This window comes from Lysobacter sp. ESA13C (genome assembly GCF_019970005.1).
GTDB lineage: Bacteria > Pseudomonadota > Gammaproteobacteria > Xanthomonadales > Xanthomonadaceae > Lysobacter > Lysobacter antibioticus_B.
In genome coordinates, this window is record NZ_JAHXYK010000001.1 from 514,222 (window position 1) to 571,892 (window position 57,671).

Annotated in this window: 45 protein-coding genes (1 of these 45 running past the window's edge); 22 read left to right on the forward strand and 23 right to left on the reverse strand. The window is 68.1% G+C overall.

Going from position 1 to position 57,671, the window contains the following annotated elements:
* Window positions 1-240: 240 nt before the first annotated feature.
* The 3 genes from LC490_RS02375 (at window position 241) to LC490_RS02385 (ending at window position 2,883) form a co-directional block, all read left to right on the forward strand.
* Window positions 241-840 carry a hypothetical protein gene (locus LC490_RS02375; RefSeq protein ID WP_223619166.1) on the forward strand — a complete coding sequence of 200 codons (600 nt, stop codon included), beginning with the start codon at window positions 241-243 and terminating at the stop codon, window positions 838-840.
* A 23-nt stretch (window positions 841-863) separates the two neighbouring features.
* The gene (locus LC490_RS02380; RefSeq protein ID WP_223619167.1) at window positions 864-2,108 is read left to right on the forward strand and encodes an NIPSNAP family protein; all 1,245 of its coding nucleotides are present in this window, start codon (window positions 864-866) and stop codon (window positions 2,106-2,108) included.
* Between the two features lie 76 nt (window positions 2,109-2,184).
* A complete protein-coding gene (locus LC490_RS02385; RefSeq protein WP_031374278.1) occupies window positions 2,185-2,883 on the forward strand; it encodes a YafY family protein in 699 nt (232 codons plus the stop codon).
* 259 nt (window positions 2,884-3,142) lie between these two features.
* Here LC490_RS02385 and sigJ read toward each other — a convergent pair whose 3' ends face one another.
* From sigJ to LC490_RS02405, 4 genes are all read right to left on the reverse strand, one after another.
* The gene (sigJ, locus tag LC490_RS02390; RefSeq protein WP_223619168.1) at window positions 3,143-4,030 is read right to left on the reverse strand and encodes an RNA polymerase sigma factor SigJ; all 888 of its coding nucleotides are present in this window, start codon (window positions 4,028-4,030) and stop codon (window positions 3,143-3,145) included.
* Between the two features lie 79 nt (window positions 4,031-4,109).
* Window positions 4,110-4,541, reverse strand: a complete 432-nt coding sequence (locus LC490_RS02395) for a carboxymuconolactone decarboxylase family protein (RefSeq protein ID WP_031374276.1) — start codon at window positions 4,539-4,541, stop codon at window positions 4,110-4,112.
* Between the two features lie 987 nt (window positions 4,542-5,528).
* Entirely contained in the window at window positions 5,529-6,164 is a 636-nt protein-coding gene (locus LC490_RS02400) for a response regulator transcription factor (RefSeq protein ID WP_031374168.1), read from the reverse strand.
* Window positions 6,161-7,267 carry a histidine kinase gene (locus LC490_RS02405; protein ID WP_223619169.1) on the reverse strand — a complete coding sequence of 369 codons (1,107 nt, stop codon included), beginning with the start codon at window positions 7,265-7,267 and terminating at the stop codon, window positions 6,161-6,163. The genes LC490_RS02400 and LC490_RS02405 overlap by 4 nt, the downstream gene beginning before the upstream one ends.
* A gap of 160 nt (window positions 7,268-7,427) precedes the next feature.
* On the opposite strand from LC490_RS02405, the gene LC490_RS02410 reads away from it, so the two are divergent.
* From LC490_RS02410 to LC490_RS02420, 3 genes are all read left to right on the forward strand, one after another.
* Complete coding sequence (locus tag LC490_RS02410; protein ID WP_223619170.1) at window positions 7,428-8,141, forward strand: hypothetical protein; 714 nt, start codon at window positions 7,428-7,430, stop codon at window positions 8,139-8,141.
* Between the two features lie 163 nt (window positions 8,142-8,304).
* Complete coding sequence (locus tag LC490_RS02415; protein ID WP_223619171.1) at window positions 8,305-9,672, forward strand: alpha/beta hydrolase; 1,368 nt, start codon at window positions 8,305-8,307, stop codon at window positions 9,670-9,672.
* 537 nt (window positions 9,673-10,209) lie between these two features.
* Window positions 10,210-11,601, forward strand: coding sequence for an FAD/NAD(P)-binding protein (locus LC490_RS02420; protein ID WP_223619172.1), 1,392 nt, complete (start codon window positions 10,210-10,212; stop codon window positions 11,599-11,601).
* Window positions 11,602-12,788: 1,187 nt separating this feature from the next.
* Here LC490_RS02420 and phhA read toward each other — a convergent pair.
* A complete protein-coding gene (gene phhA / locus LC490_RS02425) occupies window positions 12,789-13,682 on the reverse strand; it encodes a phenylalanine 4-monooxygenase (RefSeq protein WP_223619173.1) in 894 nt (297 codons plus the stop codon).
* Between the two features lie 142 nt (window positions 13,683-13,824).
* On the opposite strand from phhA, the gene LC490_RS02430 reads away from it, so the two are divergent.
* Window positions 13,825-14,301, forward strand: a complete 477-nt coding sequence (locus LC490_RS02430; RefSeq protein ID WP_031373986.1) for an Lrp/AsnC family transcriptional regulator — start codon at window positions 13,825-13,827, stop codon at window positions 14,299-14,301.
* On the opposite strand, the gene LC490_RS02435 is transcribed toward LC490_RS02430, so the two are convergent.
* The 4 genes from LC490_RS02435 to LC490_RS02450 form a co-directional block, all read right to left on the reverse strand.
* Complete coding sequence (locus tag LC490_RS02435) at window positions 14,264-14,836, reverse strand: cytochrome c oxidase assembly factor Coa1 family protein (RefSeq protein WP_223619174.1); 573 nt, start codon at window positions 14,834-14,836, stop codon at window positions 14,264-14,266. The two genes, LC490_RS02430 and LC490_RS02435, sit on opposite strands and share 38 nt — an antisense overlap.
* A gap of 91 nt (window positions 14,837-14,927) precedes the next feature.
* Window positions 14,928-15,626 carry an aspartate/glutamate racemase family protein gene (locus LC490_RS02440; RefSeq protein WP_223619295.1) on the reverse strand — a complete coding sequence of 233 codons (699 nt, stop codon included), beginning with the start codon at window positions 15,624-15,626 and terminating at the stop codon, window positions 14,928-14,930.
* A 65-nt stretch (window positions 15,627-15,691) separates the two neighbouring features.
* On the reverse strand, window positions 15,692-17,395 hold the full coding sequence (locus tag LC490_RS02445; RefSeq protein ID WP_223619175.1) for a M20/M25/M40 family metallo-hydrolase: 1,704 nt from the start codon (window positions 17,393-17,395) through the stop codon (window positions 15,692-15,694).
* Between the two features lie 538 nt (window positions 17,396-17,933).
* On the reverse strand, window positions 17,934-19,646 hold the full coding sequence (locus LC490_RS02450) for a hypothetical protein (protein WP_223619176.1): 1,713 nt from the start codon (window positions 19,644-19,646) through the stop codon (window positions 17,934-17,936).
* Between the two features lie 285 nt (window positions 19,647-19,931).
* On the opposite strand from LC490_RS02450, the gene LC490_RS02455 reads away from it, so the two are divergent.
* Window positions 19,932-20,846 (forward strand): hypothetical protein, encoded by a 915-nt coding sequence (locus tag LC490_RS02455; RefSeq protein ID WP_152566403.1) that lies wholly within the window; start codon window positions 19,932-19,934, stop codon window positions 20,844-20,846.
* On the opposite strand, the gene LC490_RS02460 is transcribed toward LC490_RS02455, so the two are convergent.
* The 4 genes from LC490_RS02460 to LC490_RS02475 all read right to left on the reverse strand — a co-directional run bounded on the left by LC490_RS02460 (window position 20,808) and on the right by LC490_RS02475 (window position 23,424).
* Window positions 20,808-21,620, reverse strand: coding sequence for a transporter (locus LC490_RS02460; RefSeq protein ID WP_223619177.1), 813 nt, complete (start codon window positions 21,618-21,620; stop codon window positions 20,808-20,810). The genes LC490_RS02455 and LC490_RS02460 overlap by 39 nt on opposite strands.
* The gene (locus LC490_RS02465; RefSeq protein WP_031373979.1) at window positions 21,617-21,985 is read right to left on the reverse strand and encodes a hypothetical protein; all 369 of its coding nucleotides are present in this window, start codon (window positions 21,983-21,985) and stop codon (window positions 21,617-21,619) included. Before LC490_RS02465 ends, LC490_RS02460 begins: the two co-directional genes overlap by 4 nt.
* A 137-nt stretch (window positions 21,986-22,122) precedes the next feature.
* On the reverse strand, window positions 22,123-22,569 hold the full coding sequence (locus LC490_RS02470) for a hypothetical protein (RefSeq protein ID WP_152566402.1): 447 nt from the start codon (window positions 22,567-22,569) through the stop codon (window positions 22,123-22,125).
* Between the two features lie 81 nt (window positions 22,570-22,650).
* Window positions 22,651-23,424, reverse strand: a complete 774-nt coding sequence (locus LC490_RS02475; protein WP_223619178.1) for a rhomboid family intramembrane serine protease — start codon at window positions 23,422-23,424, stop codon at window positions 22,651-22,653.
* A gap of 136 nt (window positions 23,425-23,560) precedes the next feature.
* Here LC490_RS02475 and LC490_RS02480 point away from each other — a divergent pair, with 136 nt between their 5' ends.
* Both LC490_RS02480 and LC490_RS02485 read left to right on the forward strand, forming a co-directional pair.
* Complete coding sequence (locus LC490_RS02480; RefSeq protein ID WP_031373977.1) at window positions 23,561-24,730, forward strand: class I SAM-dependent rRNA methyltransferase; 1,170 nt, start codon at window positions 23,561-23,563, stop codon at window positions 24,728-24,730.
* A 417-nt stretch (window positions 24,731-25,147) separates the two neighbouring features.
* On the forward strand, window positions 25,148-25,471 hold the full coding sequence (locus tag LC490_RS02485) for a hypothetical protein (RefSeq protein WP_223619179.1): 324 nt from the start codon (window positions 25,148-25,150) through the stop codon (window positions 25,469-25,471).
* Window positions 25,472-25,843: 372 nt separating this feature from the next.
* Here the strand turns inward: LC490_RS02485 and LC490_RS02490 are convergent, their stop codons facing one another.
* A complete protein-coding gene (locus LC490_RS02490; protein ID WP_031373848.1) occupies window positions 25,844-26,167 on the reverse strand; it encodes a hypothetical protein in 324 nt (107 codons plus the stop codon).
* 401 nt (window positions 26,168-26,568) lie between these two features.
* Between LC490_RS02490 and rmuC the strand changes: the two genes are divergently transcribed.
* The gene (gene rmuC, locus LC490_RS02495) at window positions 26,569-28,143 is read left to right on the forward strand and encodes a DNA recombination protein RmuC (protein ID WP_223619180.1); all 1,575 of its coding nucleotides are present in this window, start codon (window positions 26,569-26,571) and stop codon (window positions 28,141-28,143) included.
* Between the two features lie 85 nt (window positions 28,144-28,228).
* Here the strand turns inward: rmuC and LC490_RS02500 are convergent, their stop codons facing one another.
* The 6 genes from LC490_RS02500 to LC490_RS02525 form a co-directional block, all read right to left on the reverse strand.
* Window positions 28,229-29,401, reverse strand: a complete 1,173-nt coding sequence (locus LC490_RS02500; RefSeq protein WP_223619181.1) for a VacJ family lipoprotein — start codon at window positions 29,399-29,401, stop codon at window positions 28,229-28,231.
* Between the two features lie 129 nt (window positions 29,402-29,530).
* Complete coding sequence (locus LC490_RS02505) at window positions 29,531-29,830, reverse strand: STAS domain-containing protein (protein ID WP_031373845.1); 300 nt, start codon at window positions 29,828-29,830, stop codon at window positions 29,531-29,533.
* 2 nt (window positions 29,831-29,832) lie between these two features.
* On the reverse strand, window positions 29,833-30,492 hold the full coding sequence (locus LC490_RS02510; RefSeq protein ID WP_031373844.1) for an ABC transporter substrate-binding protein: 660 nt from the start codon (window positions 30,490-30,492) through the stop codon (window positions 29,833-29,835).
* A complete protein-coding gene (gene mlaD / locus LC490_RS02515) occupies window positions 30,489-31,058 on the reverse strand; it encodes an outer membrane lipid asymmetry maintenance protein MlaD (RefSeq protein ID WP_036149641.1) in 570 nt (189 codons plus the stop codon). Before mlaD ends, LC490_RS02510 begins: the two co-directional genes overlap by 4 nt.
* Window positions 31,059-31,264: 206 nt before the next feature.
* Entirely contained in the window at window positions 31,265-32,014 is a 750-nt protein-coding gene (locus LC490_RS02520) for an MlaE family lipid ABC transporter permease subunit (protein WP_031373842.1), read from the reverse strand.
* On the reverse strand, window positions 32,014-32,805 hold the full coding sequence (locus tag LC490_RS02525) for an ATP-binding cassette domain-containing protein (protein WP_223619182.1): 792 nt from the start codon (window positions 32,803-32,805) through the stop codon (window positions 32,014-32,016). Before LC490_RS02525 ends, LC490_RS02520 begins: the two co-directional genes overlap by 1 nt.
* Window positions 32,806-33,398: 593 nt before the next feature.
* Between LC490_RS02525 and recC the strand changes: the two genes are divergently transcribed.
* The 3 genes from recC to recD are packed head-to-tail and all read left to right on the forward strand — an operon-like array spanning window position 33,399 to window position 42,204.
* Window positions 33,399-36,779 (forward strand): exodeoxyribonuclease V subunit gamma, encoded by a 3,381-nt coding sequence (gene recC, locus LC490_RS02530; RefSeq protein WP_223619183.1) that lies wholly within the window; start codon window positions 33,399-33,401, stop codon window positions 36,777-36,779.
* Window positions 36,776-40,345: an exodeoxyribonuclease V subunit beta gene (gene recB, locus LC490_RS02535; RefSeq protein WP_223619184.1), complete on the forward strand. Its 3,570-nt coding sequence runs from the start codon at window positions 36,776-36,778 to the stop codon at window positions 40,343-40,345. Before recC ends, recB begins: the two co-directional genes overlap by 4 nt.
* Entirely contained in the window at window positions 40,342-42,204 is a 1,863-nt protein-coding gene (recD, locus tag LC490_RS02540) for an exodeoxyribonuclease V subunit alpha (protein ID WP_223619185.1), read from the forward strand. Before recB ends, recD begins: the two co-directional genes overlap by 4 nt.
* A gap of 832 nt (window positions 42,205-43,036) precedes the next feature.
* On the opposite strand, the gene LC490_RS02545 is transcribed toward recD, so the two are convergent.
* The gene (locus LC490_RS02545) at window positions 43,037-44,188 is read right to left on the reverse strand and encodes a LysR family transcriptional regulator (RefSeq protein ID WP_081930812.1); all 1,152 of its coding nucleotides are present in this window, start codon (window positions 44,186-44,188) and stop codon (window positions 43,037-43,039) included.
* 435 nt (window positions 44,189-44,623) lie between these two features.
* Here LC490_RS02545 and LC490_RS02550 point away from each other — a divergent pair, with 435 nt between their 5' ends.
* The 8 genes from LC490_RS02550 (at window position 44,624) to folE (ending at window position 55,321) form a co-directional block, all read left to right on the forward strand.
* Window positions 44,624-44,875 (forward strand): DUF2798 domain-containing protein, encoded by a 252-nt coding sequence (locus LC490_RS02550; protein ID WP_031371811.1) that lies wholly within the window; start codon window positions 44,624-44,626, stop codon window positions 44,873-44,875.
* Window positions 44,872-45,813 carry an SDR family oxidoreductase gene (locus LC490_RS02555; RefSeq protein WP_051884856.1) on the forward strand — a complete coding sequence of 314 codons (942 nt, stop codon included), beginning with the start codon at window positions 44,872-44,874 and terminating at the stop codon, window positions 45,811-45,813. Before LC490_RS02550 ends, LC490_RS02555 begins: the two co-directional genes overlap by 4 nt.
* A complete protein-coding gene (locus LC490_RS02560) occupies window positions 45,810-47,024 on the forward strand; it encodes an efflux RND transporter periplasmic adaptor subunit (protein ID WP_051884854.1) in 1,215 nt (404 codons plus the stop codon). The genes LC490_RS02555 and LC490_RS02560 overlap by 4 nt, the downstream gene beginning before the upstream one ends.
* Window positions 47,025-47,255: 231 nt before the next feature.
* Window positions 47,256-50,423: a multidrug efflux RND transporter permease subunit gene (locus LC490_RS02565; protein WP_223619186.1), complete on the forward strand. Its 3,168-nt coding sequence runs from the start codon at window positions 47,256-47,258 to the stop codon at window positions 50,421-50,423.
* Entirely contained in the window at window positions 50,416-51,867 is a 1,452-nt protein-coding gene (locus LC490_RS02570) for an efflux transporter outer membrane subunit (RefSeq protein ID WP_223619187.1), read from the forward strand. Before LC490_RS02565 ends, LC490_RS02570 begins: the two co-directional genes overlap by 8 nt.
* Window positions 51,868-52,346: 479 nt before the next feature.
* Entirely contained in the window at window positions 52,347-54,029 is a 1,683-nt protein-coding gene (locus LC490_RS02575) for a diguanylate cyclase (RefSeq protein WP_031371807.1), read from the forward strand.
* Window positions 54,030-54,184: 155 nt separating this feature from the next.
* Window positions 54,185-54,526 carry a hypothetical protein gene (locus LC490_RS02580; RefSeq protein ID WP_223619188.1) on the forward strand — a complete coding sequence of 114 codons (342 nt, stop codon included), beginning with the start codon at window positions 54,185-54,187 and terminating at the stop codon, window positions 54,524-54,526.
* A gap of 201 nt (window positions 54,527-54,727) precedes the next feature.
* Entirely contained in the window at window positions 54,728-55,321 is a 594-nt protein-coding gene (gene folE, locus LC490_RS02585; protein ID WP_031371805.1) for a GTP cyclohydrolase I FolE, read from the forward strand.
* 237 nt (window positions 55,322-55,558) lie between these two features.
* On the opposite strand, the gene LC490_RS02590 is transcribed toward folE, so the two are convergent.
* Together LC490_RS02590 and gltB are read right to left on the reverse strand one after the other, a co-directional pair.
* Window positions 55,559-57,088 carry an FAD-dependent oxidoreductase gene (locus tag LC490_RS02590; RefSeq protein ID WP_031371804.1) on the reverse strand — a complete coding sequence of 510 codons (1,530 nt, stop codon included), beginning with the start codon at window positions 57,086-57,088 and terminating at the stop codon, window positions 55,559-55,561.
* 253 nt (window positions 57,089-57,341) lie between these two features.
* A protein-coding gene (gene gltB / locus LC490_RS02595) for a glutamate synthase large subunit (protein WP_223619189.1) crosses the window boundary here: on the reverse strand, window positions 57,342-57,671 show its final stretch. The gene runs 4,140 nt beyond the window's last position; only the last 330 of its 4,470 coding nucleotides appear in the window; the start codon falls outside the window, past its right edge; it ends in the stop codon at window positions 57,342-57,344.

Consider the following 57,671-nt stretch of genomic DNA (forward strand, 5'->3'; position numbering starts at 1 on the left):
GATTCGCAAGCGCGGTCGATTCAAGGCGTGCTGATCGGCTCGTGTGATCCGCCCGATCCGATCGAAACACTCCCGAAGGATTCCCCCCTTTGAAAAAGGCGGGCAGGGGGGATTTGCCCTTGCTTGCGCTTTCGCCCTTCCCCCCGCCCTGCTGACAGCAGGCTGGCAGCAGCCCCCGCGCACAGTGACGGCGTGCGATCGGCACGGCCTGGCCCGACGCGGCCACGGGGGAAGCGCGAGATGGACCGGCAACGACGATTGATCCTGCAGTTGGGGGCGAGCGCGCAGCTCGCGGCGATGAGTTCGGTGCTGCAGGCGACGCCGTTCGCCGAGGCCGCGACGGCGCCCGCCGGCGGCGGCCCGACCGCGCCCGACCACGATGGCCGCCACGATTTCGACTTCTATCACGGCCGTTGGCAGGTCAAGAACCGACGTCTGGCCAAGCGCCTGGTCGGCAGCGACGACTGGATCGAGTTCGACGCCACCGACGAATGCCGGCCCATCCTGGGCGGGCTAGGCAGCGTCGACCGCTACCTCACCGCCTGGGGCGGCGGCATCGAAGGCTTCGCCCTGCGCCTGTACCAGCCGGCGACCAAGCTATGGCAGGTGTACTGGGCCAGCGACCGCGACGGTGTGCTGGAAGCGCCGCTGAGCGGCGGCTTCCGCGACGGCATCGGCGTGTTCCATGGACTGGAGGCACACGAAGGCCGGATGCTGCCCTCGCGCGCGACCTGGTCGGAGATCACCGCCGACAGCGTGCGCTGGGAGCAGGCCTTGTCGGCCGACGAGGGCCGCACCTGGGAAACCAACTGGGTCATGTGGATGACGCGGCAGGCTTGAGTTTTCTTTCGAGGGTTCGAGCGATGAACGATACGAGCACGGCCGGCGACGGCCGCCACGACTTCGATTTCCTGCACGGCCGTTGGCAGGTCCACAACGAACGCCTGCGCGAGCGTCTGGCCGGCTCCGACGATTGGCAGATCTTTCTGGCCACCCAGACCTGCGCGCCGGTGCTCGGCGGGCTCGGCAATGTCGACGCCTTCGTCTCCGACTGGGGCCGTCCCGGCGCCGAGGACGGCTTCCAGGGCATGACCCTGCGCCTGTTCAACCTGGAACGCCGGCAATGGAGCATCTATTGGGCCGGCAGCCACGACGGCGTGCTCGAACCGCCGGTGGTCGGCGGCTACGAGAACGGGGTCGGCGTGTTCTATGGCGAACTCGAACACGAAGGCCGGCCGGTGTTGGCCAAGTTCGTGTGGAGCGACATCAGCGCCAACACCGCGCATTGGCACCAGGAATTCTCGGTCGACGGCGGCGCCAGCTGGGAAACCAACTGGCATATGTGGATGCACCGCAGCGACGAGCACGGCCGCCTGCTGCACGAGGACGCGGTGATCGAGCTGCGCCAATACCGGATGCAGCCGGGCCGTCGCGACGATCTGATTGAGCTGTTCGAGCGCGAGTTCGTCGAATCGCAGGAGGCGGTGGGCATGCACGTCATCGCGCAGTTCCGCGACCTCGACCAGACCGACCGCTACACCTGGGTGCGCGGCTTTCCCAATCACGCCTTGCGGGCCGCTTCGCTCGACGCTTTCTACGGCGGGCCGATCTGGAAGCGCCATCGCGAGGCGGCCAACGCGACCCTGCTCGACAACGACGACGTGCTGATGATGCGGCCGTTGCGGCCGGGCTCGGGGTTCGCGGTTGCGCCGAGTGCCCGCGCGCCGGCAGGCAGCACCGCGCGCGGCGAGGGCGTGGTCGTAATCGGCATCTGCGAACTGGGCGCGCCGGCCGAGGACGGCTTCGGCGAGCTGTTCGAGCAGCGCTTCGTGCCCTTGCTCGGCGCCGGCGGCGCCGAATTGCTCGCGACCTATGTCAGCGACCCGTCGCCGAACGGTTACCCACGCCTGCCGGTGCGCGAGGGCGAGCGAGTGCTGGTCTGGTTCGCCGGTTATGCCGACGAAGCCGCGCAGCGCGCTCACTTCGCCGCCCTGGACGGCGACCCGCGTTGGCGCGCGCTGCTGGCCGACGCGATGCTCGGCGACCTCAGGCGGGCGCCGCAGCTGCTGCGGCTGGCGCCTACCGCGCGTTCGGAGCTGCGGGCATGAACGCCGGCAGCGACGGACGAACCGCGAACCCCGCGCCGCCGCTTGAGCCCGGCGCGGCGGCGCGGGATCATGCCGGATGCGCCGCGCCGACCGCCTGTTCCTGCTGATCCATGCCCTGCGCGGACGCCGCCATGCGATCACCGCCCAGCAACTGGCGCAGACCTTGGAAGTGTCGCTGCGCACGGTCTACCGCGACGTCGCCGACCTGCAGCGCTCCGGCGTGCCGATCGAGGGCGAGGCCGGGGTCGGCTATCTGCTGCGCAAGGGCGCGGACATCCCGCCGCTGATGTTCAATCCCGACGAGCTCGAAGCCCTGGTGGTCGGCACGCGTTTCGTGCGCGCCTTCGGCGGCGAGCGCCTCGGCCGCGGCGCGACCGCCGCCTTGCTCAAGATCGAAGCGGTGCTGCCGCCGGAACTGCGCGCCCGCAGCGCCCGCACCCGCATCTTCGCCCCGCAGCTGGATAACCGCATCGAGGCCAGCGGCCTGATCGACGCCCTGCACGGCGCGGTGCTCGAACAACGTGTGCTGCGCGTGGTCTACCGCGACGGCGAGGCGCGTGCCAGCGCGCGCGAGATCGAACCGCTGTGTCTGTCGTTCTGGGGCGGCAGTTGGACCTTGGGCGCCTGGTGCCGCTTGCGCACCGATTTCCGCAGCTTCCGCCCGGACCGCATCGTCGAATACGCAGCCACCGGCGAGAGTTTCGTCGACACCCGCGAACGCGGCCTGGACGCCTATCTACGCTCGGTCGGCGTCGCGGCGACGGATTCGGGGTGATGGGATCGCCGTGCGGAGCTAGAGCAAATCCCCCTGCCCCCTTTTTCAAAGGGGGGAACAGCACGCGGCTTTGTTGAGGGAGCAACCCGTGGCTTCAGCCGGACAAGCTGGCTAGGTCATCGAGGGTATAGCGATTCGTCGAGGCCGACGGGCATCCCCCCTTTGAAAAAGGGGGGCAGGGGGGATTTGCTGTTCCCGATTCCCGATTCCCGATTCCCGATTCCCGATTCCCGATTCCCGATTCCCGATTCCCGAACCCTCAACGAATCTTCACCGCCTCCAACCGCGCCAGCTTGTCGGGGTTGCGCATGATGAAGATGTCGCGCAGGCGGTCGTCTTCGTCGTAGCCGAAGCTCACCGCCGCTTCGATGCGGCCCTCGCGTTCGAGGATCACGCCACGCGAGCCGTTGAGGTCGACGAAGGTCCAGCGGTCGTTGCGGCAGGCCGGGTGCAGGATGCGTTCGATGAAACCCAGCACCGCGTCGTGGCCATGCAAGGCTTCGGCCGCAGCGGTGACCTTGCCGCCGCCGTCGGCGCGCAAGGTGATCTGTTCGGACAGCAAGGCTGCCAGGGGCGCGGTGCGACCCTCGGTCAATGCGGTCTCGAACGCGGCCAGCAACTGGTCCTGCTGCTCGGCCGGGGTGACGTGGCGGACTTTCTCCTGTTCGACGTTGGCGCGCGCGCGCTGCACCAGCTTGCGGCAGGCGGCCTCCTCGATCTCGAGGGTGCGGGCGACGTCGGCGTAGGACTGCTCGAAGATCTCGTACAGCAGATAGGCCGCACGCTCCTTCGGGGTCAACCGTTCGAGCAACAGCAGGAACGCGGTCGACAGCGACGAGGCCAGCGACAGCTGTTCGTCGGGACGCTCGGCCGCGGCGGTCTGGATCGGCTCGGGCAGCCAGGAGCCGATGTAGTCGACGCGGGTGCGGTGGGCCGAACGCAGCAGGTCGATGCAGCGACGGGTGCAGGCGGTGGTCAGCCAGGCGCCGGGGTTGTCGATGCCGCTGCGGTCGGCGTCCTGCCATTTCAGGAAGGTGTCCTGGACCGCGTCTTCGGCGTCGGCGCGCGAGCCGAGGATGCGATAGGCCAGACCGATCAGCATCGGCGCCGATTGCGCGAACAGTTGGGAGTCGTCGGAAGCGTTCATGAGTCGGTTCGTGGGGCGGGCGCTGCCCGCCCGCGTCTTGCGGCGATGGGGGTGGCGAGTATGCGCGGGATCGCGGCCTTCAGTGCTTGGACACCTGCAACCGGTTCCACAGATTGATCATCGCCACCGCCGCGGAAATCGCGCCGATCAGCTGCTCGCTGTAATGCTCGCGCAGGGCTTCGCGCAACGCGCCGTAGTCGGTGCGCTCGTCGAGCGTGGTCAGGGCTTCGGTCCAGGCCAGGGCGGCGCGCTCGGCGGCGCTGAAGTCGGCGACGTGGCGCCAGACCACCAGGCGGTCGAGGCGATCGTTGCTTTCGCCGTCGGCGCGGGCCTCGCGCAGATGCATCTTGACGCAGAAGGCGCAGCCGTTGATCTGCGAGGCGCGCAGCTTGATCAGGTGATAGATCGGCTTGGCCAGGCCCAGGCCGGCGACGGCGGCCTCGACTTGGCCGAGCTGGGCCAGGATCTCGGGAATCTCGCGTTCGTACTTGATCGGGGCGGTGGTGCTCATGGGGCGTTCTCCGGTGGGGATTGAGTGGCTTATACCGGTTCGACGATCCAGGGTGTCACCGTGTGACATCCCAGCTGAAAAGTTTCGCGGGGCCTGTGGGACCAGTGTCTTGTCCGGTTTCCTGCGGTCATTAGGCGGCGACTGCGGGGCTCCCGGTGTCGTATGTATCGAGCAAGCGGGAGACCTTGCTTGCTCTTGGCTTGAGGAGCTCGGCGGCGTATCGATCTCGCGAGAGCGCTTGGAGACCCGGAGGGCGGCGCGCAGGGATGCGCGCCGTTTTTCATCGGGACAGGGATGTCCCGTATGAAAAAGCCCCGCGTATGCACCGAACGTGCGGGCCTGTGATTCAAAAGAAAGCATTTTTCTTTGGTTACCTTTCTTTTGTTGCTTTAGACAAAAGAAAGTAACCCGCCGCTTTAGTGGCGGAAGCTTTTGGCGTTTGATCTAGATATTGATCTTGCTTGAGCGAGGCGCCGCAAGATCGCCACAGCGTGGTCGCGGCTTGCGCCGCTCCTACAGGGAAGGATTCGCTGTGCTTCGTTCTTCAAGCAAGTGCAGAGCTTCCGTCCGCTGACGCGGCCGGGTTACTTTCTTTTGTTGGCCCAAAAGAAAGCTAACCAAAGAAAAGGGCTTTCCTTGACGAAGCTCCCCTGCGAGCACGCAGCTCGCGCCGGGATTTTCCGATAAGACGTCCCTGTCTTATCGGAAAACGCCGCACGTCCTGTGCGGCGCCCTCCGGGTCTCCAGGTGTTCTCGCAAGCTCGGTACTGCGCCAAGCTCATCACGGCAACGGCAACGGCAACGGCAACGGCAACGGCAACGGCAACGGCAACGGCAACGGCAACGGCAATCGTCGCTGAAACTCAGGTGCCCATCGCCACTGACCATAGCAATCGAACGCAGGCGGTCGCGGCTCGCACCGCCCTCTTCAAGGCAACGCCGCAATCCGCTTTACGAATCCCGACTCCCCAATCCCTAATCCCGGCCCTAAATCACCCGCAGCGTGATCGCCTTCAGCACGGCGCGGGTGCGGTCGCGGGTGTCGAGTTTGTCCAGGATCACCGAGACGTAGTTCTTCACCGTGCCCTCGGCCAGGAACATGGCGCGGGCGATTTCCTTGTTGGAGTAGCCGCCGGCCATCAGTCGCAATACCGACACCTCGCGCTCGGTGAATAAGGCGCGCGGGGCATCGTCGGCGTGGTAGCGGTAGCGCGCGCGGACCGGTTCGGTGCTGACCGGTTGCAGCAGCACTTCGCCGGCGGCGACCCGCACGATCGCATCGCGCAGGTCTTCCGGGGCCGCGTCCTTGAGCAGGAAGCCCTGCGCGCCGGCCTCGGTGGCGCGCAGCAGCAGCTCGCTGTCGTCGAAGGTGGTCAGCAACAGGACCGGGGTGCGGTCGCCGCGTGCGCGCAGGCGCAGCAGGGCGTCGATGCCGTCGAGGCCGGGCATGCGGATGTCGCTGAGGATCACGTCGACCGGGGTCTCGGCAAGGCGGTCGAGCAGGGCCTGGCCGTCGTCGGCCTCGAAGGCGATGCTCAGGCCCAGGCGTTCGAGCAGGGCACGCAAGCCGGCGCGCACCAGCATCTGGTCGTCGGCAAGGGCGATGCGCAGGGGTTCGCTCATCCCGGCAGCCTCGCGTCGATGCGCATCGCGCCGCGCTCGTTGCGGGCGAAGCTCAGGCTGCCGCCGGCGGCGACGATGCGCTCGCGCATGCCGGCCAGGCCGTTGCCTTCGCGCAGCGTGCCGCGCACTCGGCCGTCGTCTTCCACGCGCACCTGCAAGTGCTCGCTGTCGCGCTGGATCGAGACCCACACGCGTTCGGCATCGGCGTGGCGCGCGCTGTTGGTCAGCGCTTCCTGGACCAGCCGCAGCAAGGTCTCGGCAAGCGCGGGGTCGGTCAGGTGGATACGCTCGTCGATGTCCAACTCCAATGCCGGCCTCGGCATCGGTGCGGCGAGGGCGCGCAGGGCGGTGGCGAGGTCGAGGCCGCGCGAGTCGCGCAGCGCCTGGACTACGTTGCGGATGTCGCCGAGCAATTCGCCGGCCAGTTGCTGCGCCAGCTGCACTTCATAGCGTTGGCCGAGGTCGGGCTCGGCGGCGAGCGCGCGCAGGTTCAACATCATCGCGGTGAGCTTGTGGCCGGCGACGTCGTGCAGTTCGCGCGCCACCCGCAGGCGTTCGGCGTCGCGCGCGCTGTCGGCCAGCAAGGCCCGCGTGGCGAGCAGGTCGGCATTGACCAGGGCGAGCTGGTCGCGGGTGTGTTCGGCGCTGCGTGCGTAGTGGGCGACCATCGCCGCGAAGCCCTGGAAGCCGGCGAAGATCAGAGTCACCACCAGCGGCGCGCTGTGCCCGGCATTGCGCATGATCAGGTACAGCGCCAGGTTCAACAGCAGCGCCACGATCAACACCGGCCGCGGCGGATAGACCAGGGCGAGGTGGGCGATCAGCACCACCAGCAAGGCCGGCGAGGTGCCGCCCTTGGGCGCGAGCCAGCACACTGCCAGCGCGCACAGCGTCTCGACCGCGAACAGCGCCAGCTTCCGGCGCGGGCGCGAGGACGGGATCAGGTCGCTGGCGAGAAAGCTCAGCAGGAAGCCGACCATTGCCGCCCACTGTGCGACTTGGTCGCGGGTGCCGTCGTGGCGCAGCGACAGGGCCACCGCCAGCCAGGTCAGCACGGCGGGCAGGTTGATGGCTTGGAAGATCACGCGCAGGGCGGCAGGCATGCCGGGATGCTGCGCGTGGGCGTGTGCGGTGGCAATGGCCGCGGCGCAGAAAGTGACTTCCGGCAGGGTGAAGTCCTGACTCCTGGGCCCTGCTGTCGCGGCCGCCCGCGACCACCATGGCCTCACCCGGTAACCGCGCCGGACGCGAGGAGACAGCGCCATGGCATCGGCCTACGAATGGATCAAATACCTGCACATCGCGATCGGCTGCCTGGCGCTGATCGGCTTCTGGACCGCGGGCCTGGCCCGCAAAGGCAGCCCGTTGCATCGGCGCGCCGGCCAGGTCTTCCTGATCGCGATGACCGGCATTCTCGTCACCGGCGTGCCGATGGCGTGGCACAAGTGGCAGGGCGGCCAGCCGATCACCGCGGCTTTCCTGGGCTATCTGCTGGTGATCACCGCCACCGGCGTGTGGACCAGTTGGCGGGCGATCCGCGACAAGCGCGACGTCGTGCGCTACACCGGCCCGGTCTATGTCGCCCTGGCCGCGCTGTCGCTGCTGTCGGGTGCGGCGATCCTGGCGCTCGGCCTCAAGGTCGGCGCGCCGCTGTTGAGCGGCTTCTCCAGCATCGGCTTGTTCATCGGCGCCGACCTGCTGCACAAACGCTGGCGTCGCGACCGTCTGGCGCAACGTCCGCGCTGGTGGCTGATCGAGCACTACACCGCGATGCTCGGCAACGGCATCGCCACCCACGTCGCCTTTCTCGGCATCGGCCTGCCGCGCCTGCTGCCGGCGATCGACGGCGTCGCCCTGCACTACGCGGCCTGGTTCGGCCCCTTGGTGGTCGCAGTCGGCGCCAAGGTCTGGTTCGACCGGCGCTGGAAGCCGGCCGCGGCGGCGGTCGCGACGAACGCGACGCGCGGCATCGCATGAGGTTTTGCCATCGCCGTGGCCCGGATCGCAGTGCGGGCGAGGCGATCACAGCACGCGGCAAAAAGAAAGTGTCGACGGTTGAGCCGAATGCCGCCGAGGGACCTGCAACCGAAAGAGCGAACGGCGCATCTCACCATCACTCTTCACCGAAACGGCAACGCTCATGAACCGATCCGTCCTGTACCGCCACGTCCTGCCGATCGCGCTGTTGGCGAGTGGTAGCGCCCTCGCCGCCGAACCCGCGGCCAAAGCGCCCGACCCGGCCGCGGCGCAGGCGCAATGCCACACCGGCGCCTATCGGCTCGACGACGATCGCGTGGTCGATGTCGCCCGCACCAGCGCCGCCGGCGTGTTGCGCTGGCGCCTGCTCGACGGCAGCACCGGCAAGCTGGTGTACAAGGACGGCGCCTGGACCAGCACGCGCGGCTGGACCGATCAGGCCGACGGTGTGGCGGTGTCGTTCGGCGATTGCGCCGACGGCCGCATCCGTTACGCCGGCCATGACGGACGCAAGCTGAAATTCGACGTCACCGAAACCCGCTTCAAGGGCAACGGCGTCGACCTGCGCGGCCGCCTGGTGTTGCCGCCCGGCGAAGGCCCGGTGCCGCTGGTGGTGCTGGTGCACGGCTCGGAGAACTACTCCGGCGTCGACATGTATCACCTGCAGAACCTGTTCCCGGCCAACGGCGTCGGCGTGTTCGTCTACGACAAGCGCGGCACCGGCGGTTCCACCGGCAAGTACAACCAGAACTTCTACCAACTCTCCGACGACGCCGCCGCGGCGTTGCGCGAAGCCAAGCGTCTGGCCGGGCCGCGCGCCGGCCGCACCGGCTTCCAGGGCGGCAGCCAGGGCGGTTGGGTCGCGCCGCTGGCGGCGAGCAAGGAACCGCAGGCCGAGTTCGTCGTGGTCGGCTTCGGCCTCGCCGACGGCGTGCTGGCCGAAGACCGCGACCAAGTCGCGATGGACCTGCGCGCCGCCGGCTTCGGCGATGCCCAGACCCTGGCCAAGGCGCGCGAAGTGTCGGATGCGACCGGCCTGATCGCCTCCAGCGACGGCCAGCGAGGCTGGAAGGAACTCGATGCGGTGCGCGCCAAGTACGCCGCGCAGCCGTGGTGGAAGGCGCTCAAGGGCGAGTACACCGGGCTGGTGATCAACCACACCCGCGCCGAAGTGTTGGCCGAGTTGGCCAAGCAAGACGTCGACGTGAGCTGGGACTACGACCCGATGCCGGTGCTGCGCAGCCTGCCCGTGCCGGAGCTGTGGATCCTGGGCGGTTCCGACGTCGAAGCGCCGTCCGACGAAACCCAGAAACGCCTGATCGGATTGGCCGGCGAAGGCCGTCCGATCACCAGCATGCTGTTTCCGCAGGCCGATCACGGCATCCTCGATTTCGACGTCGACGCCAAGGGCGAACGCCAGCACACCCGCGTCGCCGAAGGCTATTTCGCCATGCAGCTGGACTGGATCAAGCACGGCAAGTTGGGCGGCCAGCCGTACGGCAAGGCGAAGGTGCTCGCCGAGGCGAAGTGAGGGGAGCCCGATTTGGCGGGAACGACGGAAGCTAGGTCTTCCCGCGTTCCCTTCCGCCGTCATCACCGCGAAGGCGGTGATCCAGAGGCTTCAGAATCATGCTTCGGCGAAGTCCGGGGTACTCGGCTCCGCCGAAGTAAAGCAGAGCCCGTCTACGCGGGAACGACGGTAGGTAGGTATTCCCACGGCTCTTTCAGTCGCCATCCCCGCGGAAGGCGGCGACCCAGAGACTTCAGCGTCATGCCTCGATAAAAGCCCCGGGTATTCGGCTCCGCCGAAGTAGCGCGGAGCCGTCTACGCGGGAACGACGACTGCAGGGTTCGACTTCACTTCTCCCAACGTTAGACAAGCGAAACCATCGAACCCAAGCTGCGAACCCCATTGCAGTTCGATGTCCGCACTCATACCCGATCGTCATGACGACGTTCCACATGGTTCGCGCGCCTTTACGCAACGGTAACCCGCGCTTTACGCATCGGCGCGGGCGATCCACTAGAACGGAAGCTCCTCGGTATCGTCTCGCGACAGGAGCACCTCATGCGGATCACGATCGTCGGAGCGGGTTTCAGCGGCAGTGCGCTCGCCAGCGAATTGGCGCGGCAGGCGGGGCCCGGCGTGGAGCTGTGCCTGATCGGCGTAGCCGACAGTTACAGCCGCGGCGTGGCCTACGGCGAAGCGCGGCCCGAACATCTGCTCAACGTGCGCGCCAGCGAGCTCGGTGCGACGCCCGATCAACCCGGCGCCTTCGCCGACTGGCTCAACCTCAGCGACCGTGCGCGGGTCAGTTATCTACCGCGACTGGCCTACGGCGAATACCTGCATGCGCAGCTGCAGACCGCCGTTGCCGGCAGCACCGCGGCATTCAACCAGATCCGCCAGGAAGCGATCGCGGTCGAACGCGCCTCGGCCGGTTTTCGCGTGCACCTCGCCGATGGCAGCGATTTCCTCAGCGATCGGGTCGTGCTCGCGGTCGGCGCCTTGCCGCCGCAAGCCTTGGCCGGGGTCGGGCCGCGCCTGGCGATCCATCCCAGTTATTTGAACTGGCCGTGGCAGGACGGCGCGATCGACGCGATCGCCCCGGATGCGCGATTGCTGATCGTCGGCACCGGCCTGACCATGGCCGATGTGACGACGACTCTGCAACGTCGCGGCCATCGCGGCCCCATCGTGGCCCTGTCGCGGCACGGCCTGCTGCCGCGTGCGCATGGTGACTACCCGCCGCCGCCGATCGCCTTGCCGCCGGCAGTGCTGCTAGCGCTGCACACGCATGCACCGCGCGAGGTCTTGCGCGCCTTACGCACCCTGGCGCCGGTGGTGGACGACTGGCGCAGCTTGGTCGATGCCTTGCGCCCGCATCTGCAGAACTTCTGGCGCGGCGTGCCGCTGCCGCAACGCGCGAGTTTCCTGCGTCACCTGCGTTCGTACTGGGAAGTCGTGCGCCACCGCATCGCGCCGCAACTGGCCGAACAACTGCAGGCCCTGCGCGAAAGCGGTCAGCTGCAAGTACGTGCCGGCCGCTTGCTGCGCGCGCGGCGCGGCGACGATGCGGTCGAGACCCTGATCCGCGAACGCGGCGGCACTGCCCTGCACAGCGAGCGCTACGACGTGCTGATCCGCGCCACCGGGCTCGATACCGACGTCGAACGCACCACCCATCCGCTGGTCGCGCATCTGCGCGAATCGGGTCTGGTCGCGGCCGATCCGCTGGGGTTGGGGCTGAAGGTATCGGATCGGTTTGAAGTGCTCGATGCCAAGGGCGGCGCGGTGCGCGGTCTGTACGCCATCGGGCCCTTGCTGCGGGCGCAGCTGTGGGAAATCACCGCAGTGCCGGAGTTGCGCAGCGCGGCGCGGGAGTTGGCTGGGCAGTTGCTTGCGGCGACCGCGGCGGCGCGTGCTGCGGGCGCACAGCGGTTGGCCGTTGCCGGCTGAACTCTGCTCCTGCATGGCTGCGGCTAGATGGGTGCTCTGCTCTTGGGTAGGAGCGACGCGAGTCGCGACCGCCGCACTTCGGTCTCGCGACGTACTCGCCGCCCTTTGTAGGAGCGGCGTGAGCCGCGACCAAGGGACACGCAGAGGCGATAACGCCGGTGTCGCTCATCGATGCGGCCTGCTTCCGAGGGGGAGGAACGAGGCCCTACTGGATTTCCTTCGGTCGCAAGCAGGCGCAAAGACAACAATGCCGAAGTCATCCACCGAAGCGGTGCGCTGTCGCAGGGTAGGAGCGGCGCAAGCCGCGACCGCGCTACCTGGGTCTTGCCGCGCATCTATCAAGAAAGATCAAGATCAAACGCCAAAAGCTTCCGCCACTAAAGCGGCGGGTTACTTTCTTTTGCTAAGCCCAAAAGTCCGTCTGGATTCCCTTCGGTCAAAGCTAACCAAAGAAAAGGGCTTTCCTTGCAAGGGCACAGGCCACGAGTGCGATGCCCGCGCCGTGATTTTCCGATAAGACATCCTTGTCTTATCGGAAAACGGCGCACGTCCTGTGCGCCGCCCTCCGGGTCTCCACTTGACCGGCAAAGCAGCAATGCAGATCAAAATCACGGCAACGGCTAAGTAGGAGTTGGCGTTGCCCTAACGGTTTTGCTGTTGTCGTTGCTGTGCGCCGTCACGCACTAGCGAAGGCAATAGAAGACCCGGAGGGCGGTCCGCATGGATGCGGACCGTTTTTCATCGGGACAGGGATGTCCCGTATGAAAAAGCCCTGCGTCGGCATCGAACGCGCGGGCCCTTGATTCAAAGAAAAGCATTTTTCTTTGGTTAGCTTTCTTTTGTTGCTTATGACAAAAGAAAGTAACCCGCCGCTTTAGTGGCGGAAGCTTTTGGCGTTTGATCTGGATCTTGATCTTGCGGCAACGAGACGCCGCGAGACCGTTACAGCGCGGTCGCGGCTTGCGCCGCTCCTACCCTGGCGAAAGTGCGCCGCTTCGAGGGGTGACATCTGCCTTGTTGGCTTTGCGCGTCCCGTGGTCGCGACTCACGTCGCTCTTACAGGAAACTCGAGCTGACGCAGCGAGACCGACACGACGCGGTCGCGGCTTGTGACCGCAGGAAATCCCTGTGGGACGCCGCGCCTATCCTTTGAGTTTCGTGCCATGCGGCACGTCCCGGCTACCCGCTCACACGTCGCCGTCGACCAGCCAACCCTCGCCGGTGCCGCGCTGGAACACGGTGTCGGTGGCGAGGACGTCGCCGGCCGGGATCGAGTCCTGGGCGGCGAGGCGGTCGTAGATCGGGGTGAAGTCCGGTTCGGTCGCCCGCATCAACTGCTCGAAGCTGTCGATGACGAAGTAGGTCTTCTGGTAGGTGTCGATGCGGTAACGCGTGCGCATGATCCGCTCCAGATCGAAGCCGATCCGGTTGGGCGCGGGAGACTCCAGGCAATGGATCGATTCGCTCTTCGACGAGACGATGCCGCTGCCGTAGATGCGCAGGCCGTCGGCCTGCTTGATCAGGCCGAATTCCACCGTGTACCAGTACAGCCGGGTCAGATGGACCAGCGCCTCGGGGTTGATGCCGTGCGCTTTGACGCCGCCGCGGCCATAGGCCTCCATGTAGTCGGCGAACACCGGGTTCATCAGCAGCGGCACATGGCCGAACAGGTCGTGAAACAGGTCCGGCTCGGCCAGGTAATCGATCTGCTCGGGCTTGCGGATCCACCAGGTCACCGGGAAACGGCGGTTGGCGAGGTGGTCGAAGAAGGTCAGCTCCGGCAACAGGCCCTCGACGCCGATCAGCTCCCAGCCGGTGTGCGCACGCAGCACGCGGTTGAGGTCCTCGAACTTCGGGATCTGCTGCGGGCTCATGTGCATGGCCCGCTGCGCGGTCAGGAACTCGTCGCTGGCCCGGCCGACCAGTACCTGCTGCTGGCGCTCGAACAACTGCGCCCACACCGCATGGTCCTGGCTCGAATACGACGCCCACGGCTGCTCGATCACGGCGGTCGTATAGACCGGCACGTAGCCCTTGTCGGTGAGCTGGTGTTCGACGCGCTGCGGGGTGGCGGGGGTCATGGCCGTGGGGCTCCTGGAACGTCCCGGACAGTCGGGGACCAGATGACTTTAACCGCGCTGCGGCGCAATAAGCTTGCGTTGTTGCGCGTAAAAGCCTAGTTGGCGCAAGATTATTGCGTAATTACCGAAGAGGGCGCTGAATGTGGCCACTGTAGAACTCGATCGTACCGACATTGTCCTGCTCGCCGAACTGCAGCGCGACGGCCGCCTCACCAACGCCGAGCTGGCCGAGCGCGTACACCTGTCGGCTTCGGCCTGCCTGCGCCGGGTCCAGCGCCTGGAACGCGAAGGGGTGATCTCCGGCTACCGCGCCGAGGTCGATCCCGAGCGCCTCGGCCTGGGCCTGCAGGCCTTCGTGCGGGTGCGCCTGGGCCGCCACGACAGCGAAGCGGTCGCGGCCTTCGCCGAGTTCGTCGAAACCTGGGACGAGGTCGTGGCCTGTTACGCGCTGACCGGCGACATGGACTATCTGCTGCAGATCGTCGTGCGCGACCTCGAGCATCTGTCGCGCTTCCTGCTCGATCGTCTGCTCAACCAGGCCGGCGGCGCCGACATCAACTCCAGCCTGGTGCTGCGTACAGTCAAATCCTTCCGCGGCCTGCCGTTGCCGTCGCGCTGACCAGGTCGCCGTTATCGGCGGGCGCGGCCTCCGGGTCGTCGTCGGGATCGTCCTGGGGGTCCGCTTCGGGTTGAGCGGCCGGCGGTGCGGGCTTGGCGGGCGCGCCTTCGTCTTTCAGCAGATCGATGCGTTGCCCGCTGCCTTCGATCGCCACTTCGATCAGCGAATAAGTCCAGCGATCGGCCTCGCGTTCGCCCTTGATGTAGAGCCGGGCCTCGCCCTTGGGGCCGGTCAGCGGCACCGACAGGTCGGCATGGCCGCTCGCGTTCTCGGTGCTCAGCGTGCCCTGGATCATGCTGCCGGTGCGCAGCGGGGTGCCGAGTGCGGCCACGACCTCGGCATTGCCTTCGGCCAATGCGATGGCGTGCCGGTACGGTTCGCTGGCTTTCATCACCCCCGACAAGCCCTTGATGCCCAGGCCGATGACGCCGACCAGCAACAGGCCGGCGAGCAGGATCAGGGTCAGGCAACCGCTCGGCACCGCCCACTTCCAATTGCGGCCCCACCAGCCGGGGTTGGGACGATCGTCGTTCATGGCGTGCTCCGCGGAGTCGGTCGGCGGTCAGTGTCGCCGCGAATGGTATTGCTGGCCAGCGGAGCCGCCGGACGAGCGCCGCGTCGTTGCTTCAAGCGCCTTCGATCGCCGCCAGTGCCGCCGCACGCGCGTGCAGGGCGGTGGTGTCGAACAAGGGGATCTCGACATCGCCGGCGCCGATCAGCAGGCCGATCTCGGTGCAGCCGAGGATCACGCCCTGCGCGCCGCGCGCGACCAGGCCGGCAATGACCTCGCGATAGGCCTGCCGCGACTCGTCGCGAATACGTCCCAGGCACAGCTCCTCGTAGATCACCCGGTGGACGAGTTCGCGGCCGGCCGGGTCGGGCACGATCACGTCCAGGCCGTGGCGTTCGACCAGACGCTGGCGATAGAAATCCTGCTCCATGGTGAAGCGCGTGCCGAGCAGGCCGATCCGGCTCAACCCCGCCGCGCGGATCGCCGCGCCGGTCGGGTCGGCGATGTGCAGCAGCGGCAGGCCGGAGGCGGCTTCGACCGCATCGGCGACCTTGTGCATGGTGTTGGTGCAGATCACCAGCAACTGCGCGCCGCCGTCGCGCAGCGAGCGTGCGGCCTGGCCGAGCAGCACGCCGGCCGCGTCCCAGTCGCCGGCGTGTTGCAGGCGTTCGACCTCGGCGAAATCGACGCTGTACAGCAGCAGCTTGGCCGAGTGCAGACCGCCGAGGCGCTCGCGTACGGTTTCGTTGATCAGCCGGTAATACGGCAGGGTCGATTCCCAGCTCATGCCGCCGAGCAGGCCCAGCGTCTTCATCGCGACTTGGTTCATCGCCGCAGTATAGCCATGCGTTCGCGCGGCCTCGGCGCGCGCGGCGGCGCTCAGCGCGTTGCCGCGGCGCCGGTCGACGATGCGCCCGCATCGAGGCTGCCGAAGCGCTCGCCGAAGAAATCGCCGGCGTTCCAGCTCGGCCGCTGCGGCGCGTCGGCGATCGACTGGCCGATGCGCGCGTTGAGCCGGGCCAGGCGCGCGGCATCGCCGTACTGGATCGGCTGGCTCGTATCGTCGCCGGGTTGGTGATAACGCTCGCTCAGGAAATCGCGCTGGTGTTGGCCGGCATCGACGCCGGACTGCTGCGCCTTCACCCCGCCGGTCAGATACACCGCCGGCACGCCGGCGCGGATGAAAGCGAACTGGTCGCTGCGGATGAACACGCTTTCCTGCGGCGAGGGATCCGGCGACAGGCTTACCCCGACTTCGTCCGCGGCCCGGTCCAGCACCGCCTGCAGGCTGGAATGCTCGACCCCGATCGGCACCACGTCGCGGGTCGGCACCAACAGCACCGGCATGTCCATGTTGACGTTGGCGACCAGCGAGTCGCGCGGCACGGTCGGATGCCGCGCATACCATTCCGCGCCGAGCAGGCCTTTCTCTTCGGCGGTCACCGCGACGAACAGCAGCGAACGCTTCGGCGGGGTCTTCGAACGCGCGAGCTGCTGCGCGGCTTCGAGCATGATCGCCACGCCCAGGGCGTTGTCGAGCGCGCCGTTGTAGATCGCATCGCCGTGCACCGGCGCGCCGATGCCGATATGGTCGAGGTGGGCGCTGAACAGCACGTGCTCGCGCTTGAGCGCGGCATCGCTGCCCGGCAACAGCGCAACCACGTTGCGCGATTCGGCCGGCTCGATGCGGGTCTGCGCCGACAATTCGATCGTGCCCGGCAGCTCGAAGCCGCGCAGCTTGCCCTCGCGCGCATCGCGGAACAGCGCCGCGGCAGTATGGCCGCCGCCATCGAGCAAAGCGCCGGCGCTGGCCGCGCTGACCTGGGCGATCACCTGCAGTTGCGGGAAGGTATCGAGCGGGCGCCCGTCGGCATCGCGCAGACGCATGCCGGGGCGGGCCCAGTTCTCGGCGCCGCGCGCCCAGGGCTGGCGCTTCTCTTCGTCGTCGGTGGACACGATCACCGCGCCGATCGCGCCGCGCTCGACCAGCGCGGCGAATTTTTCCCGGAACGAGCTGTAGAACGCGCGCCGGTCGGTATCGAAGCGCGGCGGTGCGCCGTGGAACAGCACCGCGATCTTGCCGCGCAGGTCGACGCCGGCGAAATCGTCCTGCTTGAGTTCCGGCGCACGCACCGCTTGTCCGACGAACACCGCCGCCGCGGTCACCCGCGCGTCGCCACGGTCGAAATTGAGCTGCGGCAGGAACTGCTCGCGGAACTTCAGGGCGGTGGCGGCACCGTCGCGGCGGATCACCAGCGAGCCGCCGTCGTCGACGCGTTTCGCGCGCAGCAGCGGCACGCGTTGGAAGTAGCGGCCGTCGTCGCCGGCCGGGCGCAGCCCGATCGCGCGCAGGCGTTCGGCGACATACAGCGCCGCCAGGTCGTAACCGCGTGTGCCGGCCTCGCGGCCTTCGAGCAGATCGTCGGCGAGAAAGCGCAGGTCCGATTCGATCCGGCGCGCGTCGGCGCCGGCGCTTTCGTCGTAGCCGTCCGGTGCCGGCGGCGGTGGTGCGGCGCGCTGGCAGGCGGCGAGGGTGGCGATCAGGCAAAGACCGACGACGGACCAGAAGGGCGAGTAGCGCATCGATTCCCCAAGCGATGAGGTCGCGGAACCCCGCGACGGACGGCTGCGGACTGCGCTGGCGACGCTACCACCGTGGGGTGGCGGCGCCAAGGTGAGGGGTCGGGTGTTGTGGTGGGGGGAGCGGGGCAGAGCAAGAGCCAGCAGAGCCAGAGCAAATCCCCCCTACCCCCCTCTTTCAAAGGGGGATCGGTGCGCGTGGGGCTTGGGGTTGCGTGGCCTTCTGGAGCGGGGAGCGTTCTTCGGGAGGCTATGGTCATGCCACCCGCCACCCGCCACCGTCGAATGTCGAATGTCGAATGTCGAATGTCGAACGCGAATCGCCAGCCGCAAGTCGTTCCCACCGGACAGATAAGCGTTGCTGTTCCCCCCTTTGACAAAGGGGGGCTAGGGGGGATTTAGCTTTTCGCGCGCAGCGGCGTCGAGTAAGAGAGGACCACCGCTCAATCACCGAGCCAACCGCAAGCCGTTCGCGGTTGGCCGTATCGGAGTGCTCGTTCCCTCAGCGTCGAGGGGCCGAGAGATTCGACTCTCTCGGCCCTCAACTCCGCCAAGGATTGTTGTTGAGGTCCTTCGCCCGCGAATCGAACACGTCGCGGGCATCGAGGAACAGTTCGCCGTCGCGCTGGGAGTTCGCGAACAGGTGGTAGATCGTGCCCATGCGCTGGCTGTAGCTCTCCCAATGATTGGTGTCGGCGTTCTTGATGTCGGTCTCGTCCTCGTTGTTCGGGTTGCCGTCGAGGCCGTTCAGGCGCGTGCGTACTTCGTCGGCGAGCTTGATCGTGCGGCCGTCGGCGGTGACGAACTCGCGGCCGGAGTCGAAGTTGACCCGGTTGCCGGAGTTCTTCATGTCCAGGTTGAGGTTGATCTCGCGGCCGCCCTTGCCGTCGCGGTCGGGCACGTGCAGGTCGATCCAGTGCTCGCCGAAGCCGCCCGGATTGACGATGCCGAAGCCGCGCATGCCGTTGCTGATGTCCTTGTTGATGATGTCCTGTTCCTGCAGGCCGATCAGGCTGTTCGCGTACAGCATCAACTCGCCGCGGTGGTCCTTGGAATCGGCGAGCTGGGCCGGGTCGGTGATCGCGGCCTCGCCGTCCTTGAGCTTCATCGAGTCGTAATAGGCTTTGAAGGCGTTCTTCATGTCGAGCTGGGTGTCGCGGCCGTCGGTATAGGTCAGCTCGCGGCCGGCGTATTTGTTCTCGAAGCTCGACCAGAACTGCTCGAAGCTCATGTCGCGGTTCTTGCCGCCGCCGAAGGTGTCGACGAAGTGCTTGAACGAGGGCGAGATGTCCGAGCTCAGCATGGTGTTGCCGACCGACAGCCAGTACTTCGGGTTGCCGCCCATTTCGCCGAGGGCGATGCCGAGGGTGCCGTCGAGGTTGCGGCCGATTTCGTCGGAGGCCCATTGCGCGAACGTCGCCCAGTTGGCGTTGTCCTTGCCGAGGATCTCGCTCATGCCGGTAGAGAGCTCGTGATACTGCTCGGTCACGCGTTCGTTGCGTTCCATCCGATCGGGATAGGCCAGCAACAATTCGCCGCTGGTATGCAGGCCGTCGTCGGCGAGGAAGGCGCTGCGCATCGCCATGAGCTGTTCCTTGCTGAATTCGACCTCGCCTTCGTAGACCTTCGCATAGCCTCCGCCCGAAGCGACGTAGTCGTTGACCAGGCTTTCGTACCAGTCCTGATGGCTCTGCACCGCCTTTTCGAAGCGCTGCATCAGCGCCTGATTCGCGTCGTTGGTGATGAAGGTCTGCATCTCGCAGGAGCTCAGGCCGCTGAAGGCGACCATGGCGCGCCTGAAACCGCCGTTGTCGTTCAAGTTCTGCGCGTCCATGTACTGGCCGATCAAGCCCGGGTTTTGGCTGCCGCGGACGAAGCCGGCGTCGATCTTGCCGGCGTCGATCTGGCCGCGGTCGATGCCTTCGGCGAAGGCCGCATAGACCTCGCTCTTCTCGTGCTGCGAAATGTCGCCGTCGCTGGTCATCCAGTTGAGGCGGTCGGAGTGCATCCACGACTTGAACGCGCCGCCGTCGCGGTCGAGGATGGTGTTGATCAACTCGGCCTGGAACTCGCGCGACTGGCCGCTGATCTCCTTGGCGAACACGTCCATGCGCTTTTCGTAGTTGTCCTTCCTGAAATCGCGGTCGCCTGCGTCTAGGACGCGGTCGGCGGCGCTGTCGACCTGCTTGGGGTCCGGCGCCTGCGCCTGGACGGTGGTGACCGAAGGTGAGGAAACCGGGTCGTAGGGAATCATGCGCACGCGCTCGCGAAGAGGAAGGCGGGCACTGTGAGCCGCAAGCTGAATGCGGCCAACTAGGGCCATTCCCAGACTTTTCGATACTGCGATGACGGTCGCGAAAGTCGAGCGTCCACGCGATGTGCGGCGATGGCGATCGTCATATCGCTGCGCCGACTGCCGCGCCCGCGCACGGAAGAGTGCGAAGCCGGTCCCAAAGACGCGATTTGCCGCGGAAAACCTGTCCGAGCGCAGCGCATGCACGCGTTGGTCCAGAGGCTCACCCACAACGAGGAGTCGATCATGTCCAACGCACGCACGTCCATCGTCGCCGCCTACTGCGAAGGTCTGTTCTCCAAGACCGATGGCAAGGGCTATGTCCAGGGACTCAAGACTTCCGGTTTCAATACGGCGATCCTGGCCCTGGCGCATGTGCACTACCAGGACAAGTCGCCGCCGGCGCCGGACAAGTACAAGGGCGACCTGTACTACAACGACCTGGAGATCTTCTCCAACGGCCAGTACGTCGGTCCGCCGGAATGGGTGCCCCTGGTCAACTCGCTGACCCTGGGCGCGACCGGCATCGAACGTGTCTGGCTGTCGATCGGCGGCGGCGGGGTCGGCGATTACGGCAACATCCAAAAGCTGATCGCCGAGTTCGGCAACGGCGAGAAGAATCCGCTGTTCCAGAACCTGGTCGCGTTGAAGAAAACCTTCCCGGCGATCGAGGCCGTCGACCTGGACGACGAGGAAATGCAGAGCCAGAAGCTGATCGTCGACTTCAGCCGCATGCTCGGCAAGGCCGGCTTCAAGGTCACCTTCTGCCCCTACTACAACCCCGAGTTCTGGGTCGGCTGCGTGGCCGAACTGCAGAAGACCGATCCCGGCCTGGTCATCGGCTTCAACCTGCAGTGCTACTCCGGCGGCGCCGGCAACGATCCGGAAGAGTGGATCCAGGCGCTGCAGCAGACGCTCGGCAGCGGCTTCCCGGCCAGCTTCGTGATTCCCGGCGTATCCACCGACTCGACGCCGAACCAGGTCCAGCAGCAGTACGCGCAATGGGCCAGCGACGGCATCGGCGGCGGCTTCCTGTGGACCTACGAATCGGCGGACACGCAGGCGCCGGACTACGCCTCGGCGATCGCCACCGGCGTCGGCACGGCCGCGGCATTGCGCGGCTCAGTCGAAGTAGAACGACGCCCCAAGACCTCCCTGTAGATCGGGGCTGTTGCGGTCCAGGCCGACGTCGAAGGACGCGTCGAGCTGCACGCGCGGGGTCGCCATCCAGGTGACCCCGCCGCCCGCGACCGAGGTGGTCGAGGCGTGATCGCTGTGCGACATACCGGCTTCGACATAGACCGCGGTGCGGTCGCTGAGCGCGAAGCTCAGGCTCGGCGACCAGGTCCAGGTGTCGGCGCCGTCGCTGCGGTCGAGGTTGAAGTACAGCGCGCCGGCGACGCGCTCGTTGAAGTCGTAGCCGAGCGTGGTGCCGAGGGTGTATTGGGTCGCACCGTTGCTGAAGTCGCGCGCGCCGCTGGCGGCGGTGACCGCGCCGAGCACGGCCCACGAAAACGCCCCGTGCGAGGACGGCAGCGCGACCTTGACGGCAAGGCCGGTGTCGCCGGCGCCGTGGCGCGAGCGGCGGCCGTCGCCGTCGCGTTCGCTCAGCCGGTTGTAAGCCGAGGTCGCCAGTTGCAGCTCGACCCGCTCGCTCAGGCCCAGGCGCAGATTGGTGTTGGCGCTGTAGAGCCGGCTGCGGCGGCCGCCGTCGTCGTTGCGCTCGAAATCCGGCAAGCCCTGCTCCCAGGCGAAGGCGCCGCGCGGCAGGGTGTCGGTCGAGAACGAGATGCCGGGCCGGTCGAACGAAGGCGGCTCGGCCGCGTCGGAGGTTTGTGCCGCCGCCGGCGCGGTTGCGATAGTGAGCGTCGCGGCGATTGCGGCGACGACGGCCCCCCGCACGTGCGCCGCGGCAAGCGCGGCAGCAGGCCTCACGGCTTGATCCACTGACCGCGCTGCATCTCGCAAGCCTGCTTGATCGCGGCGATCTGCGCGGCGTTGCGCTTGTAGTAGTAGATACGCGCCTTGGCGTTCATCGGCGAATCGCAGATCGCGACCGCGCCCGAGGGACAGGCCGCGACCGGCCGCGCCGAGACCTGGCCGCCGATCTCCGCCAGACCCGGCAGCGAGCTGTTGCATTGCGGCTTGGGCGCGCCTTCAGAGGCCGGCGGGTCGGTCTCGGTGCATTCGTTGATGATCTGGCCGAGGACCTGGCCTTCGATCATGCAGGCGCTCTTGGCATAGACGAGCGGCGAGGCGGCGAGCAGGAGGATGGCGGATGCGATGAGGCGGCGGCGCATGGCGAAGGGCTCCGGAGGCAGCGGGAAAGATCGGGCAGCGTGCGGTTCATCTGCATGGATGCCAAGTCACTTTAACGCGCCGACGCAGGGGCACGCGAGCGAAACGAATCGGCTCCGATGGCCCGGCCGCTAACGGTTTAGGGCCATAACTGCACCGATAGCACGTGCCGGTACACCCGCAGAGGCCGGTTAGGGGGACGGCGCCCGGCGACGGCCGAGTTCTCGACTCGAACCGCAGGAAAATGCCAGAGCTGACCGTCGGGTTGATCGAGGCGATTGGGTGGGCCGAGCGCGCCTCGCAGGGCCTGTGCGCTCTCGCGAAAATCCGGCTTGAGTGCGCGCCAGCGAGGCTTCCATCGGAAAAGTTGCACTTCGCTCAGCGTCGATCGAGTGACGAAGTCGAACCAGAACGGCGCGGTGTAGCCGAACAAGGTGAAGCGCAGTACCGATGGACCGTAAACGCATTCTTCGAATCGATCGCGCGGTATCAGGTCGAACAATTCGGGCTGAGTGATGCGCCAGGGAATCGTAAGCCCGTACTCAGGCACCGGAATGCCGGCGCTAGGATCGTAATGAAAGGGCATCGCTCGAAGGGGCTCGGCTTGAGCCGGAATACGGAGAGCCAGTCCAGTATAAACCTGAGTGAAAGCGATGCCGGGGTACGGCTACTCCTCGTGCCTCTGCCGCGCCGGAAACTCCAAGACCACGCCGCGTTCGCCATCGACCGGGCGGTTCCACAACACCGGCACGCGTTGCGGGCTCGGCGGTTCCAGTTCGTCGTGGGCCGGCACCAGCTCTTCGTCCTCATCTTCCCAGCTGTAGCGCTTGCGTGGCGGCAGCGGGTCGCGCAGGCGGAACGCGAAGGCCGCGATCACGCCGGCGACCGCGCCGCCCAGGTGGGCCTGCCAGGACACGCCGATCTCGCGCGGCAGCACGGTCAGCAACATGCCGCCGTAGAGCAGGAAGGCGATCATCGCCGCGGCGATCGAGGGGCGGTCGCGGCGCAGCAGGCCGAGGGTCAGGACCAGGAACATCAGGCCATGCGTTAGGCCGCTGGCGCCGAGGTGATAGCTGCCCGGATCGCCCAGCAGCCAGGCGCCGAGCCCGGCGCCGAGCCACAGGATCGGCAGCGCGCGCAGGGTCGCCTTCGGGTAGACCGCGCCCGCCAGGGTGCCGAGCAGCAACAGCGAGGTCGCGTTGGCGGCCAGGTGCTCGATCGAGCCGTGCAGCAGCGGCGCGGTCAGCAGGCCGACCAGGCCCTCGGCCGACCACGGCTGGACGGTGAAGGCGCGCACGTCGAACTGGCCCTGGGCGGTGAACACCGCGATCAGCACCAGGACGAAGGCCAGGCTGGCGTTGAGCGCGCGCATCAGCCGGCTGCGGTCGGCTTTGCGCTGGGCCGGGGTGTCGGGGATAGGGGCTTCGGTGGGCAGGTGCATATCACCGAGATTGGCACCGCCCGGAAGGAATACAAGCCGCGTTCGTCGGGCCGGTTTGTCCCGCCAGCGGGATGGCGGCGGGGCCGGGCGGCCCAAGCCGGGCGAGGCGGAGGCCCGTCCCCGGTAGAATGGCGGGATGAATAACGAACTCCCCACCGTACGCCTCAAGAACGCCTGGAAATCCACCCACCCCTGGATCTTCCAGCGCCTGGTCGACAAGCCGGCCCAGCGCCCCAAGCCGGGCTCGATCGTCAACGTGCTCGGCGTCGACGGCGATTGGATCGGCCGCGGCTTCTACAACGGCCACTCGCGCATCGCCCTGCGCATGCTCGAAAACGACCCGGACGTCGAAGTCGACGCCGACTGGTTCGCGCGCAAGATCGCCGCGGCCGTGTCGCTGCGCCGCGACGTGCTCAAGCTCGACGAGGTCAGCGACGCCTGGCGCGTCGTCCACAGCGAAGGCGACGGCCTCAGCGGCCTGGTGGTCGACCGCTACGGCGATCTGCTGGTGGTCGAATACTTCAGCGCCGGCGCCTTCCGTCACCGCGAATGGATCTACGACGCGCTGCGCCAGCAGTTCCCGGGCTGCCGCTTCTACGCCTTCGCCGACGAGCACGTGCAGAAGCAGGAGAGCTTCGACTTCCGCGGCACCGAGGCGGTGCCGCCGGCGACGATCACCGAGTACGGCATCAAGTTCCGCGCCGACCCGGCCGGCGCGCACAAGACCGGCTTCTTCGCCGACCAGCGCGACAACCGCGAATGGCTGTCGCAGCAGGTCGCCGGCAAGCGCGTGCTCGACCTGTGCTGCAACACCGGCGGTTTCGGTGTGTACGCCAAGGTGCGCGGCGCCGAGGAAGTGGTCGGCGTGGACATCGATGCCGACGTGATCAACATCGCCAAGGCCAACGCCAAGCTCAACGGCGCACAGGTCAAGTTCGTTCAAGCCGACATCTTCCCCTACCTGCGCGACGTCGCGAACGCCGGCGATCTCTACGACGTGGTGATCCTCGACCCGGCCAAGATGACACGCGACCGCGAGCAGGTGATCCCGGCGCTGAAGAAGTACCTCGACATGAACAAGCTGGCACTGGGCGCGCTCAAGCCCGGCGGCCTGTTCGCGACCTTCTCGTGCACCGGTCTGGTCAGCGAGGACCAGTTCCTCGACATGCTGCGCCGCGCCGCGTTCTATGCCGGGCGCACCGTGCAGGTGCTCAAGGTGTCCGGCGCGGGCGCCGATCATCCGTGGCTGGCGCAGGTGCCGGAGTCGCGGTATCTGAAGGCGGTGTTCTGTCGGGTGTTGGACTGAGCCGATTGCCAGGTTTGTAGTGCGTCGCTCCCTCTGTAGGAGCGGCGTGCTACTGGATTTCCTTCGGTCATAAGCCGTGACCAAGGGACGCGCAGGGGGCGCCTAGCCGCCGTCATTGGGCGAAGCTTTGAGCTGCCGCAGGGTAGGAGCGACGCGAGTCGCGACCGCGTTGCTCGCCGTTGCGGCGCTTTTTTGCCGCAGAGCGATGAAGCAAGATCAATAGCAAAGCTTCCGTCCGCTGACGCGGCCGGGTTACTTTCTTTTGCTAAGCCCAAAAGAAAGGTAACCAAAGAAAAGGGCTCTCCTTGCAAGGGCACAGGCCACGAGTGCGATGCCGGCGCCGGGATTTTTCGATAGGACATCCTTGTCCTATCGAAAAACGGCGCACGTCCTGTGCGCCGCCCTCCGGGTCTCCACTTGACCGGCAAAGCGGCAAAGCAGATCAAAATCGCGGCAACGGCAACGGCAACGGCAACGGCAACGGCAACGGCAACGGCAACGCGGCCGCTCTTGGGTAAGAGCGGCGCGAGCCGCGACCGCGAATCTCGGCTGACGAAAATCGCTCGAAGCCATCTTGATCCAAAGCCCTTAGCTCTGGCTCTGGCCCTGCGTCGCCGCGCACTGGCGAAGGCAATAGAAGACCCGGAGGGCGGCGCGCAGGGATGCGCGCCGTTTTTCATCGGGACAGGGATGTCCCGTATGAAAAATCCCTGCGTCGGCATCGCTCGTGCGGGCCTGTGATTCAAAACAAAGCATTTTTCTTTGGTTACCTTTCTTTTGTTGCTTTAGACAAAAGAAAGTAACCCGCCGCTTTAGTGGCGGAAGCTTTTGGCGTTTGATCTAGATCTTGATCTTGCGGCAACGAGACGCCGCGAGACCGTTACAGCGCGGTCGCGGCTTGCGCCGCTCCTACCCTCGCGAAAGTGCGCCGCTTCGATGGGCCACGTCGGCGTTGTCGTCTCTACGCGTCCCTTGGTCGCGACTTGCGTCGCTCCTACCCTGGGGCTAGGGCCGATATCGGCGCGAGATTGAGAGGGCGCGGTCGCGACTCACATCGCTCCTGCAGGGGGCGATTCCTAGTGCCCCTCAAGCGCGCGCCACGCCGCCAATACCTCAATCCCGCCACCACAACACCGCCGGCGGGTCGTCGGGCAGGGCGAATTCGAGGCGCTTCAGGGCGTCCAGGTCCAACCCGGGCAGGTGCACGCTCATCGCGGTCGCGACTTCGCGGTAGCCCGGCCAGTCGGTACGCAGCTCCAGGCTGTCGCCGCTTACGGTGCCCAGCTCGACGAAGATCAGCTTGCGGTCGACCACGTCGATCGCATAGCCGTCGATGCCGTCGATATCGGCCCAGCGGATGCCGTGGACACGGCCGGCGCCATCGTCGCGCCAGATGCCGCGCGGGTCGGCGTAGAGCCGGGGAGCTTGCGGGTCCATGCATGCGATCCTTGCGGTGGCCGGCCGGCGAAGCCGATCGGGGCGAATCCAGATTGGCACAGTTCCCGGCGGCGGTTCGGTTCCGTACGGAACTCGGCCGCCCCGATTCAGGCGCGATCTGCGACCGCCTGCGCATTTCGCCTTCGCGCCGGTTCCACCCGAATGGGCGATCGGCGGATGCCCCGGCCGAGGCGATCATCGCTGCCTAACCGCTCGCCATCGCAGGGCCTGAGACTCACCCCGTTAGACTAGACACCCATCTGCGGCTGCGCGGACAGGCTGCGATCGGTATCGACCCACCGGCTCCGAACCCAGCGGCGTCGAATCGCCTGCTTCCCCCGCCTGCTCCACACCGCCCACCCCGGGCGCCTGGCCCCAAGGCCTTCTCCAAGAGTTTCCCGATGCCCCTGACCGCTGCCCTCGTTGCCATCCTGTTCGCCTTGTCGATCGGCGCCGCGCTCGCCTGGCTGCTGGCCCGGGCCGGAGCCGCGCGTGCGTTGGAGGCGGCGCGCGCGGAGCTGGGCACGCAGTTGAATGCGGCCAACCAGGAACGGGCCCAGTTGCAGGAGCGCGCTGCGCGCATTCCGGAGTTGCAGTCGCGTCTTGGCGAGCTCGAAAGTCTGCGCGATCAGTTGGTGCGCGACAGCGGCGTGCTGCGCGAGTCGATCGGCCGCGTCGGCGCCGAGTTGGCCAAGGAGCAGGACAGCCTGCGCGTGGCGCGGACGAACCTGGAAGAGACCGAGCGCGTGCGCGATCGTCACGCCGCCGAGGCCCAACGTCTGTCGGTGCAGGCCGCCGAATTGGCGACCCAGCTCGACGCCGAGCGCAATCAGTCGCAGGCCAAGATCGCCCAATTGCGCGAAGTGCGCGAAGAACTGACCTCCGAGTTCAAGAACCTCGCCAACGACATCCTCGAAGAGAAGAGCAAGCGCTTCACCGAGCAGAACCGCAGCCATCTCGGCTTGCTGCTCGACCCGCTGCAGAAGAAGTTGGTCGAGTTCCAAAGCAAGGTCGAGACCGTCTACGACAACGAGACCCGCGACCGCACCGCGCTCGGCGAGCAGGTCCGTCAGCTCATGGCCTTGAACCAGTCGCTCAGCGACGACGCCAAGAACCTCACCAGCGCGCTCAAGGGGTCGAGCAAGGCGCAGGGCGCCTGGGGCGAGTTGATCCTCGAACGCGTGCTGGAGTCGGCCGGGTTGCGCAAGGGCGAGGAGTACGACGTCCAGGAAAGCCACAACAGCGAGGACGGCGAACGCCGTCCCGACGTCACCGTCCATCTGCCCGAGGACCGGCATCTGGTGATCGACTCCAAGGTCTCGCTGACCGCGTACGAGGAGTACGCGAGCGGCGAAGACGACGAGCAGCGCGCGCGCGCGCTCAAGCGCCACCTGGACTCGGTGCGCGCGCACATGCGCGGGCTGTCGGAGAAGCGCTACCAGGAGCTTTACGGCCTGCGCTCGCTCGATTTCGTGTTGATGTTCGTGCCGATCGAGCCGGCCTTCATGCTTGCCGTCACCAACGACCGCAACCTGTTCATGGACGGATGGCAGCGCAACGTGCTGATGGTCAGCCCGTCGACCTTGCTGTTCGTGGTGCGCACCGTCGCGCATCTGTGGCGGCAGGAAGCGCAGAACCGCAATGCCCAGGAAATCGCCAAGCGCGGTGCGCAGCTCTACGACCGGTTATGCGCCTTCGTCGCCGACCTGGAGAAAGTCGGCGACCGCATCGGCCAGGCCAAGGACAGCTTCGACGCCGCGCGCGACAAGCTCAGCCGCAACAAGGGCAGTGTGATCCGCCAGGCCGAGATGCTGAAGGACATGGGCGTGAAACCGAACAAGGCCTTGCCGCCGAAGTTGGTCGAGTTGTCGGCCGACGAGGACGCTGCCTCGGAAGACGGCGAAGAGGGCGTGCGGCCGATCGAAGGGGCCGCGGGCTTGTTGCCGCTCGGCGGGGATGAAGCGCCGCAGGCTTGAGGTCGCGATACCGCTAAAGCAGAACGGCCCGGATTCGCATCCGGGCCGTTCGTCGTTACAGGGTGCAGCGAGGCGATCGCGCGGCTCAGCGACCGCCGTCGGTCGGCATCACCGGCATCGCATCGGCCGGCACGCTCGGGTTGCTGTCGTCCTGCAGGTATTCCGGCAGGGCGCTGTCGCCGTTCTTGTCGAGACGGTCGCCGAAGATCTGATAGTCGCGGCGCTGGGTCCAGGAGTCGCGGACCAGGGCGTATTCGTCCTCGGCGCCGTCGCGCAGGCTGTCGAGCGGCAGCAACTGGGCGCGCACGTCGACCAGTTGCAGGCCCTGCAGCGGGATGCGGATGCGGTCGCGTTCGACGTGGCGCAGGGGGCTCAACGGGGCATCGCCGAGGGCGCCGAACGAGTCGCGCACGGTGCGCGGGCCGAAGAACGGCAGCTCGACATAGCGCGAGCGCTTCCAGCCCCACACGCCCAGGGTCTGGCCGAAGTCTTCGCTGCGGTTGGGCAGCTTGGCGTCGCTGGCCGGATCGAAGATGCCGCCGATGCCGAGGGTGGTGTTGAGCGCGAAGCGGCCGAGCGCCTGCGCGGCCTGCTTGGGCTTGCCCTGCAGCAGCGCGTTGAGGATCGACACCGGCTGGCCGAGGTTGTTGAAGAAGTTGCTGACGCCCAGGCGCACCGGACGCGGCACGACCTTGGAGTAGGCGCGCGCGAGCGGACGGGCGACGCCGCGATCCACCGCCATGTTGAAGCGGTGCATCTTGCGGTTGTACTTCTCCCACGGGTCGAACGCGCCCGGGACCGAAGCCGGCGCCGGCAGGGTCGGGTCGGCGACCGGGTCGTATTCCTGCGCCGGGGTGCCGTAGAGGGCATCGAAATCGCGCTCGGCCTCGGTGCGCTGGTCGTCGGCCGCGCTCGGCTCGACCGCGGCGGTGGCCGGCGGCGGCACGGCTTCGGCGGCCGGCGCATTCGGATCGGGCTGTGCCGGTTGGACCTGGCTCGTTTCGACCTGGGCGAGGGCGTAGTCGAGCGCGGGCTCGGCGGTCGCCGCCTGCGTCGTGTCGACCGTCGTCGTCGCGGCGTCGGCGGGCGCGAGGGTTTCGGTCGGTGCGGTCGCGAGCGCAGCGTCGGTTTGCGCCGTGGCGCTTACGACGGCCGCTTCGGCAACGGAGGCCGGGTTCGCGTCCTGCGCGAAAGCCGGTACGGAATGCAGCGCGGCCAAAGCCAGGCCGAGCGAGAGTGAGAGTGCGTGGGGGCGCATGGTTGCAGTCTAGTCTTCCGGGACAACGGGTGGGGGCAGCCAGGCCGGATCCGTCGGCATTGGCGACCGCAACAGGAGAGTTCTGCGACGGAGTTTGTGTATCGGCGACCGGAACTCGAGAGCCTGAACTTAGCGACCGAAACCGAGCGCGTCGTCGAGCCGGTAGGCCGCGCGCAATTCGCTCAGCCCGGCCGGCGTGCCGACCACTTCGACGCCCTCGACCTGCGCGGCCAGCTCGGCCAACAGCGCCAGGCCGGCGCTGTCGACGGTACTCACCGCACTCAGGTCGAAACGGCGCACGCCGCTCACGAGTGCGCGCGCCTGCGACCACAGCGTCGCCGCCGCGGCGCGGTCGAGCGCGCCGCTGAACACCAGCGCCTCGCCGTCCTTGCGCACGTCGGCGGCGTCGCGGTCCGTCGCTGCGTCCATGCTCAGTTGCCGCTCGCCTGGGCCTGCAGCTTGCCGGCCTTGAGGTCCTTGGCGACCTGGGCGATCGACTTCTGGTTCAGCGGCGTGTCGAACTGATTGCGGAAGGTCTGTACGAAGCTCACGCCTTCGACCATCACGTCGAACACCTTCCACTGCGCGCCGTTCTTGCGCAGCAGGTAGTCGACCGGAATCGGCTCGCCGCCCTGGCGCAGGAATTCGCTGGAGACCTTGACGATGGCGCCGCCGCGCAACGGGGTCTCGGACTTGATGCGCACCTTGAGCTTGGTGTTGAAGTCGAGCAGGGCCGAGCCGTAGCGCTGCATCAGGCTGCCGGTGAGGGCATCGGCGAACGCGGCGACGTCGGCATCGGAAGCGCCGCGGCCGTGCGTGCCCAGGACCAGGCGCGCGGCGTAGTCGCGGTCGAACACCTGGGTGAACTCGGTCGAGATGAACTGGCTGAGCGCGGCGCGGTTCTTGCTGAACTCGGGGCGGCGCGCTTCCAGGGTCGACAGGATGCGGGTGCTGTTGGCCAGCACCATCGCGCTCGGCGTGCCGGCGGCGGGTGCGGTGCCCGGCGCCGCGGTGACCTGGGCGAGGGCGAGCGAGGGAGCGCCGGCGAGCAGGGCCGAGGCGAGGACGATGGAGATCAGTGAACGCTTCATTTCTTGGTCTCGTCGGTGGAGGGGGCGGCTTCGCCCTGGAGATAGTCGGGAACGCCGGCGTCGGCGGGCTTGGCGGCCGAATCGCCGGCCGCATTGCCGCCTTGTGCGCCACCGCCGCTGAACATGTACTTGCCGACCAGCTGGATCAGGTCGACGGCCGGCTGGGTCAGGTAGATCTCGTCGCCGGGCTTGAGGTTGTCCGGGTCGCCGCCCGGGGTCAGGCCGATATAGCTTTCGCCGAGCAGGCCGCTGGTAAAGATGCCGGCGGCGGTGTCGGCCGACAGGTTCCGGTAGCGGTTGTCGATCGCCAGGGTCACGATCGAGCTGTACTTGACCGGGTCGAGCGAGATGTCGGCGACCTGGCCCACGGTCACGCCGCCGATCTTGACCGGTGCGTTCGGGCGCAGCGCGCCGATGGTGGTGAAGCGCGCGGTGATCTCGTAGCTGCTGCGGCCGAAGCCGAACTTGCCGTTGGTGGAGGCGATCGCCAGCACCAGCAGCGAAGCCAGGGCGAGCAGCAGGAATGCGCCTACGGCGAATTCGATGCGGGGACTGCGGACGGACATGGCATCACCTTGGGGATAAAGCCCGCGCGGTTCGGCGCGGCGATGTAACGGTTGGTCTACGACGTGTCGAACAAAACCTGGGTTCGGGCCCCTCTCCCAGCGGCGGCGACCGCAGGGAGTGCAAGGCTGAGAGGGGTTGGGGGAGGGCGGCGCGCTTGCGCAGCTTCGACCTCGTCCCTGCCCTCATCCGGCCCGGGCTACCTTACTTACTTGAACAGCAGCGCCGACATCACGAAGTTGAACATCAGCACCAGCAGCGAGGCGTTGACCACGGCGCGGGTCGTCGCCACCGAGGTGCCCTCGATGGTCGGCTCGGCGTGGTAGCCGACATAGGCCGCGACCAGGGCCGCGGTCGCGCCGAACACCGCCGACTTCACGAAGGCCATCAGGAAGTCGTCGAAGAAATCGACGCTGTCCTTCAGCACCTGCCAGAAGATCCCCGATTCGATGCCGATCACGTGCACCGACTCGAAATAGCTGGCGCTGATCGCCAGGCTGCAGAAGAAGCCGGTCAGCAGCGGTACGCACAGCACCGCCGCCCAGAAGCGCGGCGCCACCGCCTTGGCGATCGGGTCGATCGCCATCAGGCCGAGCGCGGTGATCTGGTCGGTCGCGCGCATCAGGCCCAGTTCGGCGGCGATCGAGCTGCCGGCGCGGCCGATGAACAGCAGCGCGGTCAGCACCGGGCCGAGCTCGCGATACATGCCCAGGCCGAGCATGGCGCTGACCTGGTTGGCGGCGCCGTAGGTATCGAGCGCGCGATAGCCCAGCAAAGTCACCGATAAGCCTACGAACGCGCCGCCAACAGCAATGATCGGCAGCGAACGTGCGCCTATCTTGTAGATTTCACGGGTCAGCTCGCGGAAGAAGTCGCGGGTCGGCTTGGACGCGCGCAGCACCGACAGCGAGAACAGGCCGGCGCGGCCCAGCGAGCGGGTCGCAGCGATGAAGGGCATCAGGCGGCCTCCGTGGTGGTGCGCGGTGCGGCGTCGAAGCCGATCGGGCCGTCTGGTTCGCCGAGCAGGAATTGGCGCACCAGCGGGTCCTGGCTGCGTTCGAGTTCGCTCGGCGTGCCCGAGAACACGATCCCGCCGTTGGCGATCACGATGGCGTGGTCGGCGACCGGCAGGGTCTCGTGGACATGATGGGTGACCACGATGCTGGTCAGGCCGAGGGTGTCGTTGAGGCGGCGCACCAGGCTCATGACCACGCCCGAGGCGATCGGGTCCAGCCCGGTCAGTGGCTCGTCGTAGATCATCAGCGGCGGGTCCAGCGCCAGCGCGCGCGCCAGCGCGACCCGGCGCGCCATGCCGCCGGACAGCTCGCGCGGGAAAGCATCGGCGGCGGCGTGCAGGCCGACCGCGTGCAGCTTCATCAGTACCAGGCGCTGGATCAGCGCCTTCGGCAGGCGGGTGTGCGCGCGCAGCGGCAGGGCGACGTTCTCGGCTGCGGTCAGGTCGGTCAGCAGGCCGTTGCCCTGCAGCAGCACGCCGATGCCCTTGCGCAGTTCGAGCAGCTCGCGCTGATCCTGCGGCACCTGCTGGCCGAACACCTCGACCGTACCCGCGGCCGGGGCGAGTTCGCCGGTCAGGGCCGACAGCAGGGTCGACTTGCCGCTGCCCGAGGGGCCCAGCACCGCGACGATGCTGCCGCGCGGCACCGACAGGTTGATCCCGCGCAGCACGCTGCGGCCGCCGCGGTCGAGGCGGAGGTCGGTCAGGCGGACGATGGGCGGTTCGGTCGTCATGCGGTAGGACTGTCCGTGTACGAGGGCGATGAGACGGTCGGACGAGGCTGCAAAACGGCGCAGCTTGGCCCAGCCAGGCTGAACCGGGGTGGAGCGTCGGCCATTGTCGCAGGTTAGGCGGCTTCGCTCGCGGCGGTGGCGGGACGGAGCGTTCGGCCGTCGTCGCATCGTCGAGGCAGGGTGGCCGGCGGCGATTAAAACGGTTTTAAGTGTGTCGAGGGGTGTGGAGGCAAGGAGCAAAGGCAAAGGCAAAGGCAAATCCCCCCTGGCCCCCCTTTTCAAAGGAAGGGAGGTGATCTGGGAGTTGCGCATCGGTCGAGAAGGGAGTCGTTCCGGGGTACATGCAGAACGAGTACTCATCGGCGAAGGTCGGACTTGCGACGATGTGCACATCGATTCGTTGTCGGTGGCGAGCGCCACCCGAAGCGCGCTTCACATCGCACCCAGCGCCAACGACCCGAAGCCTCCCCCTTTGAGTAGGGGGGCAAGGGGGATTTGCTTCGACGCCTCTTCGACCACCACGCCCGCAATCGTTCCCGCAAACGCCACAACCGGCCGCAGCGCATCCGGCGCCCTTGCGGCAAGATGGCGGGATGCCCGCGCGCGCCGATTTCCGTCTCTACCATTCCAATGCGCTGGACGTGCTGGCGGGCCTGCTCGCGCAGGAGTTGCGCACGCCGGCGCCGGGGCAGCCCTTGCTGGCGCCGGACGTGATCCTGATCCCGCAAGTGGCGATGCGGCGTTGGCTGCAGGCCACGCTGGCCCAGGCCTACGGCATCGCCGCGAACCTGGAATTCCTGACCCCGGGCGAATTCGTCCAGCGCGCGCTGGACGCCAATGCGACCGACCAGGACCGCGACCACCCCGGCGAGGACCTCGATGCCCAGGCCCTGCGCTGGTGCTTGTACGACGTGTTGTCGCAACCGGGGCAAATGCGCGAGCCGGCTCTGGCGCCGCTGCGCGCCTATCTCGAGGGCGACGACCCGCTGAAGTCGTGGTCGCTGTCGGGCGAGTTGGCCTCGCTGTTCGAGAAATACCAGGCCTGGCGCCGCGACTGGCTGCTGGCCTGGGACGCCGGCCACGAACGCAACGATCCGCAGGCGGCGTTGTGGCGACGCGTCGCCGCCGGCCGCCGCTACCGCGCGCGCCGCATCGACGATTACCTGACCCGATTCCAGGGCGAGGCCGGCATCGCGCATCCGCCGCGCGGGCTGCCGCCACGCTTGTTCGCCTTCGCCACCCTCAACGTCTCGCCCGACGTGCTGCGGATGATCGCGACCCAGTCGATCGCCGGCACCCTGCACTTCTATCTGCCGACCCCGACGCGCAAGTACTGGGGCGACCTGGGCACCCTGGCCGAACGCCTGCGCCTGGGCGAGGACGCCGCCTTCGGCGACGACGACAACCCGCTGCTGCAGGCCTGGGGCGCGGCCGGCCGCGATTTCATGGCGGTGCTCGGCGGCTACGAAGTGGTGCACCCCTCCGGCGAAATCGCCGCCTACGCCGATCCCGAAGAAAGCCGTCACGACGACCCCTCGCGCGACAGCCTGCTGCAGCGCCTGCAACGCGACCTGCTGCATCGGCGCGCGCTGCCGGCGACGCCGTGGCGCGAGCGGGTCGACCGCGGCGACGCCAGCCTGCAGGTGCATGCCTGCCACACCCGTTTGCGCGAAGTGCAGGTGCTGCACGATCAATTGCAGGGCCTGCTCGATCCGAACTCGACCGAGGGCCGGCGTTTCGACCCGCCACTGCAGCCGCGCGAGATCGCGGTGCTGGCGCCCGACATCGATCCCTACGCGCCGCACATCGCCGCGGTGTTCGGCGGCCTGGCCGGGCGCGCGGGTTTCATTCCGTATGCCTTGGCCGATGCCAGCCCGCTCGCGTCCGAGCCGCTCGCGGAAGTGTTCCTGCGTCTGCTGGCCTTGCCGGTCTCGCGCTTCGGCTTGAGCGAAATCCTCGACCTGTTGGCGACGCCGGCGATCGCCGACCAGGCCGGCCTCGACGGCGCCGGCCTCGAACGCCTGCGCACCTGGCTGCAGAACGCCGGCGCGCGCTGGGGCATCGACGCCGCCCACCGCAGCCGCCACGACGCCCCCGGCGACGACGCTTACACCTGGGCCTTCGCGCTCGACCGCCTGCTGCTCGGCCACGCCGCCGGCGACGGCGCCGCGCCCGACGAGATGATCGCCGGCATCGCGCCCTATGCCGAACTCGAAGGCGCCTCGCTGGACGCGCTGGATGCGCTGATCCGTTTGCTGCGGGTGTTGGCGCGCTTCGAGCGTGCGCTCGATGCCGAGTTGAGCCCGGCGCACTGGTCCGACCGCCTGCTCGGCCTGTTGCGGGCGATGCTGCCCGAACGCCCGCGCGACGCCACCGACCAGCGCACCCTCGAGCGCCTGCGCAACCTGATCGAAAGCTTCGCTCGCGACGCCGCCAAGGCCGGCTTCGAAGGCACGGTCGGCGCGGAGGTCGTGCGCAGCCATTTCCGCGCCGCGCTCGCCGAAGCCGACACGCGCGCGCCGCTGCTGACCGGCGGCGTCAGCTTCGGCCGCATGGTGCCGATGCGCCTGATTCCGTTCCGGGTGATCTGCCTGCTCGGCATGAACGACGGCGACTACCCGCGCCGCGACCCGGCCGGCGGCCTCAACCGGCTTGCCGCCGAACTCGGCACCGCCGCGCGCCGCCACGGCGACCGCTCGCTGCGCGACGACGACCGTTTCTTGTTCCTGCAATTGTTCGGCGCCGCCTCCGACAGCTTCTATCTGAGTTACCTCGGCGCCGATCCGCGCGACGGCAGCCAGCGCGAACCGTCGACCCTGGTTTCGGAACTGCTCGATGTGGCCGCGCGCTACCACGCCGATCCGGCCGCGGCGCGCAACGAATTCGTGGTGCGAGAACCGCTGCAGCCATTCGCCGCGGCCGCATTCGGCGCCGGCGAGCGCGAGCCGGAGCCGCGCCGTTTCAGTTACCGCGCCGAATGGCGGCCGGCGGTCGACGCCGGCGCGCTCGGTCTGCGCGGCGAGATCGGCCCTTGGCTCAACGAGCCCTTGCCGCCCGATCCCGACGCCGCCGACGACGGCAGCGTGAACTATCAAGACCTGCGCAGTTTCCTGCGCGACCCGCCGACCGCGTTCCTGCGCCAGCGCCTCGGCCTGCGCCTGCCCGACGAGATCGACAGCAGCGACGACGTCGAGCCGCTGGTGCTGCCCGGGCCCGGCCTGTTCCGCCAACAATTGCAGCGCGCGGTGTTCGACGACCTGATCGCCGGCGGTGGACGCATCGATCGCGAGCGTTTGCAGGCGACGTTGCGCGCGCGCGCGCTGTTGCCGTCCGGCCCGCTCGGCCGGCGCCAACTCGATGCCTTGCTCGGGCAGGTGCGGCCCTATGCCGACGCCTTCGCCGGCTGGCGCAGCGGTGAGGCGGAAGCGTTGCCGTTCGAACTCGAGCTCGGCGATGCGCGTCTGCTCGGCCGGCTCGACGACGTCTACGCCGGCGGTCTGGCGCGTCTGCGTTTCGACAGCCTGCACGGGCCGTCGCAGATCGCCCACGGGCTCGACTGGCTGGTGCTGTCGGCGCTCGGCGACCGGCGCCCGCTGGCCCAGTTCGCCCAGATCGACGGCGGCCCCGGGCCGCATTTGCGCGAGGCGCTGGCGCCGGCCGAGGCCCAGGCCGCGTTGCGCAGCCTGCTGCGCCTGCGCGACTACGGCCTGCGTGCGCCGTTGCCCTTCCTGCCGCGCGCCGGCTGGCTCTGGTACGAAGCCGCCGCCCAGGACAAGGACGGCTGGGGCAAGGCCGAGAGCCAATGGCACGGCAGCCCGCGCAGTTGGGGCGAGGCGACCACGCCCGGCGCGCGCCTGGCCTTGCGCGGGCGCGATCCGTTCCGTGACCCGATGTTGGGCGAAGAATTCCGCGAGATCGCCAAGCTGGTGTTCGGCGCCGTCGTCCACGGCCGCGACGAAGGCGGCGGCGCATGAACGCCGTGCGCGATCCTTTCCTGGAACTGCCGCTCGACGGCCTGCGCCTGATCGAGGCCAGCGCCGGCACCGGCAAGACCTACACCCTGGCGACCCTGGTCACGCGCCTGGTGATCGAACGCGAGCTGCGCATCGGCGAGATCCTCGCGGTGACCTTCACCGACGCCGCCACCCAGGAACTACGCGAGCGCCTGCGCCGGCGCCTGCTGTTGGCCGCGCGCATCGCCGCCGACGACCCGGCCCTGCCGCGCGACGGCGACGACAGCGAGCGCGCGCTGACGCGCAGCCTGGTCGAGGCCCAGGCGGCGCAGGAAGGCGCCGCGCCTTTGCGCGTGCGCCTGGCGCGTGCGGCGCGCGAGATCGACTTGGCCGCGGTGGTTACCATCCACGGTTTCTGCGCGCGGGTGCTGGCCGAGCACGCGCTCGAAACCGGGCAGCCGTTCGCGGCGCCGGAAATGATCGGCAGCGAGCGCGAACTGCACGACGAGATCGCGGTGGACCTGTGGCGCGCCTTCGGCAGCGACGCGACTGCGGCCGAACTGCTGTCGCTGCAATGGCCGGGCGGCCCGCCTTCGCTTGCGGCCGATCTCGGCCCCTTGCTGCGCACGCCGCAGTTGCTGCCGCCGGTGCCGTTGGAGTCGGTCGATCCCTTGCCGGCGCTGGAACAGGCCGCGCAAACGCTGAACGCCGCTTTCGTCGAGCACGGCGATGAAGCCTGCGCGCGCCTCGACGCCGCCATCGCCGCCAAGGTGCTCAACGGCAACAGTTATCGCGCGACGCTGCCGCGCGAGTTGTGGCTGCTGCTGAGCCAATGGTGCGCGCACGGCGATGCCGGCCAGGCGCTGGACCCGCGCATCGAACGGTTGACGCCGGCGACCCTGGCCGCACGTACCAACAAGGGCAAGGAGGCGGCGACGCCGTCGTCGCCGCTGTTCGACGCCGTCGCCGCTTACCTCGACGCCGCCGGGCTGCGCGCGCAATGGCTGGCCGCGCAGGCGGTGGCCCTGGTCCACCAAGTGCGCGAGGCAGCGGGCAAGCGTCTGAGCGAACTCAAGCGCGTGCGCCGCGTGCAGAGCTTCGACGACCTGATCGCCGACGTCGCCGCCGCCTTGGATGGGCCGCACGGCGATGCGCTGGCCGAACGCCTGCGCGAGCAGTACGCGGTGGCCTTGGTCGACGAATTCCAGGACACCGACGCGCGCCAGTGGCGGATCTTCGAGCGGGTGTTCGGCGAACGCGCGCTGTTCCTGATCGGCGACCCCAAGCAGGCGATCTACGGCTTCCGCGGCGGCGACGTGCACACCTATCTGAGCGCGGCCCAGCGCGCCGAAGAGGCGCCGCCGCTGGATCACAACTTCCGTTCGCGGCCGTCGCTGCTGCGTGCGGTGTCGGCGCTGTATGCGCAGGCCGGCGAGGCGGCCTTCATCGACCCGCGTATCCGCTTCCGCGAAGTCCAGCCCGGCGGCGCGGTTGCCGATGCCGACCTGCAACGCCACGGCGCGACCGCGCCGGCGCTGACTTTGCGCCGCTTGCCCGCGCCCGACGACGGCCGCAAGAAGCCCGAATGGAATGCGCCGGAATCGCGCGAACTCGCCACCCGCGCCTGCGTCGCCGCGATCCACGCCTGGTTGCGCGATGCGCGCGACGGCCGCGCCGAGATCGCCGGCCGGCCGGTGCAGCCGGCCGACATCGCCGTGCTGGTGCGCAGCCACGACGAGGCCGCGCGCATCCAGCAGGCCTTGATCGCCGCCGGCATTCCCGCGGTCGCGGCCGGGCGACGCAGCCTGTTCGCGACCGAGCAGGCACTGGACGTGTTGAGCCTGTTCGATGCCTTGCTGCACCCCGGCGACGGCGGCCGCCTGCGCGCCGCGCTCGCGACCGCCTTGATCGGCCTGGATGCGACCGCGATCGCGCGCTTGTCCGAGGACGAGCCCTGGCAACGCGATTGGCAGATGCGCGCGCTGGGCTGGCGCGAGCGTTGGCAGCGGCATGGGCCCTTGGCCTTGATCGCCGACCTGTGCGCCGAGCAGGCGCCGCGCCTGCTGACCCTGGCCGACGGCGAGCGCCGCCTGACCAATCTGATGCAACTCGGCGAAACCCTGCAGGAAGCCGATACCCGCTCGCTCGGCCTGCACGGCCTGCGCGATTGGCTGCGCCTGCGTATCGCCGAGGCCGACGACAGCGACGAGAAACAGCAGCTGCGTTTGGAATCGGATGCGCGCCGGGTGCAGATCCTGACCCTGCACAAGAGCAAGGGCCTGGAGTTCGGCCTGGTGTTTCTGCCCTTCATCGCGATCGGCCGCGAGCCGCGCGGCGGGCGCTTGTGCGAATACCCCGACCCGGAACTGGGCCGGGTGTTGCAGTTGCAGACCGAGGTGGTCGACCCGCGCGCGCCCGACTGGGACAGCGCGCGCGAACGCGCCGCGATCGAATCGCGCTCCGAAGACGCGCGCCTGCTCTACGTCGGCCTGACCCGCGCGCGGCATGCGCTGTGGCTGGCGAGCGGCCCCTTGTATCTGGCGCCGGCCTCGCCGTTGCTGGCGATGGTGGCCGACCCCGAAGCGCTCGCCGCCGGCCATGCCGGCGAGATCGTCATCGACGACGGCGCGCTCGAAGCCGCGCCCACGCCGCTGTTGCCGGCCGCGTCCGGCGCGGTGCCGCCGGCGCGCACCGCGCGACGCAATCTGGCGCGCGACTGGTGGGTCTACAGCTTTACCCAGCTCACCAACGAGGCCAGCGGCGGCGATGCGCCCTTGGTGGCGCTGGACGAACGCGGCGCCGAGGACGAACCCGAGACCACCCCGGCCTTGCTGACGCCCGCCGATGCGCGCTTCTCCGGCAGCCGCTTCGGCAACGTCGTCCACGACGCGCTCGAACGCGTCGATTTCGGCGCCTGGCGCGATTGGACGCCGGGCCAGGCCGAGCCGGCGGGCGAGGGCGAAGTGCTGGCGTCGGCCTTGCGCACCGAAGGCTATACCGAGGCCGACATCGACGAGGGCTTGCCGGTGCTGGCCTCGCTGGTCGGCCTGACCCTGACCGCCGCGCTGCCGGAAGGCGCGCGCCTGTGCGAGGTGCCCGAGCGCGAACGCCGCGCCGAGATGGAGTTCCACTTCGCCCTGGAATCGGCGCCGATCGACGCCTTGCTCGACGCCATGCATGCGCACGGCTGGCTGCGCGAGCGCCAGGCCTTCGGTCTGCGGCGCCGGCTCGAAGGCCTGATGACCGGCAAGATCGACCTGGTCTATGTCCACGACGGCCGCTATTACGTGCTCGACTACAAGACCAACCGCCTGCCCGCTTACGACGCCGCGCACGTCGAGCGGGCGATGGACGAAAGCGAGTACACCCTGCAATCGCTGATCTACACCATCGCCCTGCACCGCTGGTTGCGTTTCCGCCTCGGCGAGGCCTACGACTACGCCCGCGACTTCGGCGGCGTGCGCTATCTGTTCTGCCGCGGCCTCGACCCCGAAGACCCGGCCGCGGGCCTGTACGCGCACCAGCCGGCGCGCGCGTTGGTCGATGCGGTCGATGCCTTGTTCGCAGGACGCGGGGGTGGGGCATGAGCCTGCTCGACACGCTGTACCGCGAAGGCGCCTTGCGCACGATCGATCACGCGTTGGCGCAGGCCCTGCGCCGGCTCGACCGCGACACGCCGGACTGGGTGCTAGCGGCGGCGGCGCTGGCCTCGCAGGCGATCGCCCACGGCCATGCCGCCTTCGATCCGACCCAGCCGTGGCTGTTGAGCGATGCGGCGATCGACTGGCCGCCCGCGGACGAGTGGTTGGCGGCATTGCGCGACTCGCGTTGGATCGCGACGCCCACCGACGGCGCCGTCGCGCATCGCGACGCACCGCTGGTGCTGGAGCGCGGCCTGCTGTATCTGCGCCGTTATCGCGAATACGAACGCCGGCTCGCCGCCGGCCTGCGCCGGATCGCCGCCTCGGTGCCGCCGGCGCCGGACCTCGCGGCCCTGGCGCCGTTGTTCGCGGCGCTGTTTCCGAACGCGCGCGACGACGACCGTCAGGCGCGCGCGGCGGCGGTGGCCTTGCTGCAATCGCTGTTGCTCGCTACCGGCGGCCCCGGTACCGGCAAGACCACCACCATCGCGCGCCTGCTGCTGTTGTTGATCGCGCAGGCCGATGCCGAAGGCGTGGATCCACCGCGGATCGCGTTGGCGGCGCCGACCGGGCGCGCTGCCGAACGCATGGCCGAGAGCCTGCGCACGGCGGCGTCGCGGCTGCGCGGCCTCGACGGTGTCGATGCGGCGTTGTGCGAGGCTTTGCCGGTCGAAGCCAGCACCCTGCACCGTTTGCTCGGCAGCGTGCGCGACAGCCCGCGCTTTATGCACGACGCCAGCCGGCCCTTGCCGTTCGACATCGTCGTGGTCGACGAGGCCTCGATGGTCGACCTGCCGTTGATGTGCAAGTTGGTCGAGGCGGTGGCCAACGGCGCCCGCCTGATCCTGCTCGGCGACCGCGACCAACTGCCCTCGGTCGAAGCCGGCGACGTGCTCGCCGCGATCGTCGATGCCGCCGGCGACGACGACGGCCTGCCGTTGGCGCTCGCGGAGCGGTTGCGGCCTTTGCTCGGCGATGCCTTGCCGGTGCAGCCCGACCCGACCCCGCTCGGCGCCTACCGGGTGCATCTGCGGCGCGGCTATCGCCAGGCCGACAGCCTGGAACTGGCGCCTTTGGCCGAGGCCACGCGCGCCGGCGATGCCGATGCGGTGCTCGCTTTGTTGCGTGGCGGCCGCCTGGCCGGCGTGCATTTCCACGAGGACGTGCACGACCCGCTCAGCGGCAACGGCCGCGAACTGCTGCTGCCGACCTGGCGCGCACTGGCCGGTGTAACCGATCCGCTGGAAGCGCTGACGCTGGCGGCGCGCCTGCGTCTGCTGACCGCCTTGCGCGATGGCGGTCAGGGCGCGGCGCCGTTGAACGCACGCATCGAAGAAGCCCTGGCCGGCGCGCATCGACCGCCGTACTTCCATGGCCGCTTGCTGCTGATCACCGAGAACAGCTATCGCCATGGTTTGTTCAACGGCGACATCGGCGTCTGCCTGCGCGCGGACGCGAGCGTTCGCCCGGCCGGTGCGCGCGAACCAGACGGCAGTGCGGCGACCACCGTGGCCTGGTTCGCCGGCGGCAGCGACGGCGTGCGCGGCTTCCATCCCTCTGCCTTGCCTGCGCACGGCGGCGCCTTCGCGATGACCGTGCACAAGGCCCAGGGCTCCGAGTTCGACAGCGTCTGGCTGCAACTGCCGAGGCAGGATGCGCGCCATCTGTCGCGCGAGTTGCTCTACACCGGCATGACCCGGGCGCGGCAGTCGCTGCACATCGCCGCCAGCGAGCCGGTGCTGAGGCAGGCGTTATCGAGGCATGCGGCGCGGGTGACGGGATTGGCGTGGCGGTTGGGCGGGTGAGGGTTTTGTTCCCCGCTTTTCGCTGTCGCGGTACGCGGCGCGGGCGGCGGCGTTTGCGTGGCGGTTAGGTGAGGTTTTTCCCCCTTTGAAAAAGGGGGGGGAGGGGGGATTTGCGGTTGCCTTTGTTGTTGCTGTGCGCGGCTTGGCACTAGCGAAGGCCATCGAAGACCCGGAGGGCGGCCTGCAGGGATGCAGGCCGTTTTTCATCGGGACAGGGATGTCCCGTATGAAAAATCCCTGCGTCGGCAACGATCGTGCGGGCTTGTGATTCAAAGAAAAGCATTTTTCTTTGGTTACCTTTCTTTTGTTGCTTATGACAAAAGAAAGTAACCCGCCGCTTTAGTGGCGGAAGCTTTTATCGTTTGATTTTAATATCGCTCGATTGTTCGATGCGCCGCAAGACCTTCGCAGCGCGGTCGCGACTTGCGTCGCTCCTACAGGGGAAGGATTCGCGACGTGTCCTTCACACGCACACACACTTCAAGCAAGAGCAGAGCTTCCGTCCGCTGACGCGGCCGGGTTACTTTCTTTTGCTGGCCCAAAAGAAAGGTAACCAAAGAAAAGGGCTTTCCTTGCAAGGGCACAGGCCACGAGTGCGATGCGCGCGCCGGGATTTTCCGATAAGACGTCCCTGTCTTATCGGAAAACGCCGCACGTCCTGTGCGGCGCCCTCCGGGTCTCCACTTGACCGGTAAAGCGGCAAAGCAGATCAAAATCTCGGCAACGGCAACGGCAACGGCAACGGCAACGGCAACGGCAACGGCAACGGCAACGGCAACCAGGCTGCGACGTCGCAACCACGCCGCCGATCCGGATCAGATCGGCGCCACGCTCACACCAATGCCGCATCCTCGTCGCTCGGGGTGTCGTCCTTGCGCGCGACATCCTCGGTCGTCTTGGCCGCGCGGGCCGGTTTGCCGCGCAGGTCGACGGCTTCGGCGATCGCCTCGATCGCTTCGACCACCGGCACGGCGATGGTGCGCTGGTCGTTGGCTTCCTTCGCCAGGCCGTGGGCGAGCGCGGCTTCGGCTTCTTCGGAGGCTTTGCGGAAGCGCTTGGCGTCCGGACACAGCACCTGCATGTAGTCGGCGTCGAAGTTCAGGCGCTCGACCAAAAAGTCGACGAAGGCCCGTACCTTGGGAGACTGCACCTGGCCGCGCGGGAACACGGCGTTGAACTCGTATTCCGGGCCGGTCCAGCCGGCCAGCACGCGCTGCACGTAGCCCTGTTCGGCGAAGGCCTTGACGGTGACGTCGGCGGCCAGCATCAGCGCTTCGCCGCACAGCAGGGCGCCGCGCAGCGGGCCCGGGTCGTTGGCGACCATGACCGGGTCGATCACGTAGTCGACGTTGCGCTCGCCGTCGTTGAGCGTCCACACGTATTCGTTGTTGCGGCGCGATTTCGGCATCGCCAGGGTGCGGTGATGGCGCAGGTCGTCGGGGTGCAGCGGTTCGCCGTGGCGGGCCAGGTAGTTCGGGCTGGCGTAGATCTGGGTGCGGAAGATCGCCAGCCGCCGCTTGATCAGGTTGGAGTCGGGCAGGTCGCCGACCCGCAGCGCCACGTCGATGCCCTTGTCGATCAGATCGACGGTGTCGTTGCTGAGGTTCATCTCCACCCGCACTTCCGGATGGCGCGCATGGAACTCGCCGAGCAAGGGCGCGATCCAGGTGATGCCGACCGAATACGGCGCGGTGATGCGCAGCCAGCCGCGCGGGCCGCCCTGCAGTTGGCCGACCGCGCTCTCGGCCTCGTCCAGTTCGCGGGCGATGCGCTGGCAGTGCTCGAAGTACAGGTTGCCGGCCTCGGTCAGGCCGAGCTTGCGGGTCGTGCGATGCAGCAGCTGCGCGCCGAGCCGGGTTTCGAGTTCCTGGACCTTGCGGCTGACCGTGGTCTTGGGAAGGCGCAGGACGCGGGCGGCGGCGATGAAGCTGCCGCTCTCGACCACCTTGACGAAGATCAGGGTGTCGTTGAGATCGTGAGCCATGGGCAATGGCCTCCGTAAGGGTGTGGATCGAACGGGAGCCTGCCGCGCGCCGCGCCTTGCACCGGCGTCGCGGGGGTTCTCGTCAGTTCAAAAACTCGATGTCTGTAGCAGGTGCGGTTGCGGGTGACGGCTGTCATGGCGCCTTGCTGACCCCCTCCACTGCCCGGGCGGGACGGCGGCGGCGACAGTAACGGCATCGTCGCGGGCTGCGAGCAAGCTCGATCCCGCGTCTCCCACGTCCCTGCCGTCATGTCTGGGGCCGGCTGTGGGGCATTCAAGGAGGCAGAGAGGGCATTGGCCCGATGTCGGGACAATTATTCCCTGAATCAGTGGCTAATCAAGTGCCGTCCATCTCTCTACTCTTTGCCGCAGATCGACACGAGGCCCCCCGCCATGTTGAGCCCCCGACAAGCCCGATTCGCGTTTCTCCCACTAATGCTGGTGGCCATGTCCGCCCTGATCGGGCTGGCCGTGGTCGTGTTCCGCCAAGGCCTGGCGCAAGGCGCCGAAGAGGCCTGGATGCTGGCCTGGGTGCTGGCCTTCATCATCGCGCTGCCCTCGGCGATGCTGCTGTTGCCGGCCGTCAGCGCGGTGTTGGCACATTACACCCGGGGTCATTCCGGGAATGACACTCGTCATGGGATCATCCCGATGACGGGAGAGAAAGTCCCGGGAGCGGGACAATGAAAGCTCCTTTGGTTGTACTCGGTGCCACCGGCGGTGTCGGTCGCGGGGTCGTCCAGGCCGCCCTCGACGGCGGCCGGCCGGTCATCGCGGTCGCCCGCCAGGCCAGCGAACTGAAAGTGCTCAAGGCCAGCTTCCCCCACGCCGACCTGACCACGATCGCCGGTTCGGTGAGCAACGACCCCGCCGGCGCCAAGCTCGCCCGCGCCCTGCGCAAACTCGGCCGTCCCCTGGCCGGAGTGGTCGCGGCGGTGTGCGGCAGCGCCGAACGCGGCCGCCTGCTCGACAACCCGGCCGAGTTCCTGCGCCGCAAGCTCGACGAGGATCTCCTCCCCCACCTCGCCGCAGCGCGCCACCTGCTGCCCCTGCTGGCCGAACACGATCGCGGCGGCACCTACGTGCTGATCGGCGGTCCCGGCAGCGAGCATCCCTGGGCCGGTTACGGTCACCGTTCGATCGGTGCCGCGGCCCTGCGCATGCTCGCGCGCGTGTTGCACGACGAAGCGCGCCAGCTGGCGGTCCGCGTGCAGTTGCTCGCGGTCGATACGCCGGTGTGCACCGAGTTCAACCAACGCAACGCCTGTCCGGAATGGCCGAGCGCCCTGTCGGTCGGCCAGCGCGCGCTGGCCCTGATCGACCACGACGCCGACAGCGAACCGCCGCATGCGGTGGTGCCGTACGCCTCGCGCGTGGCACCGCCGCCGCAGTTGCCGCCGCGCGCCGCGCGCGTCCCCTCAGCGCCCGCCAGCCGCCTGCCAGCCGGTGCCCCCGCCTATCCCACCACCGCCCGTCCCACCCCTAAATCGGCTTCAACCGATGCGTGTTCGCAAGATCCGGACAGCACCGCCGACGAAACCGCGCAACGCTGCCTGCAGGACGCGCGCGCACTGTTGAAGTCGTTGACCTCCAAGAATCCCAAACAGGAACCCACCCCCCGATGAGCACCAGCAACTACTTCGCCCGTTCCGGCCGCGCCGGCGTCGGGCTCTCCGTGCTCGCGCTGGCCGCGAGCGTCGTCATTGCCCTGGCCGCGGTCGGTTGCGGCAGCCAGGCCGCCACCCCCGAAGGCGCGCCGCCGCCGCCGGAAGTCAGCGTCGCCCAGGTCCTGAGCAAGCAGGTCCGGCAGTGGGACGAGTTCACCGGCCGCGTCACAGCGGTGGAATCGGTCGAACTGCGCGCCCGCGTCAGCGGTTACGTCGAGCGCGTGGCCTACCAGGAAGGCCAGGAGGTCAAGAAGGGCGATCTGCTGTTCGTGATCGACCAGCGCCGTTATCGCGCCGAGCTCAACCGCGCCCAGGCCGAACTGGAACGCGCGCGCGCCGAAGCGCGTCTGGCCCAGACCCAGGACAAGCGCGCCCAGACCCTGGTAGAGGCCAAGGCGATCTCGCGCGAAGAGTTCGAGACCCGCCGCGCCGCGACCACCCAGGGCAACGCCTCGGTCCGCGCCGCCGAAGCCGCGGTGGCTTCGGCCCAGCTCGATCTGACCTTCACCGAAGTGCGTGCGCCGATCAGCGGCCGCGCCGGTCGCGCCCTGGTCACCGTGGGCAACCTCGCCCAGGCCGACCAGACCCAGCTGACCACGCTGGTTTCGCAGAACCCGATGTACGTCTATTTCGAAAGCGACGAGCAGACCTACCTGCGCTACAACGAGCTGGCCCGCAAGGGCGAGCGCAAGGACAGCAAGAACCCGGTCCGTATCGGTCTGGCCAGCGAAACCGGCTATCCGCACCAGGGCATGGTCGACTTCACCGACAACCAGGTCGACCCGCGCACCGGCACCATCCGCGCCCGCGCGGTGGTCGACAACACCGACCGCATCTTCACCCAGGGTTTGTTCGCGCGCGTCCAGCTCGAAGGCACCGGCGATTTCAAGGCCATGTTGGTCGACGACAAGGCCGTGCTGACCGACCAGGACCGCAAGTACGTCTACGTGCTCGGCCCGAAGAACGAGGCCCTGCGCAAGGACATCGTGCTCGGCCGCATGATCGACGGGCTGCGCGTGGTCGAATCGGGCCTGGCGCCGACCGACAAGGTCATCGTCCACGGCGTGCAGAAGGTGTTCTTCCCGGGCATGCCGGTGGCGCCGAAGACCATTGCGATGGGCGCGCCGGCACCGGGCCCGCAGGTCGCGAGCACGGCCGGGGCGAAATAACCGCGGCGGCGTTCGAAGGTAAGAAACCGCGAAGCCCGCACCCCGTCATCCCCGCGAACGCGGGGATCCGGGGCCCTTCGGGCGAGACGTTCGAAGTCTCCGGGGTTCTCGCATTCGCGGGAACGACGAGCAGACCCGAACGCGCTCAGGGTTTCGAAGCAATCAAGGCCCACGTCCCCACGGCGTGGGCCCGGGAATCATGCGGCTCAACGCCGCACCAAGGAATCCGTCATGGACTTTTCCAAATTTTTCATCGATCGGCCGATCTTCGCCGCGGTGCTGTCGATCGTGATCTTCGCCGCCGGCCTGATCGCGATACCGATCCTGCCGATCAGCGAATATCCCGAAGTCATCCCGCCCTCGGTGATGGTGCGCACGGTGTACCCGGGCGCCAACCCGAAGGTCATCGCCGAAACCGTCGCCACGCCGCTTGAAGAAGCGATCAACGGCGTCGAAGACATGATGTACATCAAGTCGGTCGCCGGTTCCGACGGCGTGCTGGCGATCACCGTCACCTTCAAGCCGGGCACCGACCCGGACGACGCGGCGGTGCGCGTGCAGAACCGGGTCAGCCAGGCGCTGGCGCGATTGCCCGAGGACGTGCGCCGGCAAGGCGTGACGACCCAGAAGCAGGCGCCGGTGTTCCTGATGGTGGTGCACCTGACCTCGCCGAACGGCAAGTACGACACCCTGTACCTGCGTAACTACGCGCGTCTGCACGTCAAGGATCAGCTCGCCCGCCTGTCCGGCGTCGGCGACGCGCAGATCTTCGGCGGCGGCGACTACGCCATGCGCGTGTGGCTCGACCCGGACAAGATCGCCTCGCGCGGCCTGACCGCCGGCGACGTGCTGCGCGCAATGCGCGAGCAGAACGTGCAGGTCTCGGCCGGCCAGCTCGGCGCCGACCCGATGCCGAACAGCGACTTCCTCACCCTGATCAACGCCAAGGGCCGCCTGCAAAGCAAGGAAGAGTTCGGCAACATCGTGGTCAAGAGCGGCACCGACGGCGAAATCGTCCGTCTGTCCGACGTCGCCCGCCTGGAACTGGGCGCCGGCGACTACAGCCTGCGTGCCCAGCTCGACGGCAAGAACGCGGTCGGCATCGGTATCTTCCAGTCGCCGGGCGCGAACGCGCTGCAGATCCAGGAGCAGGTGATCGCCAATATGGATCGCCTGTCCGAGAGCTTCCCGGAGGGCATCAAGTACGAAGCGGTGTACGACACGACCATCTTCGTGCGCGATTCGATCAAGGCGGTGGTCACCACCCTGCTGGAAGCGATCGCGCTGGTGGTGCTGGTGGTGATCCTGTTCCTGCAGACCTGGCGCGCTTCGATCATCCCGCTGCTGGCCGTGCCGGTGTCGGTGGTCGGTACCTTCGCCGCGCTGTACCTGCTCGGTTTCTCGATCAACACCTTGAGTTTGTTCGGCCTGGTGCTGGCGATCGGCATCGTCGTCGACGACGCGATCGTGGTGGTGGAAAACGTCGAACGCAACATCGAAGAAGGCCTGACCCCGCTGGCCGCGGCGCACCAGGCGATGAAGGAAGTGTCCGGCCCGATCGTCGCGATCGCGCTGGTGCTGTGCGCGGTGTTCGTGCCGATGGCGTTCCTGTCGGGCGTGACCGGCCAGTTCTACAAGCAGTTCGCGGTGACCATCGCCATCTCGACGGTGATCTCGGCGATCAACTCGCTGACCCTGTCGCCGGCCCTGGCCGCGCGTCTGCTGCGTCCGCACAGCGCGCCGAAGGATGCGCCGACGCGTCTGATCGACCGCCTGTTCGGCTGGTTGTTCCGTCCGTTCAACCGCTTCTTCGCGTCGAGTTCGCAGAAGTACCAGGGCGCGGTCTCGCGCACGCTGGGCAAGCGCGGTGCGGTGTTCGTGGTGTATGCGGTGCTGTTGGTCGCCACCGGCCTGATGTTCAAGGTCGTGCCGGCCGGCTTCATCCCGCTGCAGGACAAGCTGTACCTGATCGCCGCGGTGAAGCTGCCTGAAGGTTCGTCGATCGCACGCACCGATGCCCTGCTCAAGAAGGTCACCGATGTCGCCGCCAAGGTCGACGGCGTGCAGAACACCATGGCCTTCCCGGGCTTGAACGCGGTGCAGTTCACCAACACGCCCAACACCGGCGTGGCGTTCCTGCCGCTCAAGCCGTTCAGCGAGCGTGACCGGACCGCGGTGGAGATCACCGCCGAGCTCAACCAGAAGATCGCCGGCTTCCAGGAAGGCTTCACCTTCGCCCTGATGCCGCCGCCGATCCTCGGCCTGGGCAACGGCGCGGGCTATCAGTTGTTCATCGAAGACCGCAGCAACCTGGGTTACGGCGCCTTGCAGAATGCGGTCAGCGCGTTCCAGGGCACGATCATGCAGACCCCGGGCATGGGCTATGCGAACACGACCTACCAGGCCAACGTGCCGCAGCTCGACGCCGAAGTCGACCGCGTCAAGGCCAAGGCCCAGGGCGTGCCGCTGACCGATCTGTTCGACACCCTGCAGACCTACCTGGGTTCGGCCTACGTCAACGACTTCAATCAGTTCGGCCGCACCTGGCAGGTGATCGCCCAGGCCGACGGCTCGTTCCGCGACAGCGTCGAGGACATCGCCAACCTGCGTACCCGCAACGACCGCGGCGAAATGGTGCCGATCGGCTCGATGGTGACGGTCAAGCAGACCTTCGGCCCCGACCCGGTGCTGCGCTACAACGGCCACCCGGCCGCCGACATCGCCGGCGACGTCGATCCGCGCGTGATGTCCTCGGCCCAGGCCATGGACGTGGTCAAGGACGTGGCCGCCAAGGTGCTGCCGCACGGCATGGAAATCGAATGGACCGACCTGAGCTACCAGCAGGCCAGCCAGGGCAATGCCGCCTTGATCGTGTTCCCGCTCGCCATCCTGCTCGCCTTCCTGGTGCTGGCGGCGCTGTACGAAAGCTGGACCCTGCCGCTGGCGGTGATCCTGATCGTGCCGATGTGCATGCTGTCGGCCCTGGCCGGCGTGTGGCTCACCGGCGGCGACAACAACGTGTTCGTGCAGGTCGGCCTGGTCGTGCTGATGGGCCTGGCGTGCAAGAACGCGATCCTGATCGTCGAATTCGCCCGCGAACTCGAACTGCAGGGCAAGGGCATCGTGGAGGCTGCTTTGGAAGCCTGCCGCCTGCGTCTGCGTCCGATCGTCATGACCTCGATCGCCTTCATCGCCGGCACCGTGCCGCTGGTGCTGTCGCACGGCGCCGGTGCGGAAATCCGCTCGGTCACCGGCATCACCGTGTTCGCCGGCATGTTGGGCGTGACCCTGTTCGGCCTGTTCCTGACCCCGGTGTTCTACGTCGCCCTGCGCAAGCTGGTCGGCCAGAAGCTGGTCTCGCACGGCGAACACACTCCTCTGGAGAAGATCCATGCGTAAGTTGACCCTTCCCGCCGTGGCCGTGCTGACGCTCGCCCTGGCCGCCTGCGCCGTCGGTCCGGACTATGTCCGGCCGACCCTGGCGACCCCGGACGCGTTCGCCCGCACCGACGCGGCCGCCGCCACCGACGGCAGCGCCGTGGCCGACGCCAATGCCGAGTTCTGGCAGAGCTTCAACGACCCGCTGCTGACGCGGCTGGTCGAGGAATCGCTGTCGGCCAACCACGACCTGCGCATCGCCCTGGCCAATTACGACCGCGCCAATGCCCTGTTGCGCGGCGCCAAGTTCGACCGTTTCCCGACCATCACCGGCAGCGCCAGCGGCAGCGAATCGCGTTCGAGCTCCGACCAGATGCCGGGCGCATCGAACTCGGCGCGCGACAACGAGAGCTACAGCGTCCAGGCCAATGCGAGCTGGGAACTCGACCTGTTCGGCCGCGTGCGCCGCAACATCGAGTCCGAGCGCGCCGAAGCCTGGGCCGGCGCGGCCGACCTGCAGGCGATGCAGGTGTCGATCGTCGGCGAAGTGGCGCGCAGCTATGTCGAGCTGCGCGGCCTGCAGGAGCGCCTGCGCGTCGCCCGCGTCAACGCCGACAACCAGAAGGAAACCCTGCGCCTGGTGCAGGCGCGTTTCGACGCCGGCCGCGGCACCGAGTTCGATACCTCGCGTGCCCGTGCCCAGCTCGAAGCCACCCTGGCCCGGGTGCCGAACCTGGAAGCGCAGGTCGCGGTCACCCAGCACCGTTTGGCGGTGCTGACCGGGCAGACCCCGGACGCGCTGATCGCCACCCTCGACGAGGCCTCGGCCTTGCCGGCGCTGCCGGCCAGGTTGGATGCCGGCACCCCGGGCGAGCTGCTGCGCCGTCGTCCCGACGTCGCCGCGGCCGAGCACCGCCTGCACGCGGCCACCGCGCGCATCGGCGTAGCCACCGCCGACCTGTTCCCGCGTTTCACCCTCAGCGGCTTGATCGGTTCGCAGGCGATCGACACCAGCGCCCTGTTCGAACGCGCCAGCGAAACCCGCCTGGTCGCCCTGGGCATCGACTGGTCGTTCCTCGACATCGGCCGCGTGCGTGCGCGCATCAAGGCCGCCGACGCCACCGCCGAGGGCGAACTCGCCCGTTATCAGCAGAGCGTGTTGCTGGCGCTGGAAGACACCGAGAACGCCCTCGTGCGCTATGCGCGGGCGCGGGTCGAGGACCAGCACCTGGAACGCGCCGCGCTCGACAGCGCCAAGGCCGCCCAACTCGCGCGCGTGCGCTACGAGGCCGGCGCCGCCGACCTGTTCGAAGTGCTCGACGCCGAACGCACCCAGCTGCAGGCCCAGGATGCGTTCGCCGACGGCCGCACCCGCAGCGTCACCGGCGCGATCGCGCTGTACAAGGCGATGGCCGGCGGTTGGCCGGGCCGCGAGCCGGTGCGCGAGGGCGTGGCCCAGCGTTGATGGTTCCCCTTGACCGACGATAAAACGGGCGCGGCGGGGCTCCCTTCCCCTCTCATTCGCCGCGACCCGTCGTCGGTCTTTTTGATGCGATCCCGCCGGTCGGGCCGACCGACCGGCGGGGGTTTCCCCGGCTCGTCATTCCTGCGCTGGCGGGCTCCGCGATATCAACCGCTGGGGTGACGGCAAAAGCGCGGCATGGCGGTTCTGTCTGAGACCGGAGCGGAGTCCCCAGCTCGTCATCCCCGCGAAAGCGGGGATCCAGAGACTTCAGCGTGGCGTCGCGATAAAGCCCCGGATTGCTTATACCCGTGCGAGCACGGCCGAATGGCCGGACAGGGCGGCTCCACTGCCGATCCCGCGGCCCTTCGCCGCCAAGGTTGCGCATCCGATGCCGCCCCATGAGGTTTTCGCGGGCCATGCCGACCCGCGCCGACTCGGGCTAGACTGCGCAGCTTCATGGTTCGGGAGCGGATCCGGGTATGCGCATAGGCCTGTGGGCGCTGCTGATCGCGTTGGCCTGCGCCTGTCTGCCGGCCGCCGCGCAATCGTTGAAGGTCGAGGTCCTGCTGACCGATACCGACCTGCAGGCGCCGCCGGTCGGCGCTCCGGTGATCCGTCAGTTGGTCGCCGAGCGGCCCGAAGAATCGATCCGTTTCAGCCTGCCGCGCCGCAACGAGGGGTATTGGCTGCGCCTGACCAGCCAGCGCGCGATCGGCAAGTACGAAGGCCAGTTGCTGGTTCTGCGTGGTCCGCGCGCGATGGGCCCCCTGCTGTATTACCCGCCCGGCGCCGGCCCGCGCGAAGTCGAGGACGCCGAACACGGCGGCGTGCCGCTGATGCGCCGCGGCTGGGTGCTGGCCCTGCCGAACGGCTGGCCGCCGTCCTCGGTGGCCTATCTGCGCATCAAGGGGCGCGCGGCGATGAGCGAGATCCGCCTGTCGTTCGCCAGCATCCCCGACCTGGCCCGGCAGGAGCGCGGCGACGCCCGCTTCATGGCCGCGGCCTTCACCGCGATGATGTTGATGGCGGTGGCGATGGTCGGCGTGTGGGTCGCGTTCCGCGACTTCGTTTATCTGGGCTACGGCGCCTACCTGGCCTGCATCGCGACCTATCTGTTGCTGTTGTCCGGCGACGCCTCGGAGATGTGGGGGCTGGCCGGGCTGGCCAGCGAACCGGCGATCGGCTGGGCGCTGGCGACCCTGGCGACGATCTTCCAGCTCGGTTTCAGCCTGCGCTTCCTCGACCTGCCGCGGCTGATGCCGCGCACCGCCTGGGTGCTGCGGGCGATCCAGTGGGCCAATATGTTCTGGCTGCTGGTGCTGGTGATCATGCGCGAGCATTCCTACGGCTGGTGGTACATCGGCGGCAACCTGTTGCTGCTGCTCGGCGTGCCGCTGATGCTGGTGATCGCGGTCGCGGCCTGGCGCAAGGGCGCGCCCTACGCCGGTTATTACCTGCTGGGGTGGACCCCGATGCTGGTGTTCGCCGCCGCGCTCGCCGCGAATGCGCTCGGCCTGCGCGACGCCGAATGGGCCGAACGCGGCCTGGCCCTGACCGCGGTGCTGGAATCGGCCGTGCTCGCCCTGGCCCTGAGCCAACATGCCGCCAACCGCCACCGCATCCTGCTGCTGGCGCGGCAATCGGTCGAACGCGATCCGCTGACCGGCGCGCTCAACGCCCAGGTACTGGAACAGATGCTCGAGGCCTGGTCTTCGCCGGGCAGCCTGAACGTGAATACCTACGGCTTGCTGCTGGTCGACCTGGACGGCTTCGGCGAGGTCAACGCGCGCTACGGCCGCGCGGTCGGCGACGCCCTGCTGCAGCAAGCCCTGGCGCGCATGCGCGGGGTGTTGCGGCCCGACGACACCATCGCCCGCATGGCCGGCGACTGCTTCGGCATCGTCAGCGAATGCGAACGGGTCGAATGCGAACTGCTGGCGCGCCGCCTGGCCGACACCTTCGCCCAGCGGCCGTTCCGCATCGACGGCCACGAGATCACCATGAGCGTGAGCATCGGCCTGGCGATCTCGCAGCGGGGCGAGCAAGTCGCCGAGCTGTTCGAACGCGTGCGCCAGGCCTTGCGCAGCGCCACCGTCGCCGGACGCAACGCGGTCAGCGTCGCTCAGGGACGCGACCTCGCGACGGCTTTGCCGGCGGAGTGATTCCGCCCTCACGCGGCGCTGACGCCGCTGAGCCGCGCGCCACCGCTTTCTGAACATCGGTGCCGTTAGCCGCGATCTTCACCTGCATTGCATGGATCAGGGCCTAGCTTGGTGGCCAAGGACGCGTGTGACGTCCCTGGAATCCGACGCCGGCCATGAAACATTTCAACGCAAAGGAGGTCGGTTCGGCGGTGGCCGAGGCGATCGATCCTGGCGAATACCGCGAGCACTTCCACCGCGAGTACCGCTTCGCCGCGTACTACAGCGCCGGACGCGAATGGCCCGACTACGAACCCGCCTACCGTTACGGCTACGACAGCTATCTGGAGTGCGGCGGGCACCGCTTCGAAGAGGTCGAGGCCGAACTGGGGCGCGAATGGCACCGGCACCGCGCCAGCTCGCGACTGCATTGGACCGAAGCGCGCGAGGCGGTGCGCGACGGATGGCATCACATCGAGCGCAGCTTGCCCCACGCACTCGACCGGTCGCTGCGCTGACGGCTCGCGCGATGACCACCGCTCCCTAGGCGCTCTCCCCCGGGGAGTCTACTGGTCGCCCCTCCGGGCGGCCTTTTTTTTGCCGGCCGTGGCGGTTGGCGGCGAGCGTCGCAGCCGCGGCAACCCGGCGTTCCGCCCGCGCACTCGGCGTGCGCGGCGCGGTGGAGTAGGATGCCCCTCCCACATGCAAGAGGCCGGACCATGGCCGACAACGACAGCAAGCCGTCCCGCGAACAGGCCGAAGCCGCCGTTCGCACCCTGCTGAGCTGGGCCGGCGAAGATCCCGCCCGCGAAGGCCTGCTCGACACGCCCAAGCGCGTGGTCGAGGCCTATGGCGACTGGTTCAGCGGTTACGGCGACGATCCGCGCGAATACCTGGCCCGCACCTTCGAAGAAGTGGCCGGTTACGACGAAATGATCGTGCTGCGCGACATCGAGTTCGAGAGCCATTGCGAGCACCACATGGCGCCGATCATCGGCAAGGCCCATGTCGGTTACCTGCCGAGCGGCAAGGTCGTCGGCATCAGCAAGCTGGCCCGCGTGGTCGAGACCTACGCGCGCCGCTTCCAGGTCCAGGAAAAGATGACCGCGCAGATCGCCCAGTCGATCCAGGACGTGCTGCAGCCGCTCGGCGTCGGCGTGGTCATCGAAGGCGCGCACGAATGCATGACCACCCGCGGCGTGCACAAGCGCGGCGTCAGCATGATCACCTCGAAGATGCTCGGCATGTTCCGCGACGACGCCCGCACCCGCGCCGAGTTCCTGCGCTTCATCGACGTCGGCCCGGGCCGCTGAGTAGCGACACTCGTTGATGCGTTACTCGAGTCCGGATTCGCAGCGAATCCGCACAGCCGTCATCCCCGCGAAGGCGGGGATCCAGCTCTTTTCGGGCGAGAATGGCCGAGGTCTTTGGCTCCCCGCCTTCGCGGGGATGGCGAGCTGATGCACTGCGGTCTGCGCTTCATCGCAGCCCCTCACCCGCTTCGAGCCCCTCTCCCGTTGACGGGAGAGGGGTGAGGGCGCGACAGCCGCTCAACCCACCCTGGCGAGCTGTTCGTCCCGTGCCGCCACCGGCGCCTGCGCGCTCAACAGCGACACGATGCCCGCCGCCGCCTCGCGGCCTTCGAACGCCGCCGTCACCACCAGGTCGGCGCCGCGCACGGCGTCGCCGCCGGCGAACACCTTCGGATTGGTCGTCTGATACGGCAGCCCGGCCGCGCTCTTGCGTCGCGTCGCGCAGCTTTCGCTGGTCGCCAGCACCTTGATGCGGCCGTTGTCGGTCAACTCGATGCCCTGCTGCGCCAGCCAGGCCGGCGGGTCGGGCTGGAAGCCGAACGCGATGATGACCACGTCGGCTTCGAGCACCGACTCGCTGCCCTCGACCACTTCGGCGCGCTGACGGCCGCGCGCATCGGGCGCGCCCAAGCGCGTTTCGGCCACCCGCACGGCATTGACCGCGGTGCCGTCGCCGAGCAGTTCCAGCGGCTGGCGATTGAACAGGAACTCCACGCCTTCCTCGCGCGCGTTGCCGACCTCGCGCGCCGAGCCGGGCATGTTGGCCTCGTCGCGCCGGTACACGCAGCGCACCTGCGCCGCGCCCATGCGCACGGCGCTGCGCACGCAGTCCATGCCGGTGTCGCCGCCGCCGAGCACGACCACGCGCTTGCCGCGCAGATCCGGCAGTTCGAGCTGGTCTTCCCAGCCGGCGATCGGTTGCGAACGCACGGTTTCGCCTTCGGAGTGCACGACGCGGCCGTTCTGGACCAGGAACGGCAGTGCCGGCAGGACGTTGCGCAGATCCTGGCCGGGCAGACCGCCGTCGGTGTAGCGGTACGAACCCAGGCCCAGGAACACCGCGTCGAATTGGGCGATGAGTTCGTCCAGGCTGAGGTCGCGGCCGATCTCGACGCCGAGCTTGAACTGCACGCCCATGCCTTCGAGCACCTCGCGGCGTTGGCGCATCACCGACTTTTCCAGCTTGAAGCTCGGGATGCCGAAGTGCAGCAGCCCGCCGATGTCTTCGTAGCGGTCGAACACCACCGCCTGGATGCCGGCGCGGGCCAGGCGGTCGGCGCAGGACAACCCGGCCGGGCCGGCGCCGACGATGGCGACGCGCCGGCCGTTGGGCTTCACCGCCGACAGATCGGGGCGCCAGCCGCTGGCGAGGGCGCTGTCGACGATGTACTTCTCGACCGCGCCGATGGTGACCGCGCCGAAACCGTCGTTGAGGGTGCAGCTGCCTTCGCACAGACGATCCTGCGGACAGACGCGGCCGCAGATTTCGGGCAGGGGATTGGTCTCGTGGCACAACGCCGCGGCTTCGTGGACGCGGCCTTCGCGCGCCAGTTCGAGCCAGTTCGGAATGTAGTTGTGCAGCGGGCAGGCCCAACCGCAGTAGGGATTGCCGCAATCGAGGCAACGGCCGGCCTGCTTCTTGGCTTCGGCTTCGGCGAAGCGGCCGTACAGCTCGCCCCAGTCGCCGTCCAGGCGCAGTTGCAGCGGGATGCGCGTGGGCATCTCGCGTGAGGCATCACGGAATTGGAAGACGGACTTCTTGCTCATGAGTGGCGGCCCCGTTGGCTGCGTTGTCGTGGCGTCGTGGCTGGGGCTGCAAAAGAAAGATCAGAAGCAAATCCCCCCCGGCCCCCCTTTTTCAAAGGGAGGAGGAGTACCCGTTTGTCATGATGGAGGTGCGCCGACGCGGGATGTTCGCGCGACCCGTACGGCACTGACTGATGTTCCACCGCCGTTCCCCCCTTTGCAAAAGGGGGGCAGGGGGGATTTGCTGTTGCCGTCGCAAGCATCGAGGAAAGACTCACGCCGCACTCCTCAAGGTCTCGGCCAGCGATTCCAGGCTCGCTGCCTTCGGCTTGACCAGCCAGAACTTGCCCATGTAGTCGCGCATCTCGTCGAGGATGCGGCGCGCCCAGGCGCTGCCGGTCAGGGCGACGTGGGTTTCGAGCAGGTCGTGCAGGTGCGAGCGGTGATGCTCGAAGCCGTCGGCGGAGATGCGCAGGATGTCGATCAGCTCGTGGTTGTAGCGGTCGACGAAGTCGCGCTCGGTGTCGAGCACGTAGGCCATGCCGCCAGTGAAGCCGGCGCCGAAGTTCAGGCCGGTGCGGCCGAGCACCGCGACCACGCCGCC

Bases quoted from the DNA above. Each gene is read 5' to 3' on its own strand.
- LC490_RS02375 (WP_223619166.1), top strand. From the start codon at position 241: ATGGACCGGCAACGACGATTGATCCTGCAGTTGGGGGCGAGCGCGCAG.
- LC490_RS02380 (WP_223619167.1), top strand. From the start codon at position 864: ATGAACGATACGAGCACGGCCGGCGACGGCCGCCACGACTTCGATTTC.
- LC490_RS02385 (WP_031374278.1), top strand. From the start codon at position 2,185: ATGCGCCGCGCCGACCGCCTGTTCCTGCTGATCCATGCCCTGCGCGGA.
- sigJ (WP_223619168.1), bottom strand. From the start codon at position 4,030: ATGAACGCTTCCGACGACTCCCAACTGTTCGCGCAATCGGCGCCGATG.
- LC490_RS02395 (WP_031374276.1), bottom strand. From the start codon at position 4,541: ATGAGCACCACCGCCCCGATCAAGTACGAACGCGAGATTCCCGAGATC.
- LC490_RS02400 (WP_031374168.1), bottom strand. From the start codon at position 6,164: ATGAGCGAACCCCTGCGCATCGCCCTTGCCGACGACCAGATGCTGGTG.
- LC490_RS02405 (WP_223619169.1), bottom strand. From the start codon at position 7,267: ATGCCTGCCGCCCTGCGCGTGATCTTCCAAGCCATCAACCTGCCCGCC.
- LC490_RS02410 (WP_223619170.1), top strand. From the start codon at position 7,428: ATGGCATCGGCCTACGAATGGATCAAATACCTGCACATCGCGATCGGC.
- LC490_RS02415 (WP_223619171.1), top strand. From the start codon at position 8,305: ATGAACCGATCCGTCCTGTACCGCCACGTCCTGCCGATCGCGCTGTTG.
- LC490_RS02420 (WP_223619172.1), top strand. From the start codon at position 10,210: ATGCGGATCACGATCGTCGGAGCGGGTTTCAGCGGCAGTGCGCTCGCC.
- phhA (WP_223619173.1), bottom strand. From the start codon at position 13,682: ATGACCCCCGCCACCCCGCAGCGCGTCGAACACCAGCTCACCGACAAG.
- LC490_RS02435 (WP_223619174.1), bottom strand. From the start codon at position 14,836: ATGAACGACGATCGTCCCAACCCCGGCTGGTGGGGCCGCAATTGGAAG.
- LC490_RS02440 (WP_223619295.1), bottom strand. From the start codon at position 15,626: ATGAAGACGCTGGGCCTGCTCGGCGGCATGAGCTGGGAATCGACCCTG.
- LC490_RS02445 (WP_223619175.1), bottom strand. From the start codon at position 17,395: ATGCGCTACTCGCCCTTCTGGTCCGTCGTCGGTCTTTGCCTGATCGCC.
- LC490_RS02450 (WP_223619176.1), bottom strand. From the start codon at position 19,646: ATGATTCCCTACGACCCGGTTTCCTCACCTTCGGTCACCACCGTCCAG.
- LC490_RS02455 (WP_152566403.1), top strand. From the start codon at position 19,932: ATGTCCAACGCACGCACGTCCATCGTCGCCGCCTACTGCGAAGGTCTG.
- LC490_RS02465 (WP_031373979.1), bottom strand. From the start codon at position 21,985: ATGCGCCGCCGCCTCATCGCATCCGCCATCCTCCTGCTCGCCGCCTCG.
- LC490_RS02470 (WP_152566402.1), bottom strand. From the start codon at position 22,569: ATGCCCTTTCATTACGATCCTAGCGCCGGCATTCCGGTGCCTGAGTAC.
- LC490_RS02475 (WP_223619178.1), bottom strand. From the start codon at position 23,424: ATGCACCTGCCCACCGAAGCCCCTATCCCCGACACCCCGGCCCAGCGC.
- LC490_RS02480 (WP_031373977.1), top strand. From the start codon at position 23,561: ATGAATAACGAACTCCCCACCGTACGCCTCAAGAACGCCTGGAAATCC.
- LC490_RS02490 (WP_031373848.1), bottom strand. From the start codon at position 26,167: ATGGACCCGCAAGCTCCCCGGCTCTACGCCGACCCGCGCGGCATCTGG.
- rmuC (WP_223619180.1), top strand. From the start codon at position 26,569: ATGCCCCTGACCGCTGCCCTCGTTGCCATCCTGTTCGCCTTGTCGATC.
- LC490_RS02500 (WP_223619181.1), bottom strand. From the start codon at position 29,401: ATGCGCCCCCACGCACTCTCACTCTCGCTCGGCCTGGCTTTGGCCGCG.
- LC490_RS02505 (WP_031373845.1), bottom strand. From the start codon at position 29,830: ATGGACGCAGCGACGGACCGCGACGCCGCCGACGTGCGCAAGGACGGC.
- LC490_RS02510 (WP_031373844.1), bottom strand. From the start codon at position 30,492: ATGAAGCGTTCACTGATCTCCATCGTCCTCGCCTCGGCCCTGCTCGCC.
- mlaD (WP_036149641.1), bottom strand. From the start codon at position 31,058: ATGTCCGTCCGCAGTCCCCGCATCGAATTCGCCGTAGGCGCATTCCTG.
- LC490_RS02520 (WP_031373842.1), bottom strand. From the start codon at position 32,014: ATGCCCTTCATCGCTGCGACCCGCTCGCTGGGCCGCGCCGGCCTGTTC.
- LC490_RS02525 (WP_223619182.1), bottom strand. From the start codon at position 32,805: ATGACGACCGAACCGCCCATCGTCCGCCTGACCGACCTCCGCCTCGAC.
- recC (WP_223619183.1), top strand. From the start codon at position 33,399: ATGCCCGCGCGCGCCGATTTCCGTCTCTACCATTCCAATGCGCTGGAC.
- recB (WP_223619184.1), top strand. From the start codon at position 36,776: ATGAACGCCGTGCGCGATCCTTTCCTGGAACTGCCGCTCGACGGCCTG.
- recD (WP_223619185.1), top strand. From the start codon at position 40,342: ATGAGCCTGCTCGACACGCTGTACCGCGAAGGCGCCTTGCGCACGATC.
- LC490_RS02545 (WP_081930812.1), bottom strand. From the start codon at position 44,188: ATGGCTCACGATCTCAACGACACCCTGATCTTCGTCAAGGTGGTCGAG.
- LC490_RS02550 (WP_031371811.1), top strand. From the start codon at position 44,624: ATGCTGGTGGCCATGTCCGCCCTGATCGGGCTGGCCGTGGTCGTGTTC.
- LC490_RS02555 (WP_051884856.1), top strand. From the start codon at position 44,872: ATGAAAGCTCCTTTGGTTGTACTCGGTGCCACCGGCGGTGTCGGTCGC.
- LC490_RS02560 (WP_051884854.1), top strand. From the start codon at position 45,810: ATGAGCACCAGCAACTACTTCGCCCGTTCCGGCCGCGCCGGCGTCGGG.
- LC490_RS02565 (WP_223619186.1), top strand. From the start codon at position 47,256: ATGGACTTTTCCAAATTTTTCATCGATCGGCCGATCTTCGCCGCGGTG.
- LC490_RS02570 (WP_223619187.1), top strand. From the start codon at position 50,416: ATGCGTAAGTTGACCCTTCCCGCCGTGGCCGTGCTGACGCTCGCCCTG.
- LC490_RS02575 (WP_031371807.1), top strand. From the start codon at position 52,347: ATGCGCATAGGCCTGTGGGCGCTGCTGATCGCGTTGGCCTGCGCCTGT.
- LC490_RS02580 (WP_223619188.1), top strand. From the start codon at position 54,185: ATGAAACATTTCAACGCAAAGGAGGTCGGTTCGGCGGTGGCCGAGGCG.
- folE (WP_031371805.1), top strand. From the start codon at position 54,728: ATGGCCGACAACGACAGCAAGCCGTCCCGCGAACAGGCCGAAGCCGCC.
- LC490_RS02590 (WP_031371804.1), bottom strand. From the start codon at position 57,088: ATGAGCAAGAAGTCCGTCTTCCAATTCCGTGATGCCTCACGCGAGATG.